The organism is Labilibaculum euxinicum, assembly GCF_009795715.1.
Taxonomy (GTDB): domain Bacteria; phylum Bacteroidota; class Bacteroidia; order Bacteroidales; family Marinifilaceae; genus Labilibaculum; species Labilibaculum euxinus.
Map to the genome: position 1 here is coordinate 1 of NZ_WTCR01000007.1, position 57671 is coordinate 57671.

44 protein-coding genes and 1 other RNA gene (1 of these 45 running past the window's edge) are annotated in these 57671 nt (G+C 36.4%); 31 read left to right on the forward strand and 14 right to left on the reverse strand.

Annotated features, from left to right (window positions below):
- Nucleotides 1-1147: 1147 nt before the first annotated feature.
- From rnpB to GQR60_RS10535, 5 genes are all read right to left on the reverse strand, one after another.
- Nucleotides 1148-1497: RNase P RNA component class A (gene rnpB, locus GQR60_RS10515), an RNA gene on the reverse strand.
- Nucleotides 1498-1651: 154 nt separating this feature from the next.
- Nucleotides 1652-2023 (reverse strand): four helix bundle protein, encoded by a 372-nt coding sequence (locus tag GQR60_RS10520; protein ID WP_124992882.1) that lies wholly within the window; start codon nucleotides 2021-2023, stop codon nucleotides 1652-1654.
- Nucleotides 2024-2186: 163 nt separating this feature from the next.
- Nucleotides 2187-3341, reverse strand: coding sequence for an SPOR domain-containing protein (locus GQR60_RS10525; protein ID WP_124992883.1), 1155 nt, complete (start codon nucleotides 3339-3341; stop codon nucleotides 2187-2189).
- A gap of 595 nt (nucleotides 3342-3936) precedes the next feature.
- A complete protein-coding gene (locus GQR60_RS10530; protein WP_124992884.1) occupies nucleotides 3937-5823 on the reverse strand; it encodes an OmpA family protein in 1887 nt (628 codons plus the stop codon).
- A 908-nt stretch (nucleotides 5824-6731) separates the two neighbouring features.
- Nucleotides 6732-7967, reverse strand: a complete 1236-nt coding sequence (locus GQR60_RS10535) for an S-adenosylmethionine:tRNA ribosyltransferase-isomerase (RefSeq protein WP_124992885.1) — start codon at nucleotides 7965-7967, stop codon at nucleotides 6732-6734.
- 162 nt (nucleotides 7968-8129) lie between these two features.
- Between GQR60_RS10535 and GQR60_RS10540 the strand changes: the two genes are divergently transcribed.
- On the forward strand, nucleotides 8130-9158 hold the full coding sequence (locus tag GQR60_RS10540; protein WP_124992886.1) for a Smr/MutS family protein: 1029 nt from the start codon (nucleotides 8130-8132) through the stop codon (nucleotides 9156-9158).
- A 215-nt stretch (nucleotides 9159-9373) separates the two neighbouring features.
- Here the strand turns inward: GQR60_RS10540 and GQR60_RS10545 are convergent, their stop codons facing one another.
- The 3 genes from GQR60_RS10545 to GQR60_RS10555 form a co-directional block, all read right to left on the reverse strand.
- Nucleotides 9374-10024 (reverse strand): LysE family translocator, encoded by a 651-nt coding sequence (locus GQR60_RS10545; protein WP_197092799.1) that lies wholly within the window; start codon nucleotides 10022-10024, stop codon nucleotides 9374-9376.
- Nucleotides 10025-10078: 54 nt separating this feature from the next.
- A complete protein-coding gene (locus GQR60_RS10550) occupies nucleotides 10079-11884 on the reverse strand; it encodes a lysophospholipid acyltransferase family protein (RefSeq protein ID WP_124992887.1) in 1806 nt (601 codons plus the stop codon).
- 267 nt (nucleotides 11885-12151) lie between these two features.
- Nucleotides 12152-12991, reverse strand: a complete 840-nt coding sequence (locus tag GQR60_RS10555) for a histidinol-phosphatase (protein WP_160463459.1) — start codon at nucleotides 12989-12991, stop codon at nucleotides 12152-12154.
- 200 nt (nucleotides 12992-13191) lie between these two features.
- On the opposite strand from GQR60_RS10555, the gene GQR60_RS10560 reads away from it, so the two are divergent.
- Nucleotides 13192-15027, forward strand: coding sequence for a YgiQ family radical SAM protein (locus GQR60_RS10560; RefSeq protein WP_101308421.1), 1836 nt, complete (start codon nucleotides 13192-13194; stop codon nucleotides 15025-15027).
- A 101-nt stretch (nucleotides 15028-15128) separates the two neighbouring features.
- The gene (locus GQR60_RS10565) at nucleotides 15129-15857 is read left to right on the forward strand and encodes a tetratricopeptide repeat protein (protein ID WP_124992889.1); all 729 of its coding nucleotides are present in this window, start codon (nucleotides 15129-15131) and stop codon (nucleotides 15855-15857) included.
- On the opposite strand, the gene GQR60_RS10570 is transcribed toward GQR60_RS10565, so the two are convergent.
- Entirely contained in the window at nucleotides 15858-16811 is a 954-nt protein-coding gene (locus tag GQR60_RS10570; RefSeq protein WP_124992890.1) for a TIGR01212 family radical SAM protein, read from the reverse strand. It lies immediately after the preceding gene.
- Between the two features lie 309 nt (nucleotides 16812-17120).
- On the opposite strand from GQR60_RS10570, the gene GQR60_RS10575 reads away from it, so the two are divergent.
- The 11 genes from GQR60_RS10575 to GQR60_RS10625 all read left to right on the forward strand — a co-directional run bounded on the left by GQR60_RS10575 (nucleotide 17121) and on the right by GQR60_RS10625 (nucleotide 30880).
- The gene (locus GQR60_RS10575) at nucleotides 17121-18677 is read left to right on the forward strand and encodes a DUF4301 family protein (protein WP_124992891.1); all 1557 of its coding nucleotides are present in this window, start codon (nucleotides 17121-17123) and stop codon (nucleotides 18675-18677) included.
- A 150-nt stretch (nucleotides 18678-18827) separates the two neighbouring features.
- Entirely contained in the window at nucleotides 18828-20231 is a 1404-nt protein-coding gene (locus tag GQR60_RS10580; protein ID WP_124992892.1) for a tetratricopeptide repeat protein, read from the forward strand.
- Between the two features lie 42 nt (nucleotides 20232-20273).
- Nucleotides 20274-21212 carry a DUF368 domain-containing protein gene (locus GQR60_RS10585; protein WP_124992893.1) on the forward strand — a complete coding sequence of 313 codons (939 nt, stop codon included), beginning with the start codon at nucleotides 20274-20276 and terminating at the stop codon, nucleotides 21210-21212.
- Nucleotide 21213: 1 nt separating this feature from the next.
- Nucleotides 21214-21954 carry a shikimate dehydrogenase family protein gene (locus tag GQR60_RS10590; RefSeq protein ID WP_124992894.1) on the forward strand — a complete coding sequence of 247 codons (741 nt, stop codon included), beginning with the start codon at nucleotides 21214-21216 and terminating at the stop codon, nucleotides 21952-21954.
- A gap of 252 nt (nucleotides 21955-22206) precedes the next feature.
- A complete protein-coding gene (locus tag GQR60_RS10595; protein ID WP_124992895.1) occupies nucleotides 22207-24567 on the forward strand; it encodes a DUF2339 domain-containing protein in 2361 nt (786 codons plus the stop codon).
- A gap of 60 nt (nucleotides 24568-24627) precedes the next feature.
- Entirely contained in the window at nucleotides 24628-25869 is a 1242-nt protein-coding gene (locus GQR60_RS10600; RefSeq protein WP_124992896.1) for a DUF3999 family protein, read from the forward strand.
- Between the two features lie 88 nt (nucleotides 25870-25957).
- On the forward strand, nucleotides 25958-26533 hold the full coding sequence (locus GQR60_RS10605) for a helix-turn-helix domain-containing protein (protein ID WP_124992897.1): 576 nt from the start codon (nucleotides 25958-25960) through the stop codon (nucleotides 26531-26533).
- 86 nt (nucleotides 26534-26619) lie between these two features.
- Complete coding sequence (locus GQR60_RS10610; protein WP_124992898.1) at nucleotides 26620-28107, forward strand: serine hydrolase; 1488 nt, start codon at nucleotides 26620-26622, stop codon at nucleotides 28105-28107.
- A 23-nt stretch (nucleotides 28108-28130) separates the two neighbouring features.
- Nucleotides 28131-28631 carry a nuclear transport factor 2 family protein gene (locus tag GQR60_RS10615; protein ID WP_124992899.1) on the forward strand — a complete coding sequence of 167 codons (501 nt, stop codon included), beginning with the start codon at nucleotides 28131-28133 and terminating at the stop codon, nucleotides 28629-28631.
- 446 nt (nucleotides 28632-29077) lie between these two features.
- Nucleotides 29078-29893, forward strand: coding sequence for a helix-turn-helix domain-containing protein (locus tag GQR60_RS10620; protein WP_124992900.1), 816 nt, complete (start codon nucleotides 29078-29080; stop codon nucleotides 29891-29893).
- Nucleotides 29894-29983: 90 nt separating this feature from the next.
- On the forward strand, nucleotides 29984-30880 hold the full coding sequence (locus GQR60_RS10625) for an alpha/beta hydrolase (protein ID WP_124992901.1): 897 nt from the start codon (nucleotides 29984-29986) through the stop codon (nucleotides 30878-30880).
- A gap of 234 nt (nucleotides 30881-31114) precedes the next feature.
- Here the strand turns inward: GQR60_RS10625 and GQR60_RS10630 are convergent, their stop codons facing one another.
- Nucleotides 31115-31591, reverse strand: coding sequence for an RNase H family protein (locus tag GQR60_RS10630; RefSeq protein WP_124992902.1), 477 nt, complete (start codon nucleotides 31589-31591; stop codon nucleotides 31115-31117).
- Nucleotides 31584-32348 (reverse strand): tRNA pseudouridine(38-40) synthase TruA, encoded by a 765-nt coding sequence (gene truA, locus GQR60_RS10635; RefSeq protein ID WP_225441388.1) that lies wholly within the window; start codon nucleotides 32346-32348, stop codon nucleotides 31584-31586. Before truA ends, GQR60_RS10630 begins: the two co-directional genes overlap by 8 nt.
- A 327-nt stretch (nucleotides 32349-32675) precedes the next feature.
- Between truA and GQR60_RS10640 the strand changes: the two genes are divergently transcribed.
- The 11 genes from GQR60_RS10640 (at nucleotide 32676) to GQR60_RS10690 (ending at nucleotide 45191) form a co-directional block, all read left to right on the forward strand.
- On the forward strand, nucleotides 32676-33671 hold the full coding sequence (locus tag GQR60_RS10640) for an AAA family ATPase (RefSeq protein WP_101308440.1): 996 nt from the start codon (nucleotides 32676-32678) through the stop codon (nucleotides 33669-33671).
- A gap of 98 nt (nucleotides 33672-33769) precedes the next feature.
- Nucleotides 33770-34639, forward strand: coding sequence for a DUF58 domain-containing protein (locus GQR60_RS10645; protein WP_124992904.1), 870 nt, complete (start codon nucleotides 33770-33772; stop codon nucleotides 34637-34639).
- A gap of 18 nt (nucleotides 34640-34657) precedes the next feature.
- Nucleotides 34658-35689, forward strand: a complete 1032-nt coding sequence (locus GQR60_RS10650) for a hypothetical protein (RefSeq protein WP_124992905.1) — start codon at nucleotides 34658-34660, stop codon at nucleotides 35687-35689.
- An 18-nt stretch (nucleotides 35690-35707) separates the two neighbouring features.
- The gene (locus GQR60_RS10655) at nucleotides 35708-36700 is read left to right on the forward strand and encodes a vWA domain-containing protein (protein WP_156196494.1); all 993 of its coding nucleotides are present in this window, start codon (nucleotides 35708-35710) and stop codon (nucleotides 36698-36700) included.
- Nucleotides 36701-36734: 34 nt separating this feature from the next.
- Complete coding sequence (locus tag GQR60_RS10660; RefSeq protein ID WP_124992906.1) at nucleotides 36735-37772, forward strand: vWA domain-containing protein; 1038 nt, start codon at nucleotides 36735-36737, stop codon at nucleotides 37770-37772.
- A gap of 18 nt (nucleotides 37773-37790) precedes the next feature.
- Nucleotides 37791-38585, forward strand: coding sequence for a tetratricopeptide repeat protein (locus tag GQR60_RS10665; RefSeq protein WP_124992907.1), 795 nt, complete (start codon nucleotides 37791-37793; stop codon nucleotides 38583-38585).
- 94 nt (nucleotides 38586-38679) lie between these two features.
- Nucleotides 38680-40491: a BatD family protein gene (locus GQR60_RS10670; RefSeq protein WP_124992908.1), complete on the forward strand. Its 1812-nt coding sequence runs from the start codon at nucleotides 38680-38682 to the stop codon at nucleotides 40489-40491.
- 129 nt (nucleotides 40492-40620) lie between these two features.
- Nucleotides 40621-41370: a tetratricopeptide repeat protein gene (locus GQR60_RS10675; RefSeq protein WP_124992909.1), complete on the forward strand. Its 750-nt coding sequence runs from the start codon at nucleotides 40621-40623 to the stop codon at nucleotides 41368-41370.
- A gap of 74 nt (nucleotides 41371-41444) precedes the next feature.
- Nucleotides 41445-42323: an aldose 1-epimerase family protein gene (locus GQR60_RS10680; RefSeq protein ID WP_124992910.1), complete on the forward strand. Its 879-nt coding sequence runs from the start codon at nucleotides 41445-41447 to the stop codon at nucleotides 42321-42323.
- Nucleotides 42324-42523: 200 nt separating this feature from the next.
- A complete protein-coding gene (locus GQR60_RS10685) occupies nucleotides 42524-43669 on the forward strand; it encodes a trans-sulfuration enzyme family protein (RefSeq protein WP_124992911.1) in 1146 nt (381 codons plus the stop codon).
- 16 nt (nucleotides 43670-43685) lie between these two features.
- On the forward strand, nucleotides 43686-45191 hold the full coding sequence (locus tag GQR60_RS10690) for a PLP-dependent transferase (protein WP_160463460.1): 1506 nt from the start codon (nucleotides 43686-43688) through the stop codon (nucleotides 45189-45191).
- A 39-nt stretch (nucleotides 45192-45230) separates the two neighbouring features.
- Here GQR60_RS10690 and GQR60_RS10695 read toward each other — a convergent pair whose 3' ends face one another.
- Nucleotides 45231-46313, reverse strand: a complete 1083-nt coding sequence (locus tag GQR60_RS10695) for an alkene reductase (RefSeq protein ID WP_124992913.1) — start codon at nucleotides 46311-46313, stop codon at nucleotides 45231-45233.
- Nucleotides 46314-46595: 282 nt separating this feature from the next.
- On the opposite strand from GQR60_RS10695, the gene GQR60_RS10700 reads away from it, so the two are divergent.
- The 6 genes from GQR60_RS10700 (at nucleotide 46596) to GQR60_RS10725 (ending at nucleotide 53577) form a co-directional block, all read left to right on the forward strand.
- Nucleotides 46596-48416, forward strand: coding sequence for a peptidase U32 family protein (locus tag GQR60_RS10700; RefSeq protein WP_124992914.1), 1821 nt, complete (start codon nucleotides 46596-46598; stop codon nucleotides 48414-48416).
- A 39-nt stretch (nucleotides 48417-48455) separates the two neighbouring features.
- Nucleotides 48456-49103, forward strand: coding sequence for an AlbA family DNA-binding domain-containing protein (locus GQR60_RS10705; RefSeq protein WP_124992915.1), 648 nt, complete (start codon nucleotides 48456-48458; stop codon nucleotides 49101-49103).
- 480 nt (nucleotides 49104-49583) lie between these two features.
- On the forward strand, nucleotides 49584-50252 hold the full coding sequence (locus tag GQR60_RS10710; RefSeq protein ID WP_124992916.1) for a TatD family hydrolase: 669 nt from the start codon (nucleotides 49584-49586) through the stop codon (nucleotides 50250-50252).
- A complete protein-coding gene (locus GQR60_RS10715) occupies nucleotides 50249-50971 on the forward strand; it encodes a tRNA threonylcarbamoyladenosine dehydratase (RefSeq protein ID WP_197092871.1) in 723 nt (240 codons plus the stop codon). The genes GQR60_RS10710 and GQR60_RS10715 overlap by 4 nt, the downstream gene beginning before the upstream one ends.
- A 99-nt stretch (nucleotides 50972-51070) precedes the next feature.
- The gene (locus tag GQR60_RS10720; protein ID WP_124992917.1) at nucleotides 51071-51577 is read left to right on the forward strand and encodes a methylated-DNA--[protein]-cysteine S-methyltransferase; all 507 of its coding nucleotides are present in this window, start codon (nucleotides 51071-51073) and stop codon (nucleotides 51575-51577) included.
- A gap of 203 nt (nucleotides 51578-51780) precedes the next feature.
- Nucleotides 51781-53577 carry a hypothetical protein gene (locus GQR60_RS10725; protein WP_124992918.1) on the forward strand — a complete coding sequence of 599 codons (1797 nt, stop codon included), beginning with the start codon at nucleotides 51781-51783 and terminating at the stop codon, nucleotides 53575-53577.
- Between the two features lie 499 nt (nucleotides 53578-54076).
- Here the strand turns inward: GQR60_RS10725 and GQR60_RS10730 are convergent, their stop codons facing one another.
- The gene (locus GQR60_RS10730) at nucleotides 54077-55405 is read right to left on the reverse strand and encodes a citrate (Si)-synthase (RefSeq protein ID WP_124992919.1); all 1329 of its coding nucleotides are present in this window, start codon (nucleotides 55403-55405) and stop codon (nucleotides 54077-54079) included.
- Between the two features lie 67 nt (nucleotides 55406-55472).
- Nucleotides 55473-57671, reverse strand: partial view of an aconitate hydratase gene (locus GQR60_RS10735; protein WP_124992920.1) — the 3' portion only. It continues 69 nt past the right edge of the window; the window shows 2199 of its 2268 coding nt (coding positions 70-2268); its start codon lies beyond the right edge, outside the window — the gene reads right to left on this strand; its stop codon occupies nucleotides 55473-55475.

Here is a 57671-nt window from a genome sequence, read left to right on the forward strand (position 1 = left end):
AAAATGGGAGAATTGTTACAATTGACCTTTTTCTCACAACAGCTAAAGCAGTTGGCAATACATCTATTCACAAAACCATAAAGCCACATGGCATTTAAATCAAATTTCACTCTTTGGACTCTTTGACTTTTCGACTTTTCAAGACTTTCGATCCCACACACCCCTCTCCCTGTCGGGATCTCCCCTCAAAATGGGAGAATTGTTACAATTGACCTTTTTCTCACAACAGCTAAAGCAGTTGGCAATACATGGCTTCACAAAACACCTATCTTCACAAACCATGCACTAAAGCCACATGGCAACTAAATCAGATTTCACTTTTTGGACTCTTCGACTTTCAAGACACTTTTTCTCCAACGGCTAAATCCGAGAGATAACTCAATCCCATGCTTCTTTTTACATTACATCTTGTGGCGCAGAATAATATCTTGTTTCAAAGAATTATTTTCACCTGCGCCAATTTGTAATGTCCCATTCTTATCCCGGGGTGGCATTCGCTTCGCTCCTTTCCCCCGGGCTATTCATATTTGAGCCCTTCAGGCTCCGATAAAATGCAACTATTACTTTATCTATCTTACTCTTGTTGACCTTTTCACTTTTGACCTTCGACTTTTCCAGACTTTTCATCTTCAGACAGCCCTCTCCCTGTCGGGATCTCTCCTGAAAATGGGAGAATTGTTACAATTGACCTTTTTCTCACAACAGCTAAAGCAGTTGGCAATACATCGATTCACAAAACACCTATCTTCACAAACCATGGACTAAAGCAACATGGCAACTAAATCAGATTTCACTCTTTGGACTCTTCGACTTTTGGACTTTTCAAGACTCTTCCAGACATTTCATCTTCAGACAGCCCTCTCCCTGTCGGGATCTCTCCTGAAAATGGGAGAATTGTTACAATTGACCTTTTTCTCACAACAGCTAAAGCAGTTGGCAATACATCTATTCACAAAACCATAAAGCCACATGGCATTTAAATCAAATTTCACTCTTTGGACTCTTTGACTTTTCGACTCTTCGACCTTTCGACTTTTGGACTTTTCCAGACTTTTCCAGACTTTTCCAGACTCTTCAAGACTTTTCCAGACTTTCACTGTATCACAAAAAAGACCAACTCAATCGCGAGTCAGTCCATTTATGTTTAAAAAAAGGCAAACCTGTAAGCCGGGTCCTGTATTCTCCGAAAAGAATTTCTATCATTTATCTAGAACATTTGTCACCAAATGTCTCGAGCAATCCACCCCCCGAACATCAGCCGAGTCAGCCTACATACGCCGGTGTACTTGATCTTGCAACACATAAGGTACACAGCCACCAATGTCACCATTAGTGCTGGTGAGCTCTTACCTCACCTTTTCACCCTTACCCGAAGGCGGTTCTTTTCTGTTCTACTACTAAAGCCTTTCGACCTTCTTCCCGTTAGGAAGTATGTTACTCTATGTTGCCCGGACTTTCCTCTCCTTTTTACAAAGCAGCGATAGAACGGTTTGCCGGCGCGAAGATAAGGAGAAAGGAGAAAGGATACAAGGAGAAAGTAACAAGTTTCAAGGAATAAGAAATAAGGAACAAAGAACAAAGTTTAAGTAAAACCAAAGAGCCCGTTTTAAGTAGAAAGGAAACAAGGAATAAGGACAAAGGGTAAGGAAAGTCAAGGGGCAGGTTTTAAGGATTTATCATTTTTCTTCGCAGTCTTGTTATAAATAGCGCCCAGTATTTTAATTAACTGACTAGATTCTTTTTCCAAGACAGCCCAATTCATTTTTTGATTATCAATGGCAATAATAATCCGGATCCAATAATTGGTTTCACGGATTTCTTTCAGAGAGATACCCACTTTATTGGCAAAGTCAGCTTTTGAGACAGCCCCTTGAGCTTCTTCATAATTTGCCCCGACAGAAGTTGCAGATTTAAGAATTTGATAGGATATTACCTGATATTCTTTTGAATTTGGAAGATTTCGTACTTCTTGAATTACATCAATTGAAAACTGAAAAAGACGTTTTTGTAAATTATTCTCCATCTTCTTTCTTTCTATTTTTTTTCCTTGCTGCCCAACACTTGTCACTCATTCCTTGTTCCTTATTACTTGTTCCTTGGCTCTTGCTCCTTGTTACTTGTTACTTGTTACTTGTTACTTGTTACTTGTTACTTGTTACTTGTTACTTGAAACCTGTCCCTTGCTGCTACAACTTTACAATAAACGCATCGTCGTAACCTTTTTTGCGAATTTCCCGCAATTCCCGGCGACAAACCCAATAATTGTCGTAATTCCCATAAAAATAACGATACAACTCGTCCTGCGGATCAAATGTCCGTGTAAGATCTTTAATCGTTATCCGCTTAAGGTTCATTTCAGATTTACTTGCAAATACCTGAATGGTAAAATGAGCATCTGCAGAAAGACTTTCCTGAACAGCTGCTGACTTTAAACCTGATGGAGTTTTAATTTTTGCCTGAGTAAAACCAAGGTCTTTTAATTTTTGAACCGCCTCATTTGCTAGCTTTTTATCGTTATAGTCTCCTATTTCAATAATATAAAGCGGCTTTTCAGATATCTTTAAATGCCCTAATTCATAATAGTAATCAACATATTCTTTTCCTCTCATTTTTCGCCCCATATTATAGGATCCTGTCTGATTCGAAGCCATTTTTACATCGTTTTTCCTTTCTGCCTCTACTCTAACTGCCGCCAACTCTCCTTTATTAATAACGGCAACACTTGCATGAGGAAAACCTGCCATCACTTTTTCCTGCAAATATTTCTTAGCATCACCCACATCCTCAAATCGCCCCAACACATATTGAAACATTCCATCCGCCTCCAGTACTTTCACTGAGTTGAACGGAGAAAAACTTTCTGCATTTAGACTGTTTTTGCTTTTCTGAAGAAGAATGGTGTAGTAATAATCATTACCAATATTAGTCAGTTTACCAATTGCAGTTTCAGCATCCTGATTCTTTTTAGCGGTTTGACTGGTGATTTTCTGCGTCTGAGTTTTATCCTGACCACCCTTTCTATTCGTAAGAACTGCTGAAATCTGCTCCGACGTGAACTCCTGATTTAAATCCAAAACCTTGGCATCGGCATATCCAAAAGACTTTATTTCTTCCACCCGAGTCTCGGCTTCACTCTTAGAATTGCTTAGACCGGATAAATAATGATACTCTCCATCTTTTCCACTCAACTCAACAACATCATTCAATTCTTCGAAATAATCGGTATATACCGGATATTTAAACTTTGCAATTTCTACACCGTAGGTTGAACCTCCCGCTGTAGAGCCGGCAAAGTTAATATCGAAAAAAGAAGAAAAGGAACCAATTGTCCCGGCGGTCAAGAAAAAACAGATTAAAAAGTAGATATTCCTCATAACAGATAGCAGAATAGAGTGTCAGATTAATTCTTAAAAATAACAAAAATTAACAGTAGTAAATACAAGAAACTGTTTAAAAATTTATCCTCTAGCTTTTTTATAAGCCAAAAACCTCATAATTGCGTTAAATTATCTTTAAACAGAATCACTATTCGTATCAAATTTGTCTCATTCTGAGTCTTTTTTCTTCGATAAAAATTTCTAAAAATAGATTTAAACAGCTTCTAATAAAATCATTAATTAATGGAAACAAATATTACAAAAGACAATCCCTCTTCCCAAGCTACTCTTTATACACAAATATTCGCTTTCCCAGGCAATAGTTTAATCTATAAACCTAAGCACCCCTCTGTTCTTCGAACATCTTCCCTTCTTGAGGGTACCGTAACGCAGTGAAGATTGTGAACGCAATTTGAAAATAATATTGTGAACAAAGTGCCGACAAGCGAAAGAATGCTAATTCTTGATATAATCCTTTTTATACATCTTGTTGCTCTTGATTTTTTCAACCAACAAGATGTGTATAAAGAGCAGCTTCCCAAGACGAATAACAATTGATTTACAATACAAAAATTAATTCTATCCTTCGATTCTCATGATGCTCATTTTCAGAACATCCCGAATCATCAAAGCACCCATTCAAAATAAACTCCTCGCCCCACGCACCAACCTCTATATCTGAAGCTTCCACACCTTGTTTTACCAAATATGTTTTTGCTTTTTCAGCTTTTTGAAGGGAGATATCCAAATTCATTTGCGCCAATCCTTTCGAGTCTGAATGGCCGTTTATCTTAATTCCCAATTCCGGAAATTCTTTCCAAAACCGGTACAAACGATCCAATATTTTTTTAGCTTCATCACTAAAATCATCCTCATTTTTATCGAAATAGATGTTTTTAAATGTAATCTTCTTCTTAGGATAAGCAATTGGCTCCAGTTCCGACACAAAAGCAAACTTAGGTTTTTCGCTGATTCGGCTCAAACTTACTTCAATATTCATATTTTGAGAGGATGGGTAATATTCAATCACCCGATCGATATATCCTGATTTTTGAACAGTAATCTCGTATAATATTCCCCGATCCAATTCAGATTCCGGTATGTCAAAAGAAGTTTCTCCCTCAATCATCCCTTTATCTGCAACAACCACTTTATTTTCCAGAGCTTTCAAAACTGCAAATTTCACATTTTTAATAATATCATTGGAATGTGCATCTTTCACAAAGATCTGAACGCATTTTTTGTCCTCTTTTTTCAATTCATAGATTCGGTCCCGCAAACCTCTATCTTCCCGGTCTGATACAAATAGCTGCATTCCTGTCTCAGGGATATCCTGAATTGAATACTCTGAAAATGCAGAATTATACGGCTCTCCCGGATTTATAACCGGAGCCCAACTGCCATCCTCATTTCTGGAAGTAAAAAACAGATCCAATTCTCCATAGCCTGCGTGTCCATCGGAAGAGAACCACAACTGATTATTCGACAGCACCCGTGGATAAATCTCGTTTTGTGCTGTATTGATTGATTTTCCTAAATTTTGAGGTTCTGTCCACTTCCCGCCATCTTGTTTGCTAACATACAAATCCATTCCTCCGTATCCACCCTTCATATCTGAAGAAAAATACATTGTTTTCCCATCAGGGGATAAAAATGGATAGCAACAGGAATACTTTCGACTGCAAAATGCCAGACTTTCCTTAGAACGCCATTCCCCGTTTTTCTTTTCAGCAATCGCAATCTCCATTTGTTGTTTTCCCTTCCGAATGTACCAACGCGTGTAATAAAGTGTATTTCCATCAGGAGAAATACAAATGGCTCCAATATCTGTTTTAGGTTCCAGTTTGCCGGCAAAAGATTTGGTTTCATTATACTCTGAATTTTCATCTGCAGCAAGCAACAATTTGTAATTTTTATCCGATCCTATTTTTCCGGCACCAGCTTCTGAGTATACAATTCCTTCGGGCAATAGGAAGATACCTAAGCACTTTCCCTGGGGCTGAACTTTAATCTTAGTGATTTTCAAATCTTGGTTTGCCTTTCGCACCTCAGTGAATTTACGAACAGCATCCAAGCGTATTTGAACTTCATTTGGATCCGCACCCAATTCACCGGCTCTTTCTGCCAGCAGAACAGCTGCGGTAAAATTATCATTAGCAAGGTTTATTTGAGAAAGGTGAAGTAAATCTGCAGAATTCTTCTCTTTTTCCTGAATACTGTTATAAAAATTCTCTGATTGATCGTAGTTGCCCAAAACAAAATAGCACTCTGCAATCTTCCGGTTGACTTCAGCATTTTTATTCTTTATATTCTTGAATTGAATAATGGCCTCCGGATAATCTCCTTTCAGAAGTGCTTTATCTCCTTTTTTTTCAAATTTACTTTGACTGAAAAGTGCAGCTGGAAGCATTAGGAATAAAACAAGCAGTTTTATCTTATAAATCATATTCGAATGGATTTAGAATGAACATAAACTAAAATTAAGGGTTTTAAGGACAATAACAAACAGTGATTTATAAAAACTTAACTTTTCAAGACTCTTTGATTATTTCACCTTTGACATTTGGACTTTTCGACTCTTCCAGACTCTTCCAGACTTCTACACAACAGCTAAAGAAGTTGGCAATGCATAGATTCAAAAACACGACAGAAATCATCTGAAAATCAAAATCTGTCCGGATTACCTATTACTTTTTGACTCTTCGACCTTTGGACTTTTTGACTTTTCCAGACTTTCCGAGACACTTTTTCTCCTAAAGCCAAGTGGTAATTCAATACCTATGCTTCTTTTTACCTTACATCTTGCGGCGCAGAAATAAAATCCTGTTTCAAAAAAACATTTTCACCTGCGCCAACTTGTAATGTCGAATTCTTATCCCAGGGTGACATTCGCTTCGCTCATTTTCCCCGGGCTATTCCTATTTGAGCCCTTCAGGCTCCGATAAAATGAGCAATCACTTTATCTACCTTACTTTTGTTGATCTTTTCACTTTTGACCTTCGACTTTCTGACTTTTCAAGACTTTCCGACCTTTGGACTTTTCGAGACAGTTTTTCTCCACTGGCTAAACCCTTGAGGTAATTCAATACCTATACTTCTTTTTACCCTACATCTTGTGGCGCAGAAATAAAATCCTGTTTCGAGAAAACATTTTCACCTGCGCCAATTTGCAATGTCGAATTCTTATCCCAGGGTGACATTCGCTTCGCTCCTTTACCCCGGGCTATTCATATTTGAGCCCTTCAGGTTCCAGTAAAATGAGCAATCACTTTATCTACCTTACTTTTGTTGATCTTTTCACTTTTGACCTTCGACTTTCTGACTTTTCAAGGCTCTTTGACTTTTAGGACTCTTCTATCCTCTCATCAGTAAGGAACTGTCTCCATAACTTAGGAAACGAAAATCATTATCCAACGCGTACTGATATATCTCCCTCCAATTATCACCAACGAGTGCCGAAATTAAAAGAAGCAACGTACTTTGCGGCTGGTGAAAGTTTGTCACCAAACCCGAGATAACTTTAAATTCATATCCCGGAGCGATAATAATCTGAGTTGCGACATTAAATAAAGTCAAACCATTCTCCTGCATATAGCTGCAAATTGCCTGATACGATTCCTGCCTGCTGTAATTAGCCGGTAACTGATAAGCCTCCCACTGTTTCAGCAAATGAGGATTTTCCTTTTGGGTCAGAATTTTAACACCCATCCAATACAAACTCTCCAAACTTCGCACAGATGTTGTGCCCACCGCAATAATTTGTCCGCTAAGCTTTATGATATTCTGAAGACTCTCAAGGGTCACCTGAATATGCTCTGTGTGCATTTCATGATCGCCTATCTGCTCCGATTTCACAGGCTTAAACGTTCCAGCTCCAACATGCAGTGTCAATTCTTCCCGATTTATTTTTTTTGCTTTCAAGCGGGAAAACACATCCTCAGTAAAATGCAGTCCTGCTGTTGGCGCAGCCACCGAACCTTCGTATTTTGAATAAACGGTCTGGTAACGAAGCAAATCTGTTGCTTCCGTATCCCGATTTAAATACGGAGGAATTGGAATTTTACCAGTTTGTTCCAATACCTCACTAAAACTCAGATCCGGATGATTCCAGGAAAAAAAGATTTCCTGAGCTCCTTCCAATGCCTCCTGCTTCTCTGCTTTCAGGAAATACTCCTTATCATCAACATAGAAAGGCATTTTTAACACCCCGGACTTCCATTTTCGTGCATTTCCTACGATACATTTCCAGGATGAAGAACCACAAGCCTGGAAAGCCAGGTTGTAATCAGCCGGCTTCAAAGGTTCCAGGCAGAATATTTCAATTCGTGCTCCTGTTTCCTTATGAAATATCAATCGGGCCTGAATCACTTTGGTATTATTAAACACCATCGTAGTTCCAGAGGCAATCTCCGAAGGTAAATTCTCAAATACAGATTCCGAAATCAATCCGTTTTTGTAAATCAGTAATTTTGACAAATCCCTGTTCGCTAAAGGGTGTTTGGCAATTCTCTGATCGGGAAGATCGTAGGTGAAATCTGAAATTTGAATTTGCTTGGCGTCCAAACTATTTATATTGATATTACAATCCATCTATTTCTTAATTAATCAAGCTTTATTCCTAATAAAGAAAGGGCTTTGCCTTTTGGTCGGCAAAAATAGCTAACTTTGTCGGGAATAGAAAACCTGTTGACTGTTTTAGATTTTTGAAGTAGAAACGAATGCCAAAACAGCCAACCCAAATTAGATAATCCGATGCAAATAAATATAGGAGATAAAGTCCGGTTTTTAAATGAAATTGGTGGTGGTATCGTGACCCGAATAATTGATGCTAAAACTGTTATGGTTTTAAATGACGAGGATGAATTTGAGATTCCAAGTCTGAAAACCAATTTGGTTGTGATTGAATCGGTAAACACAGGAACTTCCCCTCAATCCAAACAAAGTAATTCTTCAAGTTCAGGTTCCTCATTACCATCAACAAAACAAGCACTATTTGTTGAAAAAGAGGAAGTTTACGTTGCTTTTGCTCCCAAGGAATCGGCCACCCAATCGGAAAGCCCGTTGGAACTGTTTTTAATTAACGATACCAATCAAATTCTTTTGTACACTTTTTGTGATGAAAAAGGAAATGGACTGGAAGGAATAACTGCAGGAACTCTTGATCCCAAATCAAAAATTCTTTTATCAGAATACGAAATGAAAGACCTGAACGAATTGACCTGCTGTCATTTTCAAATCATTTTTTATCAGCAAGGAAAATGCTCACCTAAAAGACCTTTGGATCGTACGCTCAAAATTCAGGCTGTAAAATTCCACAAATCTTCAAGCTATAAGGATACTGCATACTTTCATCAGGGCGTGATACTTTACAAACTTACAGGTGAAAATCTGGAGCAAAAAATAGAAGAACTAAGCAATAAAGATTTCCAACAGGCAATTCGTGAAAAAGAAGATTCAGAAAAAGTAAAACCGACACCAAAAAACAATAATTCTGATGATAATTTAATCGAAGTTGACTTACACATTAATGCATTAATTGACTCTGTAACAGGATTATCAAATGCCGACATCCTTGAATTTCAACTTAATAAATTTCATGAGGTATTGCGTCAGAACCAATATGAGAAAGGCAAAAAAATTGTATTTATTCATGGTATCGGCAATGGCACATTAAAGCAGCATGTTCACAATGAACTCAAAAGAAAATATAGAAAACACTATTCTCAAGATGCCTCGTTTAAAGAATATGGATGGGGAGCAACCATGGTTACAATACGATAAAAAGTCTGGAAAATCCGAAAGATCGAAAAGTCTGGAATACAAAAACTTATTGTAATAATGATCTCAGAATTAAATTGCCACGTGGCTTTAGCGGGTATAGTATTGAAAGGGAAAATATTTTTTGCAGCCTCTTTACCTGTGGATTAAAAAAGAACTAAATAAAAAAAGACGCAAATGCGTCTTTTTTTTATATCCTGATATCGCCTTGAGCAATTTTAAGTATGAATAAAGGATTTGATTGGCTCGAAACAGGCCAGAAAAGCAAGAAATCCTAATGCTGCAATTACAATTCCCGAAATTTTATTGATCCAAAATAATTGTTTTAATCTGAATTTCTTGCGGAATATATTAATAATGGTCGACAAGGTATACCACCATAAAGCTCCTCCCAACAGCACACCTAAAATCAAGAACAATTCAATTCTCAAAGTCGGATTGCTTCCAAAGATAGATGCTCCGGCAAAAACTGCAACAAAAACAAAAACTGCAATCGGGTTCGATGCAGTAAGAAAAAATATAGAAACGAAGTCACCCAGCATTCCCTTTTTACCCGTTTTCTTTGCTCCTCTAATCTGCTTTATAGGATTTGTAAGGAAGATTCGCAACCCTACATACACCAGAAAAATACTACCGATTAACTGCAGGTAGAATTCCTGTGTTTTAATAAAACTAAGCACCATTCCCAAACCAAAAGCGGCAACTGTAGCATAAAACATATCTGCAACAGCAGCACCCAGACCCGAAATAAAACCGGCCAAGCGACCTTTCTGAATGGTTTTTTGAATAATTAACACCCCTATCGGACCTAATGGTATCGAAACCATTAACCCCACAACTATTCCTTTAAATAAATATTGAAAATCCAACTACTAAATCTTTTTCAGTTAACAAAATTGCTTGCAAAGGTGGTAAAATATATGCTAAAATCTGACATCTTCCGATGAAAATCTTTTCATAATGGTGTCATCATTGAATTCCTTCGACAATGATTCAATCACTTTAATTGGCACATCAAACAAATCAACTACGATTAAACCATCCAGACAATCATTAAAATTTGGGTCTATATTAAACCCCACAATCCTCGCATTCAGAGAAATATATTTCTTAAGAAGCACCGGCAACTTATCATTAGTTATCTCAAAATCGCCAATTAACTTATCTAGTTTATTGATATCATTCTTAGCCATTTCCAATAAAATATCCACATCCAGATCTTTTATTTTGACCTTGAATTTCTTTCTTGATTTAATGTACTGTCCTAAATCGTAATTGAAATAATTCCGCATAATAAATTTAATGATCAAATCTTTCGACAAATCAGAATACTTATTACTGATACTCACAGGTCCTATCAAATAACGCGACTGAGGATTCTTGAGTAAGAAATACAGAATCCCTTTCCAAAGCAAAAAGAGAGGCATTGGCTTTTTTTGATATTCCTTCACAATAAATGAACGCCCCAACTCCAATGATTCATGAAGAACAGGCTGGAATTTTTTGCTCATACGGAACAGGCTCTGCAAATAAAAGCCTTTCAATCCGTACTCCGAAAGAATTTCATTTCCTTTGCCAACACGATAAGCACCTACTATCTTTTTCAGTTCCTCATCCCAAATAAAAAGCTGATGATAATACAAATCATACTCATCAACATCAATCCCCAGATTTGTTCCTTCACCAACTTCCCGAAAGGTAATTTCCCTTAACCGACCAAGTTCGGTCAACACATGAGGCAACTTAGAAGAAGGTGCACAATACACAGTAAAATTACTGCTTTTAAACAGCAAATATTCCTGAGGAAGACTTTCCACCTCACTTTGAATAATCTCTGGGCTTACAGAAGGTACAATATCTTCAACCTTTGCAATTTTTTCCTTGCGTTTGAATTGATAAAACTTTTTTACCTCAATTGGAGTTCCCAGCATATAAGTCTTTGCGCGCAAAAACCGACCATACTGATTGATATCTGTGAAGCCTTTCTGATCTTTTACCGAAATTGGATTTCCAATACGGATCCGAACCGTTTTATTCTTTTTATTTAATAATTCTGATGGCAATTTCACTGTCCTAAGTGTAGGATGAATCATTCCCAGTAAATGGAATATCAAACTATTGCTTCCCTGAAAATAAATAGGCACAACAGGTACATCAGCTTTCTTAATAAACTTAAGAATAGATGGCTGCCATTGCTTATCGGTAATATTATTTGTGTGGGACTGATAAGACGAAACCTCTCCCGCAGGAAATATTCCCAAGGGAAAACCACCGCTTAGATGACGAAGTCCTTCTTTAATGCCTCCTGTACTGGAAGCTACCCCCTTTCTTTCCTCAAAAGGATTTACACCCAAAAAATAATCTTTTATGGGCTCAATCTTTTTCAGTAAGAAATTAGCCATTGCCTTAAATTCAGGGCGCACCATACAAATCAGCTTAATCAGAATTAAGCCGTCAATTCCTCCAAACGGATGATTTGATATTGTAATAAACGGACCTTCTTTGGGAATACGCTTTAATTCTTCCTCGTCAAATTCGAATTTAATCCCTAAATCGTCTAGTAACGCATCAATAAAATCAATGCCATCCTTGCCACAATTTGCAGAATACAAATCATTCAATTTATTCAATCGAAGAATATACATCAACAATTTGGCAAAACTTTCCCCACCAAACCAGCTAAGGCTCTCATTTGCCTTTAATAAATCTTTTGGATCAACCAACTTCATATGTCAATACGTTCTAAAAAGGTTGTCCCGACAAATATCGGGAGTGACAAACTAAATCAATTAACATCTGTATTTAAGACTGTATCATGAATCAGTATTTATCTATGTTTTTTGTTTCAAAGTCATTACTATTTTCGAAAAAGCCCAGATTATTCAGCCCCACTAACCAAACCAAAAGTATCAGACCTTTTCAACCGGATAAAAATAGTATTATTTATCAATACTCCAGTCCAATATTCAATTAAAAAACTTAACAATTACTGTTAATTACAAAGTCTGATCGAACCAGCCCCCATTATCAAAAACACGAACCGACTCAAACCCAATATCTTTGAGCAGACTCACGGCGATATCGAATCCTGAAACTAATTCATCCACATGATGAGCATCGGTACTGATTGTAACAGGTACCGCATATTTTTTACATTCTCTCAAAAAATACAAACCGGGAAAAAATGAATCAGACTTTTTCTTGTAAATCCCTCTGGTATTGACTTCAACAATAGTACCGGAATTCTTAATCACTTTAATTGTCTCATCCAGTAAATCAATATACCATTTTTCATTTTCAGAAAAAAAACGGCCTTTATTGTTCATTTTCACCTTATCTACATGCCCAACAATGTCCGGTTTTTGAGTTTCAATCATTTCAATTACCTGATTGTAATAGGCAGTAACTGCTTTTTGCACATCCCCGTCAAACAAAACCTCAATACCATGAATATAATTTGTATCCGGTCCATCGAGAAACCAATATTCCGAATCAGATTTAGCCTTCACCAAATGGACCGAACCGATTGTATAATCTAACCCAGCCTCTTTTTTCAACTCCTTAAAAGATTTTGTCACTTCAGGAATATAGTCAATCTCCAGGGAAAGGTAAATTTGTATTTTAGACCGGTACTTTAGCTTCAACCCCTCCACTTCAGATGAATACTCCTTTAAGCTTTGCAATGGCATACTCCATGGTTCATTTTGCACCAATGGTGCATGAGAAGAGAAACCAACTGCACTCAACCCAAGATCTATAGCTCTTTCAACAAACTCTTCCGCCGTGTTTTTACCATCGCAAAAGGTCGTATGAGTGTGATATGAAAAATAATTCATTTGTCCGATTTTAGTAAGGCAAAGATACTTCAAGACACCAATATCACAAAATCCTTTCTCAATATGCATCAATTGTCCGGCCTTAATCAAACAACAAAAGAAGCTTTTTATTATCCGTTGAAAATTTATTATTTATTGGGATGATAATCCTTCTTTAAAATCTTTATAAATAATACTATCTTTGCAATAATTTAAAACATATGACTGAGAGCAACAAATTACACATAGATAAATGGCTTCCTACATCGGCTAAGGAAGTAAAAGAAAGAGGTTGGGAAGAATTGGATGTAATTCTATTCAGCGGTGATGCCTATATTGATCATCCTTCGTTTGGAGCTTCTGTGATAGGAAGAGTTCTGGAAAACGAAGGCTTGAAAGTTGCCATTGTACCACAACCAAACTGGCGTGATGATTTGCGCGACTTTAAAAAACTGGGACAGCCTAAATTATTCTTCGGTGTAACCGCGGGTAATATGGATTCGATGGTTAATCATTATACTGCCAACAGAAGATTACGGCATGATGATGCGTATACTCCCGATGGCAGACACGGCCAAAGGCCTGATCGTCCCACAATAGTTTATTCTCAGATTCTGAAAAAACTATACCCTGACACCCCCATACTAATTGGAGGAATTGAAGCTTCATTAAGAAGGGTAACTCATTACGATTATTGGGATAATGAACTGAAACCAAGCATCCTTTGCGAAAGCAATGCCGATTTATTGGTTTATGGAATGGGCGAAAAGCCATTAAAAGAAATTGTTCGCCTAACAAAAAAAGGAGTACCATTTTATTCTTTGACTAATATTCCACAAACGTCTTTTCTTGTTGCCCAAGATGAAGTTTATCCCACAAAGAAAACATGGCAGGATCAGAAACTCTATTCACATGAAGATTGCCTGAACGACAAGAAAAAATTCGCAAGTAACTTTCGGTACATTGAGATGGAATCGAATGCAATGATGGCAAAGAAACTCACTCAAGACTATAAAGATCAGACCATTGTTGTGAATCCTCCGTACCCGGTGATGAACGAAAAGGAAATGGATGAAGTTTACGACCTTCCCTATACCCGATTGCCACATCCGCGATACAAAGACAAAAAGATTCCTGCTTTCGATATGATTAAATTCTCGGTAAACATGCACAGAGGATGTTTTGGAGGCTGTTCATTCTGCACCATATCTGCCCATCAGGGAAAATTTATTGCCAACCGATCTGAAAAATCGATATTGAAAGAGGTTGAAAACATTACAAAGATGCCCGATTTCAAAGGTTATCTTTCAGATTTAGGAGGCCCTTCTGCCAATATGTACCAAATGAAGGGGATTTTCGAATCTATTTGCAAAACCTGCAGAAGACCTTCGTGCATTCACCCGGATGTTTGTCCAAACCTGAACACAAATCATCAGGCAATGCTTGACATTTACAAAAAAGTTGATCAAGTTCCAGGAGTTAAGAAATCGTTCGTTGGCAGCGGTATTCGTTATGACCTTATTCTACATCAGACTAAAGATGATAAAATAAATAAATCGAACCGGGAATATGCTACCGAATTGATTAAAAATCATGTGTCGGGAAGATTAAAAGTTGCTCCGGAGCATACTTCCGATGACGTTTTGAATATGATGAGAAAACCATCCTTTAATTTATTTTACAAACTGAAGGCTTTGTTCGACGACATCAATAAAAAAGAAGGTTTGAACCAACAATTAATTCCATACTTCATTTCAAGTCACCCGGGAAGTCAACCAACCGATATGGCCGACCTTGCTGTGAAAACAAAAGAACTTGATTTTAAGCTGGAACAAGTTCAGGATTTCACACCGACACCAATGACGGTTGCTACAGTAATCTACTACTCCGGCTATCACCCGTATACTTTAAAGAAAGTATTTACGGCAAAAAGTGAAAAGGAGAAGTTATCGCAGCGGAAATTTCTATTCTGGTATAAAAAAGAGTATCGGGAAGCTATAAAAACTGAATTAATAAAAATGGGCAAAAAAGATATGCTGACCAAACTTTTCAAATAGTTAAGCAACTATTAACAGGTATTCATAACAAATATGAAGAGGTTTGAAAACCTCTTCTATTTATTTGCGTATATTGGAAAAACCAACTCTAACTACTTTGCATGACTAAATTTTACCTACGAACTACTGCAGTTGTCATACTGATCATTCTCGTTTTTATTGTCTTCGGATGCAACAAAAACAGGAAAGACAGAGCTAATGAGAATGCCATTGAATTAATAGGAAAACAGAAATACGCCGAAGCAATTAAAGAATTTTCCACAATTGTTAAAGGCGATAAAAACTACCTTCCAGCCTATTACAACAGAGCAATATGTTACTCTTTTCTTAATAAGAACAGAGAAGCAATTAATGATTTGAATTTTGTAATCTCGAAACAAAAATTCGATGAAGAGGCCTATTTAAACAGAGCAATTCTCTTTGAAAATCAAAAGAAATATAAGGATGCTATTAAAGACTACACTCATCTACTCACCATAAATCCCAGAAACATTCAGGCATTACATTTTCGTGGCATTTGCAAGTACTACATTAAAGATTACGCCGGAGCAGTAACTGACTATAGTCTAGCAATAAAGTACGGACTAAACTCTTCGGGTGTTTACTACAACAAAGCAGTTGCGCTAGATTGCCTGGAACAATACCCCAAGGCAATAAAATATTACGACAAAGCAATAAAAATTGACGGAAAATTGGAACGGGCCTACTTCGCCCGGGGAATTGCCAATTTGAAAAACGGCAACAAAGAAGCAGCTATTGCAGACATTAAACAAGCCGAAAAATTAGGTTTCAAGAAAGCGACTCACGTACTCAAGGAAATTATTGGTTGATTATTCAATCTCTTTAAATAATTTTCCCTGCCAAGCATCTCTTTCCACCAATCTCTTGTCCAGTTTATCTACGAATTCGAAATTTTTGACTCCCCATTTCGGAGCGATCAACCATCCTTTTGGTGCCTGATTTATAAATCGTTCCAAACTCACCCTTGGGTTAATTCTCTCAATTACATCGACAATAAAATCCAAATACTCTTCCATTTCGAACAAGTGGAATTTCTCTGGTTCCGTTTCATATTCTTTGGCCATTATGGTATTATTTAGAATTTGCAACTGATGCATTTTAAGCGTATCAACCGGTAAATTTGACAACTTCACAGCATGCTCAATCATCATCTGAGGTGTATCAAACGGAAGGCCGTTCACCAAATGGGCTCCAATATGAATTCCACGACCCGAAGTTCTCATTATGGTTTTCTCTGCCTCCTGATAAGAATGCCCACGATTTATAGCTTCCAAAGCACGGTTATTCAATGATTCAACACCATACTCAATGCTGATATAATTATCTTTGGCCAATTCTTCCAAATAGCACAAAAGAGAATCAGAAACGCAATCGGGTCGGGTACCAATTACCAAACCAACTACTTTCTCGTGTGACAAAGCCTCCTCATAAATTTGTTTTAAATGATCAAGTGATCCGTAGGTATTTGAATAAGCCTGAAAATAAGCCAGATAATACTGAGCTTTATATTTGGTATTAAAGAAGTCTATTCCCAGTAAAATTTGCTCTGTAACTGTTTTTTTAGGACTGCAGTAAGCTGGATTAAAACTATTGTTATTGCAATATGTACAACCACCTACACCTTTGCTCCCATCGCGGTTGGGACAAGTAAAACCAGCATCGATTGATATTTTTTGAATTCGTTCCGAAAACCGTCTTTTAAATGAACTTGGAAAATCATTATATCTCTTATTGTTTCCCCACTGAAATTGCTTATCTGTCATACCTCTTCTAATTTATCGTAAAAATACAAAAGAAATTGATTCCAGTAAATTGATTGACATTAATTGGAATTCATCAAGATAAGCTGCAGGCTTAAAAATCAAACAGAAGACAAAGTTAAAATGCAGCGGTATAGGTTTTTTACAAATATTACTATAATATTGAAACAGTAAATCTCCTACTATATTTGTATTTTTACATGCAAAACTGCAAAGCATTGCATAAGTATTTTCTTTATTTAATAGAATGAGCGTTTCATTTATTGAAAGTATTCTTTATATTGCCTTTGACACTTTATTAAAACTTTAAACATGTTTTCAAAACAAGACCAATCTCAATTCAAGGCCAAAGCCATTGATATTAAGACCATTGAAGAACAAATAAACAACTTCAAAACTGGTTTTCCTAAAATGAAATTGAAGAAGCCTGCCACAATTGATGACGGAATAATGCAAATTTGTGATAATGAACAGGATATTTATCAAGAAGTATTTACGGCACATGCCAAAAGCCTTTCATTGCTAAAATTTGTTCCAGCTTCGGGCGCAGCAACAAGAATGTTTAAATCGCTGTACGATTTTTTGAACACTTATCAGGACACGGAAGACGAATACCTAAAATTCCTTTGTAACAAGGGACCGGAAACCATGTTTAACTTCTTTGACAGAATTGAAGATTTTGCTTTCTATGGGGATCTTCGAAATATTGTTTCGGAAAACAATATGGATTTGGAAAAGATGATTGATAAAAATCAATTCAAACAAATCCTGGCCATGCTCCTAACAAAAAAAGGGCTTAATTATGCAAGTCTTCCTAAGGGACTGCTGAAATTCCACAGGTACAAACATTTTTCCAGAACAGCTTTTGAGGAACATTTGGTTGAGGCGCTAAATTACGCTAAAAACTCCAAAGGAGATGCCCAAATTCATCTTACCGTATCAGAAGATCACAAAGAACTATTTGAGGATCGTTTAGACAAAACCAAGGAAACTTTTGAAGAAAAATATAACGGCAAACTAAATGTTGCTTACTCTGTTCAGAAATCCTCTACCGACACCATTGCTGTTGATACAAACAATGAACCTTTCCGAAACGAAGATGGTACAATACTATTCCGTCCGGGTGGACATGGTGCTTTAATTGAGAATTTAAATGAGCTGAATGCTGATATTGTTTTCATTAAAAATATTGATAATGTTGTTCCTGATCGTTTAAAGGAAATTACTTACAAATTCAAGAAGGTTTTAGCAGGCATTCTGTTGGAACGCCAGTCATTTATTTTTGACTATTTAAAAATTTTGGAAGAAGACAAAGACATTTCGCAAAATACCCTTGATGAAATGCTTGCCTTTTTAGAAGATAAACTTTGCACAAAAGCGCCTGCAAGTCTTAAAATTGAAGATCCTGAAAAACTGAAGAAATACCTGTTTTCCAAATTCAACCGTCCTATTCGTGTCTGCGGTATGGTTAAGAACGAAGGTGAACCTGGTGGAGGACCATTTTGGTCAAGAAATTCAGATGGATCTGTATCTCTTCAAATTGTTGAAGGATCGCAAATTGACAAACAAGACGTTCGACAAACAAATATTTTTGAACGTTCTACGCACTTTAATCCGGTAGATTTGATTTGCGGTATTAAAGACTATAAAGGAAATAAATTTGATCTTCCTTTGTTTGTTGATAAGCAAACCGGTTTTATCTCTCAAAAATCACACAATGGCAGTGATCTGAAAGCAATGGAATTACCAGGTTTGTGGAATGGTGCCATGTCTGATTGGAATTCTGTATTTGTAGAGGTTCCAATTGCCACTTTTAATCCTGTGAAAACAGTATTTGATTTACTTAGAATTGAACACCGCAATTTATAATTAACAACGGCCTCCTTGCAAGAGGCCGTTTGTTTTGGGCAAAACCCCGTAAAAACAGAAATAAGGATTAACTTTTGTTAATATCTTACATCTTGAATATTTTAAAATTAATCCTATTTTTGCAGTGCAATAATCATTTTAATTTGATAGATGATAGAGAATACAGAAAACTATCTTGATGATGATGCGCTTACTTTGGTAGGCCGGTTCGAAGAAATGATTAAAGCTGAGACGCTTTACTACTTCGATGTTCATGAATTTGAAAGCATTATTGATCACTATATTGAGAAGGGCAATCTGTTGGAAGCTGTTAAAGTTTCTAACATTGCTAATAAACAGCACCCCGGTGCTATTTCTCTCCAAATTAAAAAAGCTCAGATTTTAGTTGATCGGGAACAGCATCTCGAAGCACTTTCCATTTTAAAGGATATACAGGGTATTGAATCTTCGAACAAGGAGATTCTTCTACTTAAAGGGAACATATATAACCATATAGGAAAACCTGAGCTTGCAAAAAAACAATTCGATAAAGCTCTGCAGGTCAGTTACGAGAATCGTGAAGATTTACTTTTCAGAATTGCACTTGCTTTCGAGCAATTGAGTCAATTCAGCCTTGCGGTTGAATATCTGGAAGAAGCACTGGAATTAGACGAAGAAGATTCGGAAGTTCTTTTTGAATTGGGTTATTGTTATGAGAAAATTGGGGAGGATGATCAAAGTATCATGGCTTATGAGCAATTTTTAGAGCTAAACCCATTCTCCGACAACGCCTGGTACAATCTGGGAATCATTTTTAACCGCATGGGGAATTTCCCAAAAGCTGTTGAAGCCTACGAATTCACACTGGCGGTAAATGATCAACATAGTAAAGCCTATTTTAACAAAGCCAATGCTCTGGCTAATCAGGGACTTTTCGAAAAAGCGATAAAATGCTACACCGAATATCTGGAATTTGATGATGATCACGCTTCAACCTATTCCTATATTGGCGAATGTTTTGAGAAAATGGACGAATACGAACAAGCCTTAATCAATTACGAAACAGCCATTAAAACGGATGAGAATTTAGCGGATCCCTGGTTTGGAATGGGATTAATTCTCATGTATCAGGATAAAATTGATGAGTGTTTGGTTTATCTTGAAAAAGCTAAAAATCTGGATGATACAAATTCAGACTATTGGTTTGCCTTGGGATCGGCTTACGCCAGAGCCAATTCACCTCAAAAAGCAGTTCAGGCATTCAGAGAGGCTATTGATCTGGATCCTTACGATACCACTTATCCAATAACTCTCGCTGAATATTATCATCAAAATGAAAATGAAGAAACCGCTATTGATGTGTTGTTGGAAAGTCTTGTTCAGACTCCAAACTGTCCTCAATTACTAAGTAATTTAGCTGCTTACTATGCAATTACGGGAGACATCAAGTCTTCGGAACATTATATCAGACAAGCGATCGATATCGATTCTGAAAACATTAATGACATCTTTATTCAGTTTCCTGAATTGAAGAAAAATAAAATCTTCACCAAACTAATCAAAGCAAACCAATAATTGCATTTGAAACCAGTAAAGTAAGCGCAACAAAATTATACTATGCCCAGAAAAATGAAAGACTACCTTCTTATTGCCTTTAAAGGAATGGGAATGGGAGCAGCAGATGTTGTACCGGGAGTTTCCGGTGGCACAATCGCATTTATTACCGGTATTTACGAGGAATTAATTAACAGCATAAAATCCATTAACGGAAATGCGGTAAAACTTCTCTTTCAATTCAAATTCAAAGAATTCTGGCAGGCAGTTAACGGAAACTTTCTATTGGCATTGATCTTCGGAATTTTCCTAAGTTTTTTGTCATTGGCTAAGCTGATTAAGTATTTTCTCTCTGAACAGCCTATTTTAATCTGGTCTTTCTTCTTTGGGTTGATTGTTGCATCTGCAATTGTTATTGCCCGTAAAATAACGGAGTGGAAACTACGCACTATTATAGCAATGCTTATTGGTATCGGAATTGCCTATATGGTAACTGTTGTTACCCCGGCAGAAACCCCTACCTCCTACTGGTTTCTCTTTCTTTCGGGAGCATTGGCAATTTGTGCGATGATTTTACCTGGAATATCAGGCGCCTTCATATTGCTCCTTTTGGGCAAATATGAATACATCCTAAATGCCATCAGTTCTTTTAAACTGGATGTTGTTGCTGTAGTTGGTGCCGGAGCTGTAATAGGCCTCTTAAGTTTCTCAAATCTGCTAAGCTGGCTGTTAAAAAAATACCACAACATGACTATCGGTTTGCTTTCCGGATTCATGATCGGATCTTTAAATAAAGTTTGGCCCTGGAAAAACACAATCTCAACCTTTATTGACCGGCACGGAGTTGAAAAACCATTGCTGCAGGAAAATATACTGCCAAATACTTTCACTAATATTCTTGGGCAGGATTCACAATTGATATTTGCAATTCTTTTGGCCATTGCCGGATTTCTATTAATTTGGATGATGGAAAAATTTTCTCCGGAATCAAAAACAGAATAAAATGGATACATTCGGAATTCTTGGTTTCCCTCTGGGACACTCTTTTTCAAAAAAATTCTTTACAGATAAGTTTACCAAAGAAAATATAGACGCTTCTTTTTTAAATTTCGAACTTTCCAATATTCAGGATTTCCCTACTATATTGGAGCAACATCCCGACTTAAAAGGATTCTGTGTTACCATTCCTTACAAACAGGATGTAATTCAATTTCTCGATGATATTGATCCTTTGGCAGAAAGAATTGGTGCTGTAAATTCCGTACAGATTATCCGTGAAAATGAACAATTTAAATTAGTCGGATACAACACCGATATTCATGGATTTACCGAATCGCTGCGTGTTTTTTTGGACGGAGCGAAACCAAAAGCATTAATATTAGGAACTGGCGGGGTTTCAAAAGCTGTAGCCACAGCATTTGAAGAAATGGAGATTGAATACCAATTTGTATCCAGAGCTGCTTCTGACAAATGCATCAGCTACGAGATGCTTTCCTCTGAGGTTATTAGCAATTACCATTTGATTGTGAATTGTACTCCGTTGGGAACTTTCCCTAAAGATGATACCTGTCCGGATATCCCATACGAACACCTTACAAAAGATCATTTTCTGTACGATGTTGTTTATAATCCTGCAGAAACTCTCTTCATGAAAAAAGGAGCAGAAAAAGGAGCTAAAACTCATAATGGTCTAAAGATGCTTCACTTACAGGCCGAGAGAAACTGGGAGATTTGGAATAGATAACTCAAAAAAATCTCACATTCCAATCCTTGGTATTGTAAATTCACAATACAATTCGTCATAATATTATTTGATCAAATGTTGGGTTGGTGCGACAGCAGCATTAAAACATACATTTTGTTTATGTAGAATGCTTTTCATAAATTCACGAGCTAAAGTAAACAATTCCTTAATCAGGCAAACCAAAGATTTCCAATTTTGGATATTTACAATTCAACAAGGAATTACATTTGCAATACTTAGTAAGCAGATCATATGTCAGACAATAAAGACAAAATAAATCAGCTTTTCGAGATACAAGAAAAGCTTCATAAAAAACAAGAGGCTCTGTCGAATGAGATTAGTGAATTACGACATGAAATAATTCGTCTGAAGAACAGCGAAACCAAACCTCTTGCAGATAAAGAAGAGACGCAGATTTTGAATAAAAATCTTCTTGATGATCTGAAAAACATAGCATCTCCAGCAGATCAGGAAAAACCCAAAATTGAAACTGCAAAAACAATTGTAACTCCTCCTGTAACCAATCAACCTCCAAAATCGAAATCCGATCTTGAGAAATTTATTGGTGAAAATCTGATCAATAAAATTGGGATTGCCATTACCATTATTGGTGTGGCGATAGGTGCCAAGTACTCCATCGACAATGATCTTATCAGTCCTTTAACCAGAATAATCCTAGCTTATTTAACGGGAATTAGTCTGTTGGGTTTTGGAATAAAACTAAAAGCGAAATATGAAAATTACAGCGCCGTTCTGGTGAGTGGTGCCATAGCAATTCTATATTTCATTACCTATATGGCCTACAGTCTGTACGATCTGTTTCCGCAGGCATTTGCTTTTATTCTGATGCTGATTTTCACCGTATTCACTGTTGTTGCTGCGATCAATTACAACAAGCAGGTAATTGCTCATATCGGTTTGGTGGGAGCATACGCAGTTCCCTTCCTGCTAAGTGACGGCTCAGGAAAAGTGGCTGTACTTTTTACCTACATGACTATTATTAACATTGGCATTCTTTTCATTGCATTCAAGAAATACTGGAAGGCATTGCATTATTCTTCTTTCGTGCTTACCTGGTTGATTTTCTATTCCTGGTTCCTGGGAAAATACGAAACCAGCGAACACTTTGTACTGGGAAGCAGCTTTCTAATCGTATTCTTCACGATCTTTTATTTGCTGTTCCTTGCTTACAAATTGGTTCGAAAAGAGAAATTCAACAAAGGCAATTCTCTGCTTATCGTATCCAACTCCCTTATCTTTTTTGGTCTGGGATATTCTATATTATCCCTTCACGAAACAGGACAACATTTATTAGGATTATTCACCCTTATCAATGCTTTTATTCACAGTATTGTCAGTGTAATTATCTACAAACAAAAGCTTGCCGACAAAAATGTTTTCTATTTGATATCAGGTTTAGTTCTCATATTTATCACCATCGCATTTCCTATTCAACTAGACGGAAATTGGGTAACTTTATTATGGGTCAGTGAAGCCGCTCTGCTCTTCTGGATTGGCCGAACTAAAAAAGTTTCCATTTACGAAGCAATGTCTTACCCTTTAATGGTACTTGCTTTCTGTAGTATTTTGCAGGATTGGACCACCATGTATAACACCTACCTTGTGGATGATCCTGAAACCAAAATCACTCTATTTCTTAATGTTAATTTTTTAAGTTCATTACTATTCATTTTTTCTTTTGGACTCATCAACAGATTGAACAGCAATATCAAATATCCTACTTTATTAGGCTCATGGCTAAAGGTCACAAAACTATTATCCTATGCCATTCCTGTTATTCTCGTATTTACGCTTTACTATTCAATCCGATTGGAAATTGGCAATTACTGGAATCAACTAATTAAGGAGTCGGCATTAAGCATTCAGGCAACCGGAGAGGAATATGCCAGCTACTATAACAACTACGATTTAAAAGAATTTAAAACGATCTGGATCATCAATTATTCATTACTGTTTTTTTCAATTCTTTCTTATGCAAATATCCGGAAATTAAAAAACAAAAATTTAGCTTATGCCGGTATTGGATTAACAACGATAACTTTGGTCGTATTTTTAACCCAAGGATTGTACTCCCTAAGTGAATTAAGAGAAAGTTATCTTACTCAAAGTTTATCTGAATATTATCACCGGGGAACATTCAATATCATTATCAGATACATCTCATTAGCCTTTGCTGCGATTGCACTTACAAGTATATTTCTTCATGTAAAAGAAGAATTTAATACAAAAAGGTACAGAATAGCATTCGAATACCTGCTTAGTACCTCCATTCTATGGATATTTAGCAGCGAGTTGCTTAATTGGATGGACATAAGCGGATCGACACAATCTTACAAGCTGGGATTAAGCATACTTTGGGGTTCCTATTCATTACTCCTGATTGCTTACGGCATATGGAAAAACAAGAAACATTTGCGGATTGGTGCAATTGGATTATTTGCACTTACATTGGCAAAACTCTTCTTTTACGACATCTCGCAATTGAGTACAATCGCAAAAACCATCACATTTGTTTTATTGGGAATACTTCTTTTGATTATTTCGTTCCTGTACAACAAATACAAGAGCAATATGACTGAGGAAGAAATCTAAAACAAAAAACACAATTTATTTTAGCTGGTTTCGCATAAATGTACTATTAAACTTACTCTCATGAAAAATAAGGCCTGTTTCATACTATTGCTTTTTGCATTTACCAATTCCTTTGCCCAGCAGAATAATTTCAACTTCAAAAGAGAAATTATTGGTACAAGCAATCAATGGCACAAACTGGAACTACCGAATGAAATTCTAGCGAAGCTTTCCCCGAACCTGAACGATATTAGAATTATTGGCATCTCTGAGCAAAATGACACGCTTGAAGCACCCTACATTCTGCATTCTACCGAAGATCAAACAAGAAATTTAAACATTGATTTTACATTATTGAATCAATCGAGGGATAAAAACGGCTATTACTTCACCTTTAAAGTTCCCACCTCAAATTCAATAAATCAAATTCAGTTGAATTTTGAACAAGAGAATTTCGACTGGAAAACAAGTCTTGAAGGAAGTCAGGATCAACAAAATTGGTATACTCTTGTCGAGGATTACAGAATACTATCCATTAACAATGCACACACCAATTATCAGTTTTCGAAACTTAATTTTCCGAATGCCAATTATGCTTTTTACAGAATAGGAATCAAAAGCGCAGAAAAACCGAAGCTGGAAAGTGCAGCATTATCTCTTAAGGAGATTGTAAAAGGAAAATCCCGCAATTACAAAATAAAGAAAATCAACACCATTGAGAATAAAAAGCGCAAACAGACTGAGCTTGATATCGATTTGGGTTCTCCTGTTGTGATAAATGATCTTAAAATCAACATTCGCGAATCATTTGATTATTACAGGCCGGTTCACATTCAGTATGTAACTGATAGTACCAAAACCGAACTGGGATGGAAATACAACTATCAAACCCTTGCTTCGGGCACGCTCAACTCCATCGAAAAAAATGAGTTCAAATTCAGCAATACCATTGCTCAGCATGTAAAAATCATCATCAAAAATTCGGACAATGAAGCGCTTACCATTAGCAATGTTGAGATAGAAGGCTCCATTTATGAGTTACTGGTCCGATTTTCGAAACCCGCGAAGTATTTCCTTTATTATGGAAATACCAATACCCGCAAACCAAATTATGACATCTCCCGATTTTCAGACAACATCCCTGAATCGATTACAACACTTGCCCTTGGTGATGAAGAAACAATTAGAAAATCAGAATCACCTAAATCGGAACCCCTTTTTGCCAATGAAAATTGGCTGTGGGCGGTTATGGCTCTCATCATACTAATTCTTGGAGGCTTCACTCTAAAAATGATTAAAAAAACGGACGAAAGAGAAGTTTAAATTTCACTTGACAGCTTACTAATAGAAAAAATTACAATTGAACGGAAAGAAAACCACAATACCTGCGAAACGTTTTTAAAACAACAGAATGTCCAAACTTAAAAGCATAAGAGAACAACAAAATCTGACTCAAGAAGAATTGTCGAAGAAATCTGGTATTTCAGTAAGGACAATTCAGAGGATTGAAGCAGGAACAGATCCAAAAGGATACACGCTTCGAGTTTTGGGAGAAGCATTAGGCGTCCAGGAAAAAGAATTGCGAAGCAAACAACCCGAAATTGAAAATAAAGAAGACAGCAACGAAAAAACCTCACCAAAAGCAGAAGACAATTTATTAAATTACTCATCAATAAAGTTAATCAACCTTTCTTCCTTGCCATTCATAATTCTTCCTCCTTTAAATATTCTTATTCCGCTTATATTAATGTTTGCAATGAAATTGAAGAACCCCATAACAAAACAAATTATTTCATTACAAATAATGTGGACAATCATAGCCCCCATTGTATTTATGTTAGGTATTTTCACAAAGTCCGGACATAACTTTACTTTAATACTTATGATACTTTTGATTCTTTCAAATGTTTATTTCGTTCTTAGAAATGCAATTGAAATAGACAAAAGAAAAAAGCTGTATTACAGCCTGCATTTCAATATGATATAAAATTGTCGGGTTTTTGACAGGTTATTGTCGGGGAGATTTTAATGACAGAATAAATTTGCTTTTGATCTTTGTGATAAAAAACAGACATGGCAAAATATATTTTATTAAGCTTCATTTTTACGATCACTTTCATTGTAAAGCCCCAGGCACAGGTTGCTAAAAATTCAGACCTATACAAAATCATCCTCTCAAAGGACAGTTTACTTTTTAATGCAGGCTTCAACACTTGCGACATTTCACAGTTTGAAAACCTGCTAAGTGAAAAGTTTGAATTCTTCCACGATAAAGACGGGATTTCAGATAAAAAGAAATTTCTCAATGATTTACAAAATGGATTGTGTGGAAATCCATCCAACTATCAGGCAAGAAGAGAACTCTTGCCCAAAAGCACTGAAATTTATGCTCTTTACAACAAAGGAAATCTTTATGGCGCAATTCAAGAGGGAGTGCATCAGTTCTTTGAAAAGCAACTAAATAAACCTGAGCAATTTGGGAGTTCGGCCAAGTTTACTCACGTTTGGCTTATAGAAAATGGCGAATGGAAACTCACAAAATCGTTGAGTTACGAACATCAAGTTAAACATCTTTCTTCTTCAAAATCAATTTTTGATAATGACGAAGAAATAGAAAAATGCTTAGCAGAAAACAAAGTTCCTACCCTGGGGATTGGCGTAATTAAAAACGGAAAACTTCAACAGGTAAGAGTGTTTGGAGAACTCAAAAAAGGAACAACTGCACCATACAATACTATATTTAATGTGGCATCACTGACCAAACCTATAACTGCAATGGTTACTTTAAAATTAGTGAGTTTAGGCAAGTGGAATTTAGATGAACCGATTCATATATACTGGACAGACCCAGATGTTTCAAAAGACCCAAATAGCAAATTACTTACTACCAGACATATTTTAAGCCACCAAACAGGTTTTACCAATTGGCGTGGAAATAACAAGGACGGGAAATTACATTTTGAATTTACACCTGGAGCGAAATACCAATATTCAGGAGAAGGTTTTGAATATTTGAGAAAAGCCTTAGAAGCAAAATTCCATAAATCACTTAACCAATTAGCAAGCGAATTAATTTTTACCCCTTTACAAATGACCGACACCAAATATTTTTGGGACAATAAAACAGACAGTTTAAGATATGCAACAGGTTATAACAATAAAGGAATTGCTTATGAAACAGAAAAAAATAAAACTGCAAATGGTGCAGACAATTTATTGACAACCATTGAAGATTATGGAAAGTTTTTGACCAGTGTAATGAATCGCGAAGGATTGACCCAAAAAGTTTTTGACGATATGACTGCAAATCAAGTCGAAACCAAAAACGGTAAGCATTTTGGTTTGGGTTTTGAAATTTATGATTTAGGAAATGGAGAATATGCTTTGTCTCACGGAGGTGCTGATAAAGGTGTTCAAACTATTGTGTTTATCTTTCCTAAAACAAAACAAGGTCTTTTAATTTTTACGAATGTGGATGATGGTTATAAAATTTATGAAAAACTCTTAACTCATTATTTAGGTAAAAACGGACAAAAAATAATTGATATCGAAACAAAATAAAATTATAACAAACATAAAAAATAATGAAATACTTTAAGACTATAGTTATACCGCTGTTAACACTTATCACTCTATTGGCAAGTTGTAGTACAACAAAAAACACAATGTATCGTTTGACAAAAAATTATAAGCCAGACAACCAACAACTATACGACACTATAGTTAAATTAGACAGTATATTTTTTGAGGCTTATAATACCTGCAATTTGAATCTTGACAAGTATGGTACTTTCTTTTCAGAAAATATTGAATTTTATCACGACCAAGGAGGAGTAATGACATCAAAACAGGACATAATTTCTGCAACTCAAAAAAATATTTGTGGAAAAGTAACAAGAGAACTAGTTAAAGGAAGCATAGAAGTTTATCCTATTAAAGACTTTGGAGCAATTGAAATAGGTTTGCAAAAATTTCATAATAATCAAGAACCAATTGGGACACCTTCAAAAGTTGGACGATTTTTAATTGTGTGGGAAAACAAAAATAATGAATGGAAAATAAAGCGGGTTGTAAGCTTGCATTAGGTTTGAAAATGGAGAATATGCTTTATCTCACGGAGGTGCTGACAAAGGTTGTCAAACAAAACAGCACCCCGACATTCAAAAATTTGTTGGCTCCTATAAATGAAGAGGACGATAAGGACAGAATTATTAATTTTCACGCAACGCAACTCTCGAAGCTCTATTCACCAATGCAAACAATTGATTAACCTGATCTTTCTTACCCGAAACTTTGTATCCTTTCACCCTTACAAATTTGCTGAGCATGCTGTTACCCCTTCTCTCCTTTCGGGATTGCAACAAAAAAATAAGCTCCTTCCTCAGCACAACGGCTTACTCATTCTTTTCTGAGAGTAAACATTACTGCAGGTATTTTTTGCTAATCTGTTTGCTTTTCATAACTTCGGAATCGCTTTTAATTTGCCCTTGCAGTGAATCAATATCTCCCCTAAAAAATTACTTTTAGCAAAATGAAAACCTTTCCAAAAGAAAAAATTTTAAAGAACGAAAATCTATTGTTCGCTAAATGGAAAACGAATACTATTTCAACAAAACAATCAATTTTAATGCAGGAAAATGCATTCGTTTTTATTCTGAAAGGCAAAAAGCTTATCATCCAAGACAACAATACGATCGAAGTCGATCAGCATCAATTATTGTTATTGAAAAAAGGCATTCATGAAATGACCGAATACATTCCTAAAAACGGAGAATTCGAGGCATTGGTCATTTATTTTAAGAACACTTTTATTAAATATCCCAAGGATAGTTCGCTGGGGAAACATCCACAAATGCCCTTTGTGATCCTCAACAGGGATAAAATGATTGATGACTACATATTGCATTATCTTTCCTACATCAATGCAAATGAAAACAACCCTGCTTTAATGGAGCTAAAAATAAACGAATTGGTTATTTTACTTACCGAAAGATCAGTACAGGCAAAAGTTTTTTTCAACTCGCTATCGGACAATTACAATGATCTGAAACTATTAATGGAAAAAACCTTCAAAGAAAACCATACGGTAGAGCAATTAGCAAGATTATCAAATAGAAGTGTTTCCAAATTCAAACGGGATTTCATGCTCTTATTCAAAAACACGCCCGCCAAATGGATACTTCAAAAAAAACTGGATTGTGCCCGATTTCAACTTGTCAATTCAGACAAATACATATCAGATATTGCTTTTAACTGTGGCTTCGAAAGTGTTTCTCACTTCAACAAAGCTTTTAAGAAAAACTATAACATCACCCCTGCAGCCTTCAGAAAATTCAATATGGACTAAATGGACAATCAATAGAACTTATTGAACAATCCGGCTTTACACCTGAATACTACATTTGTCCTTTTAATTTAAAACGATGAAAGGAGAAATATGAAAAATTACAGTCTAACGAAAGTAAATTATTTAAGTGATGGTTTAAAAATCTGTGCATTGCAATACATTCCTCACAAAAACAGCAAATGTCCGGCTATTGTTATGGCGCATGGATTTGGCCTTCCCAAAGAAGCTTATATAAACAAGTTTGCCGAATTATTTGCAGAAAACGGCTTTGCTGTGATTCTGTTCGATTACAGAAATCTTGGCGAAAGCGAAGGTACACCAAGAGGAGAAATCAATCCCTTTATGCAAATAGATGATTACAAAAACAGCATTAGCTATGCTGCTTCATTAGAAAAAGTGGATGCCAATAGAATCGGAATATGGGGAACAAGTTATTCTGGTGGCCATGTTATTGTTACAGCAGCAACCGACAGGAGAGTTAAATGTGTCGTATCTCAAGTTCCTACCATTAGCGGATCTCAAAGCAGCTCGAGAAGAATGCCTGCCCAAAAAGATGACGGGTATTGGAAACTAGTAAGTAAAGACCGAATAAACCGCCTCAAAGGAAAAGACCCGATGATGAAAAAATTGGTTGGCGAAGCTAATCTTAACCCACTATATCCCATGGAAGAAGCCAGGGAATACTATACAAAAGCACAAGCATTATCAACATCAGCCAGTAATGAGGTTACCTTCCGAAGCACCGAATACGCCAGAATGTATGAACCAGGCGTTTATGCAAGCCTGGTAAGCCCTACTCCTATTTTATTTGTAGTCGCTTTAAAAGACATTGTTACCCCCACAGACCTTTGCCTAAAAAGCTATCAGGAAAGTCTGCATCCCAAAGAGCTAATCACCCTACCAGGCGGACATTTCACACCTTATATTGAACAGTTCGATATCGCGGCAAAAGCAGCATTAAATTGGTTCTTGAATCATTTGTATTAAAACAACACAAGACAAAAATGCCAGCGAATTCGAAAGAAGAACTGGCATTTTTTTATACGAGCTTAATTATTGCTGTCTGTTCCAATGCATCATGAAAAATACAATTGCAGCAGCTATTTTACAGGTGATATACACAATTTCTGGCTATCACCAAAAAAACTGAGCATTCGCCCGCCAATAAGTACAGCTGTCTCAAATAAAAACACAGTCGATTTAATTAGTAATTGCTAATTATTAATTCTCACGCAATGCAACTCTCGAAGCTCTATCTACCAAAGTAAATAACTTGTCGATATCATTTTTACAGTTGGAGACTTTGTGTCCTTTCACCTTCACAAATTCACATTTTAAAGTATCGGTCAGTCTGTAAAATTCCTGATACAATTTGTGGTTGGCGATCAATTTTCCATTTTTGGAACAATAGCCGTTTTTTTCAAAACGCTCTCTCCTCGCAGGCAAACCAATAATATTCTGAGAATCGGTGTATACAATTACATGGCAATTGTCCGAATCAATTTCATTCAGAGCCAACAGTAAAACCTGCAGCTCCAGTTTTGTAGAAGAAGTATTTTCGAAACGATTCAGTTTTACCAGAGTTTTAGCTTCATCCAGTGAGACATTCAAATCCTGTAAAAGAAGAACAGCTCCAAAACCAATTTTAGATTGCGGATTTACACTTCCATCGGTAAATAAAAACAGCTGATTACTCATCTTCTATTCTTAAACCATCCGGATACTCAATTTTGGCGAGAAACAAGCCATGACCAGGCACCGAAGAACCTGCATTCGATCGGTTCTTGCTTTCAATCACCTCACGAAAACCAGCCAAATCCATTTTTCCCCGTCCAACTTCAATCAAAGTCCCAACAATGGCACGAACCATATTACGAAGAAAGCGGTCGGCCTTAATCGTAAATACCAATTCATCATCAGTTTCAGTCCATTCTGCTTTCGATATCCTGCAGTTATTGGTTTTCACATCGGTATGCAATTTACTAAAGCTTGTAAAATCGATGTATTCGAACAAAATTTTAGCCGCCTCGTTCATTTTCGAAACATTCAGCTCATGCTGATTTTTCCAGTGCGACTCCATTCGAAATGGATTTTTATGCTTGGTAATTTTATAATGATAAGTTCTGGAAATGGCATCGAAACGGGTATGTGCATCAGCTTTCACCCGAAACACTTCACGAATGGCAATATCATGAGGCAAAAAGCGATTCAGCTTAAAAGTCAGTTTTCCGCAATCGAACCGACAGTTTTCATCCACCTCGAAATGAGCCATAAAATCGCTGGCATGCACACCTGTATCCGTTCTTCCACAGCCAACCACATTTATTGGCTGATTTAAAATAGTAGACAAGGCCTTATTTAACTCCTCCTGAACAGAACTTGCATTTGGCTGAATCTGCCAACCATGATAGTTTGTTCCTTTATAACTTAGGCGAATAAAATATCGTTTCTTCAATTCAAATAGTATTTTCTGATTCACCCCAAAAGTAAGCATTTTTACCAAGTCCGAAAATGAAAGAACAAAGGAACGGAATAATGAACAATTGGATTCCTTGTCCCTTGGAGCTTGCTACTTGTTACTTGTTACTTGTCACTTGTCACTTGTTACTTGTCACTTGTCACTTGATACTTGTTCCTTGAAACTTGTTCCTTGCTAAAACCATTAACAATTTTTAACGGGCATGCATTTTCATAAAACGCTCAAAGGTTTATCTTTGTAAAGGTTTTCTGAAAAATCAGATTCTTTTTATGTAAATTTTTCAAGTAATTAAATATATTTCTAATGATCCAAACAGTTGATATCAAAGAACTAAATGAACGTATCCAAAGAGAAAGTTCCTTTGTGGATATGATTTCTATGGAAATGAACAAAGTTATTGTTGGTCAAAAGCACCTTGTTGAAAGCTTATTGATAGGATTACTTTCGAATGGTCATATATTACTGGAAGGGGTTCCCGGACTGGCAAAAACACTTGCAATCAGCACACTTGCAACTACCATAGAAGCTGAATTTAGTCGTATTCAGTTTACTCCTGACCTGTTACCTGCCGATTTGTTGGGTACCATGATTTACAGTCAGAAAAAAGAAGAATTTGTAGTAAAAAAAGGACCTCTTTTCGCCAACTTTATTCTTGCTGATGAGATTAACCGTGCTCCGGCAAAAGTACAGGCTGCTTTATTGGAAGCCATGCAGGAGCGGCAAATCACCATTGGTGACACCACCTATAAATTAAAAGAACCGTTTTTGGTTATGGCCACTCAAAATCCGATTGAGCAGGAAGGAACTTATCCTCTGCCGGAAGCACAGGTTGACCGTTTTATGCTGAAAGTGGTGATCAATTACCCTAAAAAAGATGAAGAGCAGCTAATTATGCGTCAGAATCTTTTGAAGGTATTTCCAAAAGCAGCCCAAATCTTAAAACCGGAAGACATCAACAAGGCGCGTGACGTAGTGAAAGATGTTTATATGGATGAAAAGATTGAAAAATACATTGTAGACATCATTTTTGCAACCCGTTTCCCTGCCGATTACGGATTGGAGCAATTCAAGGATATGATCGCATTTGGCGGATCGCCCCGTGCCAGTATCAGTTTGGCATCAGCAGCTAAAGCTTATGCTTTTATTAAACGAAGAGGTTACGTAATTCCTGAAGATATCCGTGCAGTTTGTCATGATGTACTGCGTCACAGAATTGGATTGACTTACGAAGCTGAGGCAAATAATATTACTAGTGAGAATATTATTAGTGAAATACTGAATACCGTTGAAGTACCGTAACAATTATGAATTATGAATTACAAATTAGGTTCTCAATTTGTAATTCATAATTACCACGATTTAATTATTAATTCGTAATTATCAATTCGTAATTAGCTATGGAAACTAGTGAATTATTAAAACGCGTTAGGCAAATAGAGATCAAAACCAGAGGTCTTTCCCGAAATATTTTTGCCGGCGAGTATCATTCTGCGTTCAAAGGACGAGGTATGACCTTCAGTGAAGTTCGGGAATACCAATATGGTGATGACATCAGAAATATTGACTGGAATGTAACCGCCCGCTACAATCAACCTTACGTAAAACTTTTCGAAGAAGAGCGTGAACTGACCGTAATGCTGATGATTGATGTGAGTGGTTCCCGTGAATTTGGAACCATCTCCAAACTAAAGAAAAATCAGATTACAGAAATTGCCGCTGTGCTTGCCTTTTCGGCCATTCAAAACAACGATAAAATTGGGATGATCTTCTTTTCAGATAAAATTGAAAAGTTTATTCCGCCTAAAAAAGGTAAATCTCATATACTAAGAATCATTCGTGAACTAATCGATTTTAAACCGGAACATCGGAATACTGATATTGGCAATGCTTTACGTTACCTTACACAGGTTATTAAAAAACGCTGTACCACTTTCGTGATATCAGATTTTATTGATGAAGATTTTGAAAATGCATTAACGATTGCCAATAAAAAACATGATCTTGTAGCTCTTAAAATATTCGATAAACGCGAACAGGAAATCCCCTCAATTGGATTGATTAAAATTAAGGATGCGGAAACAGGCGAATACAGTTGGATAGACACTTCGAATAAAAAGGTAAGAGAAAACTACGCAAAATGGTGGCATGAGAAAGACAATCTGCTTACCGAAACATTTAAAAAATCTGGTGTTGATGTAGCAAATATTCGAACCGATCAGGATTATGTGAGATCGTTAATTGCCTTATTTAAACGAAGAGGACAATAATTTTAGAAGCAGACGACTATGACAAATAGAATGAACATCCCAAATAAACTGTTCGCAAAAGCACTTGTCGCATTTGCAATTGTATTGGGAGCTACTTTTTCCTCCTTCTCGTCTTTTGCTCAGGAAGAAGAAAAAGGGATTAACTACAGCGCACAACTCGATACCAATGTTATTGTTATTGGTGATCAAATAAACCTTTTACTTTCCATAGAACAGCCAAAAAGTCTTCGGGTAGAGTTTCCGGTATTTATGGACAGCATTGGTTCGGGAGTCGAGATCATAAAACAATCTCCTCAGGATACTATCCCGTTAGAAAATGGAAACATTAAAGTGAATAAAAACTTTTTGATTACGTCTTTTGATGATGGTGTTCACAAAATGAATCCTTTTGAATTCAAGATTCACGACGAAAATCTGATGAATATCATTCGAACGGATACAATGTTATTGGGCGTAAAAACCTTCGACATTGATACCAGCAAGGCTAATTTTGACATTGTTATGCCAATACATACACCAATCGCTTTTGCCGAAATTGCTCCCTGGGTATTTGGTGGATTGATTGTTGCAGCATTAATTGTTTTATTGATTTTATATTTGCGCAAGCGGAAGAAAAACCAACCTTTATTCGTTAAAGCAAAACCAGCCGAACCGGCTCATATTATTGCCTTACGTAAGTTGGATGAGATCAAAAAACAAAAGCTTTGGGAAACCGGAAAGGTGAAACAGTTTCATTCTGACCTTACAGATACAATCCGCTATTATTTGGATGAACGTTTCCAACTATCAACTCAGGAATCAACTACTGATGAGATATTAAAAGCAGTAAATGCTGTGGAGGTAAATTCAGACTGGCATGCCAAACTGAAGGACATTCTTGAACGTGCCGATTTAGCCAAATTCGCTAAATTCACCCCTCTTCAGGATGAAAATGAACTAAGTTTGAAATTTGCCTACAAAATTATTGAGACCACCATTGTTGAAGAAGCTCCTGCTAAAGAGGAAAAAGAATCTATTGCAGTGGAAGAGACAAAAAAGGAAGAAAAGTAAACTTTGAAAATACAAAGTATGAGTTCTATAGAATTTGCAAATCCTGAATATTTTTACTTGCTGATCCTTTTGATACCATTAATTGCATGGTACATCTTAAAGGACAAGAATGCTCATGCAAGTATTCAGGTGTCAACATTAAAAAGCTTTCATTCAAGTGCCAAAACCTACAAATACTACTTGCGGCATGCTTTATTTGTATTTCGGGTTTTAGCAATAGTATTTTTAGTGCTTGCTGTTGCCCGCCCGCAATCGAGCAATAGCCGAAGAGATGTAACTACGGAAGGAATTGACATCGTTATGTCGCTTGATATTTCGAGTAGTATGCTTGCCCGCGATTTTGAACCGGACAGATTGGAAGCGGCAAAGGAAGTGGCAGTGAACTTTATTTCCGGCCGCGAAGATGATAAAATTGGATTGGTAATTTTTAGCGGCGAGAGTTTCACTCAATGTCCTTTAACAACCGATCATGCTGTTTTAATCAACCTTTTCAACGACATCCAAAGTGGAATGATTGAAGATGGTACAGCAATCGGGCTTGGATTAGCAAATGCGGTGAATCGTTTAAAGGACAGCAAATCAAAATCGAAAGTTGTTATTCTCTTAACCGACGGAGTAAACAATCAGGGAGAGATTGCTCCTATTACGGCAGCAGAATTGGCAAAAACCTTTGGAATAAGAGTTTACACAATTGGTATCGGCACCATGGGAATGGCTCCCTACCCTATTCAAACGGCTTTTGGTATTAGTATGAGAAACATGCCTGTAAAAATTGACGAAGAAGTATTGCAGCAAATTGCTGATATGACAGGTGGTCAATACTTTCGGGCAACTGACAATAATAAATTAAAAGCAATTTACGAACAAATTGATAAGTTGGAGAAAAGTAAAATTGAGGTGAAACAATACATTACAAAAAGCGAGGAATACTTAATTTTTGCATTGCTTGCCGCTTTATTTTTACTTCTTGAAATTGCTTTACGTAATTCAATATTGCGGAACATTCCGTAATTGATATTAATTGAACACAGAAAATCATTGAACAATGAATCAATTTCGACTTGATCATCCGGATCTTCTATACTTATTTCTGATACTTCCAATTCTTGTAATTATATATTGGATCAGTTATTCAAGGAAAAAGAAAGCTCTTGAAGAGTTTGGTGAGATGAATATCATCTCGCAGCTAATGCCATACGCTTCCTTTACCCGACCGTTTTACAAGTTCGGTATTCTATTGCTGGCTTTAAGTTTTATCATTTTTGGTCTTGCAGGACCTCAATTTGGTTCAAAACTCCAAACCATTAAAAGAAAAGGAGTAGAAATTATCATTGCGCTGGATGTATCCAATTCGATGATGGCACAAGACATTCAACCCAATAGATTGGAACGGGCAAAACGAGCTGTTTCTAAAATGGTTGACAAACTGAATAATGATAAAATTGGCTTGGTCGTTTTTGCCGGCGAGGCATATACTCAATTACCGATAACAACAGATTATGCATCTGCAAAATTGTTCTTGTCCTCCATTAGTACTGATATTGTTCCCATACAAGGAACTGCAATTGGTGCTGCAATAAACTTAGCGGCAAAAAGTTTTACTCCCGATAGTGAGGCCAGCAAAGCTATTATTGTAATTACCGATGGTGAAAACCATGAGGATGATGCAATTTCGGCAGCAAAAGCAGCTTTTGATAAAGGAATTATAGTACATACTATTGCCATGGGATTACCGGAAGGTGCTCCAATTCCTGTAAGTCCCGGATCCCGGGATTTCAGACGGGATGAAAAGGGCAATATTGTAATATCAAAATTGGATCAGCAAATGGTTGAACAAATTGCTACTGCCGGAGGGGGAAAACCGGTGATAGCCAACAATACTACAACTGGTTTAAATGCCCTTTTTAATGAAATAAATAAAATGAACAAAACGGAACTGGAGCAGAGAGTATATGCTGCTTACGACGAAAAATTCCAATTGTTTATTGCCATAGGATTGTTGTTGCTCTTTCTGGAATTTTTAGTTCTGGAACGTAAAAACCGCCATTTAAAAGATATCAATTTGTTTAAACCATCGAAATAGAACTCAATTCTGATTATTATGAACAAATATATAGCATTATTCATCGGTCTGCTTTGCCTCTTTAGTTTAGATGCATTGGCACAAAAGGAGCGAAAATTTATTCGCAAGGGCAATGGATTGTTTGAGGGGAATGAATATGAAAACTCGGAAGTAGAATATCGAAAAGCACTTGATAAAAAAATCAATTCGTATGAAGCCGGCTTTAATTTGGGAGATGCCTTGTACAAGCAAAAGAAGTATGATGAAGCATTAAAGCAGTACCAAGCTCTAACGGCCACTGAAAAGGATCCTAAAAAACTCGGGGAAATCTACCACAACATTGGAAACACTCTTCTGATGAACCGGAAAATTGATGAAAGTATTGAGGCTTACAAAGAATCCCTTCGTAACTTTCCAAATTCGAAAGAAACCAAATACAATTTGGAATATGCAAAAAAAATGAAACAGAAAGAGGAAGAAAAGAAGAAGAAACAGGATCAAAATAAAGACCAGAACAAGAATCAGGATAAAAAAGACCAGAATAAGGATCAAAACAAAAAAGATCAAAATAAAAAGGATCAAAATAAAAAGGATCAGGATAAAAAAGATCAGGACAAGAAAGATCAGGACAAGAAAGATCAGAAAGATAAACCTGAAAATCAGGATAAAAAGAAAGGTGATCCTGAGGAACAGCAAAATAAGATATCTGAACAGGATGCCAAGCGCTTGCTAGAAGCTCTTGAAAATGATGAAAAGAAGGTTCAGGAAAAGGTACAAAAAGCCAAAGCGGTTGCTCAAAAAGCAAAAAGATCCAAAATCAAAAAGGATTGGTAATTGATATTTCCTAATTGATTAATCAGTAAATTTGCGAAAGAATTACCGGACAAATTAATTGCATTTATAACATCTGAAACACAAATATATACAGATGAAGAAAATACTTCTCTCATTAGTAACAGTCATTTTAATTGCTACATCAGTATTTGCTGATGAAATTAAATTTACTGCTTCGGCTCCAAATGTTGTGGAACTTGGCGAACAATTTCGTTTAACCTATTCCCTTAACAACAAAGGAAAAAATATTAAAATTCCAGCTCTTGATGGATTTAGGGTTCTTATGGGGCCTTCCACATCAAGCAGTATGAGTACGCAAATTATTAATGGAAAAGTTACTTCCAGCTCATCCTACTCGTACACCTATGTTCTTTTGGCCGAAAAGGAAGGAAAATTTGACATTAAGCCTGCAACAATTACTGTTGATGGTGAAACTAAAACATCAAATTCACTTACGATTGAAGTTGTTAAGGTGAATAAAACCCAGCAGGATACAGGTTCGAAACAATCACAAAACTCTGCATCAAGCCAAAAAATCACAGAAGACAATTTATTTGTTAAGGTAAAATTAGATCGGAATAATGTTTATATGGGTGAGCACGTTGTTGCAACCATTAAAGTATATACACGACTTACCATTGCTGGATTTGGCGATTCAAAATTCCCTTCGTTTGACGGTTTTTTAAGTCAGGAAGTACCAACCCCCGGACAAATTTCTTTAGAAAGAGAAAATATAAACGGAACCATTTACAATACTGGAATTATTCGGAAATTAATTCTTTTTCCACAACACACGGGGGAAATTACAATTGATCCTTTTGAATTAGAGGTGATCATTCGTCAGCGTCAGGCAAACAAACGAAGTGGTTTCTTTGATGATTTCTTTGATAATTATCAGGACATTAGAGTGCCCCGTAAAAGCAAACCTATAAAAATTAGGGTGAAAGACTTTCCATCAAATAAACCAGCAAGTTTTGACGGTGCCGTTGGAAATTTCACTTTGTCTACAACTATCGATAAAGATTCAGTGAAGGCAAATGATGCGATTACCATGCGGGTAAAAGTAGAAGGTAACGGAAATCTGAAGTTGATTAAACCTTTGGAATTTAACTTTCCTGCCGATTTTGAAGTTTACGACCCAAAAACATCGCAGAATTTAAAAAGCTCAGAAGCAGGAATGAGTGGCTCAACCACATTTGAATATTTAATTATTCCCCGGCATGCTGGTGAATATGAGATTCCGTCGGTTGACTTCAGCTTCTTCGATCCGAAAGCTAAAATATTCAGAACTCGTTCTACCAAAAAATTTACCGTTAAAGTAGCAAAGGGAGATGGAGATAATTCAGGAACTATCATTAGCTCCTTTACTAAAGAGAAGGTGAAATTTCTAGGAAAAGATATCCGCTATATTAAAACCAACGATTTCACACCTCAATTAAAAGGCGAGGTTTTCTTTGGAACCACAAATTTCTATTTGGCGTATATTATTCCCTTCTTCCTGTTTGTTTTAGCATTTGTATTCAACAGAAAACGAATAAAAGAAAATGCCGACACCGCTAAATTAAAAAACAAACGTGCCAACCGCATTGCGATGAAAAGATTAAAAATGGCTTCGGCAAGTCTAAAAGCAAAACAGAAGGATCAGTTTTACGATGAGATTCTTAAAGCAATTTGGGGATATACATCGGATAAGTTGAATTTACCTTTGGAGAATCTGAATAAAGAAAATATTAGTGAGATTTTGCTTAGCAAAGGAGTTGAATTGGAACTTAAGGATGAATTTCTAAGCATATTGGACACCTGCGAGTTTGCCAGATACTCTCCATCGGCCGGATCGTCGGAAATGGATGAGTTGTATCAGACAAGCATGGATACAATCACCAAGTTGGAGAAAAATATAAAATAGATTAATTGATTGTGTAATATCGAATTAAACATGAAACGTACATGATTAAATAATTATTAACTCATACATGAGCATGATTATTTAATCAAGGTAAGTTCCATCTGACAATTGCATAAAAATTATAAACAGATGAAAAAAGCATTACAATTTATACTCGCCATATTTATCAGCACTCAAACATGGGCTCAAGTTAACCCAATTGCTGAGGCCAATGAGATGTATAAAAAAGGAGAATACGAGAAAGCAATTCAAGCTTACGAATTTGTTTTAGATACTCATTTAGAAGCACCGGAAATTTATTTTAATCTGGGAAATGCTTACTACAAAACAGGAGAAATCTCTTCTTCCATTTTAAACTATGAGCGTGCCTTACTATTCTCTCCTAACGACAAAGATATTCAGTACAATTTAGACTTAGCCCGTAAACATGTTTTGGATAAGTTTGATGTTTTGCCCGAAATATTTATAAAAAGATGGTTTTCTGGAATTCGAAATAGTTTTTCGGCTGATATATGGTCTTACTTTTCAATTCTATTTTTCTTACTGACGCTTACTTTTGCCTGTTTTTATCTGTACAGCAACAAATCGGGACTAAAAAAGTTGGGTTTTTTCTTCGCTTTTTTTGCCTTTGGCATTTCAATCATGACTTATTCTTTTGCATCAAAAAAAACAGATGAAATCAATATTCGCGAGCATGCAATTATTGTTAGCCCTAGTGTTACTATTAAAGGTTCTCCGGATAAAAGCGGTACCGAATTGTTCTTACTGCACGAAGGCACAAAAGTTAAAGTGATTGGTGAACTGCAGGATTGGCGAAACATTCTTCTTAGCGATGGCAATGAAGGTTGGCTGAAAAAAGAAGACATTGAAATGATATAATTAACTCAATAACGTAAAAGGATTTCGGCTTCGAAATCCTTTTTATTCATACAACAAGCTTATTAAACAGCAATATGAAATACAGCATACAAAACGAATTCTTCCAAATTGAGGTTCTTGAAAAAGGAGCTGAACTTTGCAGTATTAAATCGAGACTTACCAATCAGGAATTTATATGGCAAGCCGATCCTGAAATTTGGGGAAGCCATGCTCCCAACCTATTCCCGGTAATTGGCTGTTTAAAAGATGATGGATTTATTCATGAAGGCAAAGAATATGCAATGCCCAAACATGGATTTATTCGCAACAATAAAGATATTCAATTGCACAGCAAATCAGAGAATGAGCTTTGTTTTGTATTAAAATCAAATGAAAACACGCGCAAACTTTATCCTTTCAAGTTTGAATTCTACATTCATTATATATTGGATGGTAAGAAATTACATGTAAAACATGATGTTGTAAACACAGGCTCGAAGGATATGCTTTTCTGTCTGGGAGGACATCCCGCTTTTGCATGTCCGTTAAAGGAAGGTGAAAAGTACTCCGATTATTATCTGGAATTTGAGCAAAAAGAAACTGCACACACCTGGATGATTGTTGACAATGGACTTATTGGCCAGGAAGGAAAATTGATTTTAGATGAAAATGATCGAATTGAACTTGCACCAGATCTTTTCGCAAAGGATGCTCTGATTTTTAAAAATCTAAAATCCTCCTTTGTGAAATTAAGGAGTAAGAATTCAAATTTCTCCTTAAAAGTCAGCCTTGATGATTTCCCATATCTTGGACTTTGGGCCAAACCAAATGCACCCTATGTTTGCATTGAACCATGGATTGGAATCGCTGACAGCTATGATTCGAGCCGGGAATTTTCTGAAAAAGAAATCATTCAATCTCTTGATTCGGGCCAAACATTTAGTGCTGCATATTCGATAGAAATCACAGAATAAAACAGAAGAGCCCAAAGGCTCTTTTTTTATCTCCAATCAAAATTAAAGACAAACACATCTTTTTTTTGCTTTTCAGAAGCAATTCTTCATCCGAAAAGTTAAATTTGTAATAAGCTTTAAATTTTCTGCTGCAACCACAGTAAAAACGAGCAAGTTAATTTGAATAAAAAGCTGATAATTATTTAATCAATTTTTCGAGAATGCATATTGAAACTTTACTTGCTCATTTGGCTGAGGAAGGTGGCGTATACGATCCATATGGAGCGTCGCACCTGCCCATTTATCAAACAGCTACCTTTGATCTGAAAAAACAATCGGGATCTAAAATATACGATTATACCCGCTCCGATAACCCAACCAGAGATGCTTTGGAAACGGTTTTTGCCAAGGCTGAAAATGGTGCATCTTGTTCGTGCACTCATACCGGAATTGGAGCAATTGCCTTGCTTTTCGAAACTGTATTAAAAGCAAACAGTAAAATTTTGGTTGAAAAAGATTGTTATGGCGGCACTTACCGACTTTTACAAGTGTATAAAGACAAATACAATGTAGAAGTTTTCTTTGCTGATTTTACTGATCTTTTGGAAATTCAAAACTTATTGGAAACCGACAACTTTGATTTAGTTCTTTGTGAATCTCCCACCAATCCGGGAATGAAAATTATTGATTTAAGAGAATTGGTAATGCTTGCCAAAAACAATGGAAGCAAATTTGCCGTTGATAACAGTCTCGCTACATTTGCATCTCAGAAACCGCTTGATTTGGGAGCTGATTTTTCTGTTTTCAGCGCTACAAAGTACATTTCAGGACATGGAAGTACTGTGGCTGGTGCATTGGTCTCTAAATGGGAGGAAGATGGCGAAAAGGTTGCCTATTTTGCCAATGCCGAAGGTCGTTCCCAAAATCCCTTTGATGTATTTTTAATTTCACTGGGAATACCTACTCTCCCCTTACGACTCAAGCATCATGAACAAAGTGCAATTCAGGTTGCTGAATATTTGGAGAAACACCCAAAAGTGAATAAGCTGGTGTATCCAGGTTCCAAAAATCATCCGCAACATGAGTTGGCAAAATCTCAAATGAAAATTTTCCCCGGCGTACTCACTGTTCACATGCAGAATGTCGAAACGGCTGAAAAATTGGTAGCAGCCACTCGCTGGTTTGGAGAAAAAGCCTCGTTCGGAACTGCTGATTCACGAATTGAAATTCCCGCTAAAATTAGTCACGCGTCCTTTTCTAAAGAGGATCTGCAAGCGATTGGAATCTTCCCATCTACGGTTCGATTGTCCATCGGACTGGAACACATCGATGATCTGCTTGAAGATTTAGAAAACGCGCTTAAATAATTTAATGGAAAAATGCATGGTTAAAACCCCATACCGAAACATAACTTGCGGAAAATCGATTCCACCGCACAATGTTCACGCTATTTCTGTTAGTCTTCCAACTATTCAGGATGTATATTCCTATGAAGAAAATAAGAATAACTGGCGGAATTGCATGGAAACAGGCTATCCCCGCTTTTTCTGTCATCCTTACGAAAAAAAGGTTATTGAATATTTTAAGGCTCATTTTTCAATTAGCGAAGAGAAACATCTCTTCCTGTTTCCATCAAAATCCTCCTGTCAACTTGTAAGTAGTTTTTTTGAACTTAATTTCAAAGAATATGAATTAAACGGAATCTTCACCATTTCTGTTGATTCGCAAAATCCTGCTCTCAAAAAAGCATGCGACTTTATTCAGCATACCGGACACAAAGTTTTTTCGAGACAATTAGAGGATTTCTTACTCAAGCTAAAACTCATAAACAATCCCCATCAAGAGGAAATGCTTTCTACTAATCCGGAACAGCACGTTAAACAAGAACTCCAAAAACAGTTCCTGCTAGATAAGAATCAAAATATTGAACTATTTTCGAGTGGAATGAATGCGATATATTCTCTTTTTGAGGGCATTAATCAAATTCAAAAGCTAAAAAAAGCCATTGTTTTTATTCAATATGGTTGGTTATACACCGATACCATAGATATTTTGAGAAAGTACAGTGAATCTTATTTGGAGCTAATCTCTGTTTATGACGAGAAAGAATTACTATTGGTAATTGAAGCTAACAAAGAGAAAATTGCCGCAGTATTTACCGAAATTCCAACCAATCCTTTTCTTCATACTCCTAATTTGCCTTTTCTATATTCGCATTTAAGCAAGCTCGATATCCCATTAATTGTGGATGGAACCATTGGAACATGCGTGAATATGAATTATCTGCCTTATTGTGATTTTGCGGTGGAAAGCCTCACAAAATTTGCATCTGGAATGGCTGATGTTATGGCTGGTTGTATTGTTCCAAATCCTAATTCGAACTGGACAAAGAACAATTTGGTTGATTTAAAACCCTACCAACAAGAATTATACAGAAGAGATTTGGAAAGAATTGCATTTCAAATTTCAGGTATGGAATCGAGAGTTAAATCCATTCGAAAAAATGCATTCGAATTGGCTCTTTTTTTCGAATCCCATCCTGCAGTAAAAACCGTTAATTGGTCGCACAATAAAAAAAACACAGCAAACTATTCGAAAATTGAGAAAGAGGAAAACAACTATGCCGGATTAATTTCTATTGAATTTAATGGCTCCATTGAAAAATTTTATAATGCTCTTGAACTTCCCAAAGGTCCAAGTCTTGGCACAGAATTCACATTGGTAATGCCTTATTTTTATTTGGCTCATTACGATTTGATTAAGACCAAAGAAGGACGAAAACTACTTGCCGAAAAGGGAATCAACTGGGAATTGGTTCGGATATCAGTCGGCACTGAGCCAATCGAAGAATTAATCAGCATTTTCGAAAAAGCCTTGAATCAAATCTAAAGAACTCCGAATCTCATTCGGAGTTCTTAATTTTAAAATCTATGAAAGAGCCGGATAGTCGGTATATCCAACTTCATTACCTCCATAAAAAGTTTCTTTATTAGCTGCATTCAATTCAGCTCCTTGTTCAAATCGTTTTTCTAAATCAGGATTGGCTAAATAGGGTACTCCGAAAGAAACCAATTCTGCTTTTTTAGAAGCAATAACTTTATGACCTGTCTCTTTCGTAAATCCTCCATTCACCATTCGAACGCCTTTGTACTGTTTTCCGTAATAATCAACCACATCCTTTATCAATTGAGGGTGATCATCAAGAGGCATCAATGGTTCAATCAAATGCAAATAAGAAAGATCATATGCATTCAATTTATCAATCACATAATTAAAAATTGATGTTGGATCCGAATCTCCCATATCATTAAACAAACCACTGGGCGAAAGACGAATACCTACCGATGAAGAATCCCAAACCTGCAGTGTTGCGTCTAAAACTTCAAACAAAAAACGAGCTCGATTCTCTACTGTTCCACCATATTTATCGGTTCGATGATTTGTTTTATCTTCTAAAAACTGATCGATTAAGTAACCATTTGCTGCATGAATTTCAACGCCGTCAAAACCTGCATCCTTCGCATGTTTCGCTGCTTTTTTATAATCTTCCACAATGGCTGCAATCTCCTCTGTTTCCAAAGCTCTGGGAGTCACAAAATCTTTTAATCCTTCATAAGTAAATGCTTGTCCTGCAGGACGAACAGCAGAAGGTGATACCGGCAATTCTCCATTGTGAAAATCGGGATGCGAAATCCGCCCAACATGCCATAGTTGAATAAATATCTTCCCGCCTTTATCATGAACAGCTTTTGTAATTTGTTTCCAACCATCAACCTGTTCTTTACTATAAATCCCAGGCGTTGCCGGATAACCCATTCCCTGAGGTGATATTTGACTCGCCTCTGATATGATTAAACCTGCTCCTGCTCTTTGTTTGTAGTACTCTGCCATCAATTTTGTCGGAATATTTCCTTCTCCGGCTCTGTTTCTGGTCATTGGAGCCATTACCATTCTATTTCCCAATTCGATTTTACCAATCGCAAAAGGAGTCAATAATGTATTTTTATTCATCTTCTTTTTCGTTATTTTTATTTAATCAAGATATAAATAAGATTCTGATTTCTAAAAAAAGAAATATTAGAGATAAGTATAAATGAATTTATAGTTGCTATTTATTATTGAGCAAGAAAACAATCAAGTTGAATTTCTATTGATCTCAAGATTGGTTTGTATCTTCGCTAAAAATTTGAAAAGAATGAAACGTCTGTGATTTAATAATTATTAACTCATACATGAGCATGATTGTTTAATCAAGATAAATTCCTTCTGACATCTTTAAACAATTTCAGACACATGAAACAAATAGAACTATTAGCTCCAGCCAAAAATCTGGAAACAGGAATGGCTGCCATTAATTACGGAGCTGATGCTATATATATTGGTGCACCTAAATTTGGTGCCCGATCAGCCGCAGGAAATACTCTCGAAGATATTGGGGAGTTGATTAAATATGCTCATAAATACTGGGCGAAAGTATTCATCACGATGAATACGATTCTATATGACCATGAATTAAAAGAAGCTGAAGAGCTGATTCATCAACTTTATAAACTTGGGGCTGATGCTCTGATTGTTCAGGATATGGGAGTTCTGGAAATGAATCTTCCTCCTATCGAACTTCATGCCAGCACCCAAACTCATAATTACGATCTCGATCGGATTAAATTTTTGGAACAAGTAGGATTTAAACGAATTATTCTTGCCCGGGAGCTTTCTCTGGATCAGATTAAAGAAATAAGAAAAAACACCACGGCAGAGCTTGAATATTTTATTCACGGCGCATTATGTGTTTCACTTAGTGGGCAGTGCTATTTCTCTCATGCTGTTGGCGGACGCTCTGCAAATCGCGGAGAATGCAGTCAGGCTTGCCGGATGAAATACGATTTAGTTGACGGAGAAGGAAAAGTAATTGCGAAAGACAAGCACCTGCTCTCTTTAAAAGACCTGAATCTATCCGGTCATATGAAAGAATTGGTGGAAAGCGGCATTTGCTCTCTGAAAATTGAGGGACGTTTAAAAGACAGTTCCTATCTAAAGAATGTTACAAACTATTACAGAAAAGAATTAGATGATGTTTTTACAAAGAAAAAAGAATTTGAAAAAGCATCGTCAGGGACAGTTAAACCAAACTTTGAACCGGATTTAGAGAGAACTTTTAACCGCGGTTTCACCAACTATTTTTTTACAGGTAGAATTCCCGAAATCGCAAATTTCCACACGCCAAAATCATTAGGAAAAGAAATTGGTAAGATTGTTGACATCCGAAAAGATCATTTTATAATTGATACCAAATTTGAAATTCACAATGGTGATGGTCTTTGCTTTTTTAATCACAATAAGCTGTTAAAAGGAATTCTGGTGAATGGAGTAAAAGGGAAACAGGTTTTCCCAAATGATATGAGCATGCTGGTTAAAGGTGCTGTTTTGTATCGTAATAACGATCACGAATTTGCCAAAACGCTTAAAAGAGACAACTCTATCAGAAGAATTTCAGCGGATCTTTTTCTGGAATTTAAAGAAAATATTCTGACCTTATTTGCTGCAGATGAAGACGGCATTAGTGCTTCGGTTCAACTTAAGGAAAAGTTTGAATTGGCCCGCAATGCTGAAATGGCAATTACTAATCTTAAAAATCAATTATCAAAATCGGGAGATTCAATCTACTCGATCAATTCCATTGAAACCAACTTTACTAAAGCACCCTTTGTTCAGGCCAAAGTGCTGAATGAGCTGCGCCGACAGGTTCTTGATTCTTTAACTGAAAATCGGCTTAATGCATTTCAACAGCCCAAAACGAAAGCGCTAATCTCGCATCCCCAATATCATACAAAAAACCTGAATTATATGGGTAATGTAGTCAATTGTAAGGCCGAAGAGTTTTATCACAAGTGTGGGGTCGAAAAAATCGAAAAAGGTTTTGAACTACAATCCAATTTCAAAGGGAAAACAATCATGACCACAAAGCATTGTTTGCGTCATGAATTTGGTATGTGCAACAAGGAGGTTAGTACCGGACAAAAAACAAATCAACCATTGTATCTTGTTGATAATAAAAATCGTTACAAACTTGAATTTCAGTGCCAGCGATGCGAAATGAAAATCATTTTTGAATAGAACAAACCGAAATTCGAACCCTATTTAAGAATATTAGCTATGGTTCACTATATAGAAGAATTAATTCGTGAGGGAGAACATCAGCAACAGGATTTTAAATTCTGTATTACTGATTCCCGAAAAATTGCCAGATCATTATCTGCTTTTGCCAATACCGATGGTGGGAAATTACTTATTGGTGTAAAAGACAATGGGAAAATTGCCGGAGCAAAAGTAGAAGAAGAATTCCACATGATAAAAGCTGCGGCTGATATGTACAGTCGTCCTAAAATTGCTTTCGAGAGCAAAGTCTGGCAAATAAGCGGTAAAAATGTTTTGGAAATCACTGTACCACCTTCCAAAAAAATGCCTCATTATGCCGAAAATGAAAAAGGAAAATGGTTGGCGTACCTACGAAAAGACGATGAAAATATTCTGGCAAACAAAGTTCTTCTTGAAGTTTGGAAACGAAAGTCAAAACCAATCGGCACCTATTTAAAATACACCGAAACAGAAGCCGTTTTAATGGAATACCTTAATCGTAATCAAGAGATTAGTCTCAATCAATATTGCAGAATTGCAAAAATTAGTCGCTACAAGGCAGAACGGATATTAGTGAAACTAATTTGCTGGAATGTTATTGAATTAAACTTTTATGCAGGAGGTACCAAATACCTCATAAAACGAGAAAAAATTTCAAGAATATAAAACACGTCAGTCAAAGACTATTTAGTTCCATCGACTTGATTATGTGTGGATTTGTACAATTAGAACATAAAAAAAAAGCACAAAAAAACCGCACTAATTAATAGGATTTTAAACTCCTAAATGACAGGATTTGAGTGCCAGCCTGATCAAGTATCCCCTGTGCCGAAACAACCCGAAGGTTGGGGCCCGCTTTAGCAAGCATGTAGCTTTCTCGGTATCTTATAAATGTTGAGTTTAACAATCGATAATTAATGCGGTATGCTATTATCTTATTTCCAAAGAACGTTCTCTTATTACTTGCAAGCTAATGAAGAATCTCTGCTTTTGCAAGGCTTACGGTGTATTTTTTATACAAAATTAAACAAATTCACATTTCCAATTACTCAATGCACAAGTTATTAAAACGTTATACAGTCAAGACCACCTGCTTAAATCACGAAATTTGGATCAATCAGCAATATTTGTATTTTTGCCAAAAAAATGACTTTGTCGGTGGCACCCTATATCAATATTCATACACATAACTTTAGTTCTCAGTCCAATGTTCGTTCTATTCGATCAATTCAGCCGGAAGAACAACTGTTGGATAGTCAAACTATGTATTATTCTGTAGGAATTCATCCATGGACAATTAAGTCCGTAAACATTCCTTCGGCATTGAATAAAATGAGAAATAGGGCTTCATACAAGTCAGTTTTAGCCATAGGAGAAATAGGGCTCGATCGAATCATCGAAACTCCTCTTTCCATTCAGAAAGAAATATTTTTGAAACAATTGCAGATAGCCGATCAGTTTAATAAGCCTGTAATTATCCATTGCGTAAAATGTTATTCAGAAATAATCAGCATTCGTAAAAAAACAAATACTAAGCTGCCATGGATTATTCATGGATTTGTTAAGAACTTGCAAATTGCCGAAGATTTAATAGAATTGGGATGTTACATTTCATTTGGAAAGGCTTTACTGATTAATAAGAATTTACAACACATTTTCAAAACACTTCCTGTAAAAAAAATATTTCTCGAAACGGATGACAGTGATACAGATATTGAAGAAATATACAAAAAGGCAGCTACTATAAAAGATCTTAAAATAGAGGATCTACAAAAAGAATTACTATCAAATTTTACGACCTGTTTTAATAAATGATGAATACAGAATGGCTAAGCAGAACAGAACTGCTTCTGGGGAATGATAAATTGGACAAACTAAAAAATGCACATGTTCTTGTTGTTGGACTAGGTGGTGTTGGAGCTTACGCGGCAGAACAAATATGTCGTGCCGGTGTTGGAGAAATGACCATTGTTGATGGCGACGATATTGAAATTACAAATATCAATCGTCAACTCCCCGCAAGTATCAGCAATCTGGGAAAAGATAAGGCAAAAGTAATGGGCGAACGTCTTTTGGATATCAATCCTAATTTAAAGCTCAACATCCTTAACGAATACCTTCGCGACGAGAGAATAATTGAAGTTTTACGAGAAAAAAAGTACGACTATGTTTTAGATGCAATAGATACCTTAGCTCCAAAAATCTTTCTCATCTACCATAGCTTACAAAACAATCTGAAAATTGTGAGTGCAATGGGTGCAGGAGGTAAAATGGATCCAACGAAAATTCAGATTACTGATATATCAAAATCATATAACTGCAAATTGGCTAGAATGCTTCGTAAAAAACTTCACCAATTAGGAGTGCACGAAGGCGTACAGGTCGTTTTTTCTCCGGAAGATGTATCTAAAAATGCAGTAATACTCGCTGAAAGCAAAAATAAAAAATCAAATGTTGGTACTATTTCATATATGCCTCCTCTATTCGGGTGCTTCTGCTCTTCGGTAGTAATAAATGGATTGCTATCAGATTAATTATTTTTACAGCACAGAAAGCAACATTCCATGTTATTCTTTATAATATTTAGTACATTGACAAGAACTTACACATCATTATTTTCTAAATTAACTGATATGATCTACTACGATATTCTTCCTTCTCCCGTGGGTAATTTGTTGCTTGTAGCAGATGACAGTGGTTTAAAACAGATTCAGTTTGATGAAGGGAATCAATCAAATGGAATAAAACCAAATTGGATTAAAGATTCCAATAAATTGAAAACGGTTGCCGATCAGTTAATTTCCTACTTTGCCAATGAGCGAACCACATTTGATGTGAAACTCTCACCTGACGGAACCGCTTTTCAAAAACAAATATGGAATCAACTTCTGAAGATTCCATATGGGAAAACATGTTCTTATCTGGATATTGCCTTAGCTATAAATAAACCTTCTGCGTGCAGAGCAATCGGAATGGCTAATTCTAAAAACCCAATTCCTATAATAATTCCTTGTCATCGGGTTATCGGAAAAAACGGGAAACTTACCGGTTATGCCGGAGGACTATCCAATAAGGCTAAACTGCTGGAAATAGAAAACATTGATCTTACGCCCTCGAAAGATCAATATCTGCTGTTTTAAATGCTGTTTACCCTTTATCTATCAAGCTTTTCTATCTTATTCATGTTTTATGCGTTTTTCCTGAATAAGAAATATAAATACCCAAAATAGCTTTGATATCATTGACAAATAGGCTAACTTGCGCAAGGCAATTTTATAGCTAAATGCTATTGATTTAGCTTGTGAAATTTGCCAAAAAAATCATAAAATCAATATCCAATTACATGAGTAAAATTTTAGGACATAGTTTCCATATCCCAGTTATGGGAACCGGATATACGGTGGACACTCCTGTAAAAGTGGCTCATTTAGGAATTTCATCTGTTGTTTCAATTGTTGATGATATTCTACTTGAGAAAATGAGAGAATTGTATTGCAATAAACTCAGCTTGCCATTTTTACCAATTTCGGAGAAAACTAAAGATTTTCGTGCAGAAAGAATCACCTCTTACCTCAATTTAATAGATAAGATCGTAAAAGATAAATTTGAGAATCTAAAAGCATCCGTACAAGAAAAGAAAGAAAATCTAGAGGAATATCTTGATTTACTTCCTGATTTTTCAGAAGTAAAAAAAGAATTTAAAGAAAAATTTGAAGGCAATTCTTACGTAAAAGAAGCGAAAGAATGGTTGGTGAAAAACCTTCCTCTTGGTTCTATTGATGTAAACATCATGACCAAGCTAGACAAAGACAACTTTTATGAAGGTGAGCAATTACCTGCAGAATATAACGATGCACATGCAGCTCTTCGTGGATTTGCCATGAGTAACCTGGAGAGCTCCATGGTTTTATCTGCCGGAATGAACCCACGCTTATATGGTTATTTAGAGCAATTTGAAGACTTTTATCCGGATGAAAACGGCTATATAAAGAAGAAAATTGTTCTGAAAGTCAGTGATTACCGCTCTGCCTTAATACAAGGTAAATTCCTTGCAAAAAAAGGAATCTGGATTTCGGAGTTCCGAATTGAATCCGGTTTGAATTGCGGCGGTCATGCTTTTGCAACCGAAGGCTTTTTAATGGGTCCGATTCTTGAAGAATTCAAGAATAACAGAGAGGAGCTAAGAGTAACTCTTAGCGAGATTTTATTTCAAGCTCTAAAGGGAAAAGAAAGAGTCTGCCCAAAATCAAATTTAGACATAAGAATCACCGCTCAAGGTGGAGTTGGTACAGCTGAAGAACAAGAGTTTCTGATGAACCATTACAATCTTGATTCTATTGGCTGGGGAACTCCCTTTCTTTTGGTTCCTGAAGCCTGCGACGTTGATGAAAATACCTTGCACCTACTTGAGGAAGCTCAGGAAAAGGATTTAAAGCTTAGTCATGCTTCTCCTTTAGGTGTTCGTTACAACAACCTTGTTGCAAACACCAGAGACAGAGATGTTCTTAAGAAATTTGCAGAAAACAAGCCAGGAAGCGCATGTACAAAAAAATACATGTTAGCCAATACTGAGTTTACTGAAAAACCAATTTGTACCGCGTCAGTTCAATACCAAAAGTTAAAACTGGCTGATTTAAAAGAGAAAAATCTTTCGGAAAAAGAATATGAAAAAGAAGTTAGTTTACTTCTAGAAAAAACATGTTTGTGTAAAGGTTTGTCGGCATCTTCTTTTTTGGTAAATCATATCGATACAAAAGCAGATGGTGATGGAGTATCGATTTGCCCTGGGCCAAATCTGGCATATTTTTCGAAAAAGGCTAAATTGAAGGAAATGGTTGATCACATTTACAATCGAACAAATTTGATTGTTAGAACAGACCGGCCTCACATGTTCATAAAAGAAATGAGTCTGTATATTGACTATTTAAAAGAACAAATTGATGAGCTTCATAATCCTGTAACGAAACAACTTAAATCTCTTGAAAAGTACAAAAACAATCTTTTAAACGGGGTTGACTACTATAAAAATTTATCGAATAATATAACCGGTAAATTTAAAAATATGAAAAACCAGGTTGGTAAAGATCTGGAGAAATTAGAACTCGAAATTCGGGGGTTGCTTATTTCCTCTGAAAAATAATCAACATGTAAAGCCAATCGATATTCGATTGGCTTTTCTCTTCCTATTCTACCCGCCATCAATTCATTACGTAATACAGGTAATTAAAATGGCGTAAATCACCCATTTTTTTTGAGTATTTCCATCCTTCACATTGGGTAAAACCAATGATTTTTCTCTCTTAAAAAACATCCATATTTGTAAGGTGAAAGGGATATCACAATAAGGTTACTGACCAAATTGTGAAATGAGACGGATTAGCAGCATGTGCTTCTGCTGCGAGGATACTTTAAATCCTGCATTGGTTTAGGTTAGGGTTAGAATTGTGTAGCAGGATTTAAAGTGATTCTCTTTTCTTTCAAAATTAAGTTAGAATTCATTGGAACGTTTTCCATATTGTTAGTTTTTGCGCAAAACTGTATAAAAGTCTTCACCAACTTTTATGCAGTTTTTTTTTGCTGTAAAAAAAGCTGATTTCCTTTCAGAAATCAGCTCAGTCTTATTATATCACAAATTGTTTTTACTCTTCAGCTTCCACCATTTTCTTAATACCCGCAATTTTCTCCAGCATATCAGTTGTGATTGATTTTGGTCTTTCCAAAGGATAGCCTAATGCCCTATCCCAAATCACATTAGCACAAATACCAATTGAACGGCCAATCCCGAACAGAACGGTATAAAAATCATATTCCGTAACTCCGTAATGCCACTGAATTACACCAGATTGTGCATCAACGTTTGGCCAGGGATTCTTCGCCTTTCCATGCTCTTTAAGAATCTCAGGCACTACTTGATACAGCATATCCGCATATTTAAAAATAGGATCCTCAGGCAGATGCTTCAAACTAAATTCGCGCTGAAGCATATATCTTGGATCAGTCTTACGCAATACAGCATGACCAAAACCTGGAATCACCTGACCCGAGTTTAATGTATCCCATACGAACTGGGTCATCTCCTCTTTAGTAGGAATCCGATTGTCCATTTTATCCATTACCTCTTGCAGCCATCTTAAAACTTCCTGATTGGCAAGACCATGCAATGGGCCGGCCAAACCATTAATCATTGCAGACGTAGAAAGATAAATGTCTGATAATGAACTGGCTACCAAGTGACCTGTATGCGCACTCACATTACCACTTTCATGATCACTATGAATGATGAAATGCAAACGGGACACATCGTCATAAGGCTTTGCAACGCCCATCATGTGAGCAAAATTAGCACCCATATCCAAATTAGGATTGGATTGAATTCTTGGTCCCTGACGATACAATTTATTATAAATGTAAGAAGCTATCTCGGGAAGTTTAGCAAGCAAATTTAATGCATCTTCATAAGTTGCATCCCAATACTCCTTCTTATTTAATCCGGCATGGTATTGTCTGTTAAAAACAGATTCCCTGTTTAATGTAAGAATAGCCGTTGAAAAAATGGCCATTGGATGACTGCAGCATGGAAATGAATCAATTACCTCGTAAACATAGCGAGGTACAATTCTACGCTTGCTAAATTCATCAACAACCTGCATTACCTCTTCCTGATTTGGGAAATCTCCGGTAAGGAGTAAATAAAACAATCCCTCAACGTAGGGCATGTCGCCCCCTTTAGGTTTCGGTAAGCCTTTAATTACTTCATTCAATGTAAATCCTCTGTAACGTATCCCTTCATCCGGATCAAGATAAGAGATATCTGTAACCAAAGATTTCAGTCCCCTCATTCCTCCAATTATCTGGGATATTGTAACCTGATCAACAACTACATCCCCGTATTCTTCCAATAATCTTTTTGTTCTAGGTCTATGTTCCTTAATTTTTTTGAACAAAGTTTGTTTTAGTGTTTTTTTCATATGGTCTAAACTTTATGTTTGGAAACCAACCGGGGAGACTGATTTCACGTTAGGAAATGTTTATTGTTTATTTTGCGTTTTGTATTCTGATTAAATTTAAAGCACTTCCTGCTTTAAACCACTCAATTTGAACATCGTTATAGGTATGGTTCGCTACAATTGTGTCTTTTGACCCATCTTCATGCGTAACAATTAATTTCAATGGTTTTCCAGGAGCGAAATCTGTTAATCCGGTAACATCAAATTTATCCTTCTCCTGAATTTTATCGTAATCAGCTTTGTTTGCAAATGTCAACCCCAAAACACCTTGTTTTTTTAGGTTTGTTTCATGAATTCTGGCGAAAGAACGAACGATTACCACTTTAACACCTAAATGTCGTGGTTCCATTGCCGCATGTTCTCTTGATGAGCCTTCTCCGTAATTTTCATCTCCTACCACAACAGAGCCCAATCCGCTGGCTTTTAAATCTCTTGCTGTAACAGGCACTTCTTCATATTTGCCGTTTACCGGATTAAATATAGAATTGGTTTCCCCATTGAAATAATTAACGGCACCAATCAACATGTTATTAGAGATATTATCCAAATGTCCTCTGTATCTTAACCATGGTCCTGCCATAGAAATATGATCGGTTGTACATTTTCCTTTTGCCTTAATCAATAAATTCAACCCAGTCCAGTCTTTACCATCCCAGGCTTGAAATGGGGCAAGCAACTGCAGGCGCTCCGAACTCTCATTCACATTAATGGCAATCGCACTTCCATCAGTGCCGGGAGCCAAATAACCGGAATCCTTCATATCGAATCCGTTCGGTGGAAACTCCAAACCTTTTGGTTCATCCAATCTCACTTCAACACCATCTTCATTAATCAAAGTATCGGTCATCGGATTAAAACAAAGATCTCCCGCGATAGCCAAGGCAGTAACCAATTCCGGTGACGCTACAAAACCATGAGTATTTGGATTGCCGTCATTTCGTTTGGCAAAATTTCTATTGAATGAAGTTATAATAGAATTTTTACGGGTTGGATCCTCTGTATGACGTTTCCACTGTCCGATACAAGGTCCGCAGGCATTGGCCATAATTACTCCGCCGATCTCTTCAAACTCCTTTAAAATACCATCCCGTTCCGTTGTATATCTTACCAATTCAGAACCCGGAGTCACCACAAATTCTGCTTTTACTTTCAGGTTTTTATCCTTAGCCTGTTTTGCCAAAGATGCTGCTCTTGAAAGATCTTCGTAAGAAGAATTGGTACACGATCCAATTAGGCCAACCTCCAATTTTTGAGGGTAATTATTTTCTTTAACAGCCTTTCCAAATTCACTTAAACTATGAGCCAAATCAGGAGTAAAAGGACCGTTAATATATGGCTGCATTTCCGATAAGTTGATTTCGATTACCTGATCGTAATACTTTTCAGGATTCTCATACACTTCCTCATCCGAACGAAGATGATCCATTACCACATCTGCTAAATCAGCAACATCTTCACGTCCTGTGTGACGAAGATAATTGCTCATGTTTTGATCGTAACCAAAAATAGAGGTAGTTGCTCCAATTTCAGCACCCATATTACAGATGGTTCCTTTGCCGGTACAAGACATCGCATCAGCACCTTCGCCAAAATATTCAACAATAGCGCCTGTTCCTCCTTTAACGGTAAGAATTCCGGCAACTTTTAATATTACATCTTTAGGAGAAACCCAACCACTTAATTTTCCGGTCAACTTCACTCCTATTAATTTAGGCATTTTCAATTCCCAGGGCATTCCCGCCATCACATCAACAGCATCGGCACCACCAACACCAATTGCAATCATTCCCAGTCCTCCTGCATTTACAGTGTGAGAATCGGTTCCAATCATCATTCCTCCAGGGAATGCATAATTTTCAAGAACCACCTGATGAATGATACCTGCACCTGGTTTCCAAAAACCAATGCCATATTTCTGAGAAACAGACTCTAAGAAATCATACACTTCGTTGTTTTGTTGTTTTGCATCAGCCAAATCTTTCTCTGCACCAATTGATGCTTGAATTAAATGGTCGCAATGAACCGTTGATGGCACAGCAACTTTAGTCTTCCCTGCATTCATAAATTGCAAAAGTGCCATTTGCGCTGTCGCATCCTGCATGGCAACTCTATCCGGAGCAAAATTCACGTAATCTTCTCCTCTTGTAAACTTATTCCCTTTTTCCTCAACAGATAAATGGGAGTATAAAATTTTCTCGCTTAAGGTAAGCGGTTTGCCTAAGTTTTT

Coding starts and splice junctions, on each gene's coding strand:
- GQR60_RS10605 (WP_124992897.1), top strand. CDS start 25,958: ATGTCCAAACTTAAAAGCATAAGAGAACAACAAAATCTGACTCAAGAA.
- GQR60_RS10575 (WP_124992891.1), top strand. CDS start 17,121: ATGTTTTCAAAACAAGACCAATCTCAATTCAAGGCCAAAGCCATTGAT.
- GQR60_RS10720 (WP_124992917.1), top strand. CDS start 51,071: ATGATCTACTACGATATTCTTCCTTCTCCCGTGGGTAATTTGTTGCTT.
- GQR60_RS10610 (WP_124992898.1), top strand. CDS start 26,620: ATGGCAAAATATATTTTATTAAGCTTCATTTTTACGATCACTTTCATT.
- GQR60_RS10695 (WP_124992913.1), bottom strand. CDS start 46,313: ATGAATAAAAATACATTATTGACTCCTTTTGCGATTGGTAAAATCGAA.
- GQR60_RS10520 (WP_124992882.1), bottom strand. CDS start 2,023: ATGGAGAATAATTTACAAAAACGTCTTTTTCAGTTTTCAATTGATGTA.
- GQR60_RS10565 (WP_124992889.1), top strand. CDS start 15,129: ATGACTAAATTTTACCTACGAACTACTGCAGTTGTCATACTGATCATT.
- GQR60_RS10615 (WP_124992899.1), top strand. CDS start 28,131: ATGAAATACTTTAAGACTATAGTTATACCGCTGTTAACACTTATCACT.
- GQR60_RS10640 (WP_101308440.1), top strand. CDS start 32,676: ATGATCCAAACAGTTGATATCAAAGAACTAAATGAACGTATCCAAAGA.
- GQR60_RS10730 (WP_124992919.1), bottom strand. CDS start 55,405: ATGAAAAAAACACTAAAACAAACTTTGTTCAAAAAAATTAAGGAACAT.
- GQR60_RS10620 (WP_124992900.1), top strand. CDS start 29,078: ATGAAAACCTTTCCAAAAGAAAAAATTTTAAAGAACGAAAATCTATTG.
- GQR60_RS10705 (WP_124992915.1), top strand. CDS start 48,456: ATGGTTCACTATATAGAAGAATTAATTCGTGAGGGAGAACATCAGCAA.
- GQR60_RS10550 (WP_124992887.1), bottom strand. CDS start 11,884: ATGAAGTTGGTTGATCCAAAAGATTTATTAAAGGCAAATGAGAGCCTT.
- GQR60_RS10680 (WP_124992910.1), top strand. CDS start 41,445: ATGAAATACAGCATACAAAACGAATTCTTCCAAATTGAGGTTCTTGAA.
- GQR60_RS10665 (WP_124992907.1), top strand. CDS start 37,791: ATGAACAAATATATAGCATTATTCATCGGTCTGCTTTGCCTCTTTAGT.
- GQR60_RS10530 (WP_124992884.1), bottom strand. CDS start 5,823: ATGATTTATAAGATAAAACTGCTTGTTTTATTCCTAATGCTTCCAGCT.
- GQR60_RS10685 (WP_124992911.1), top strand. CDS start 42,524: ATGCATATTGAAACTTTACTTGCTCATTTGGCTGAGGAAGGTGGCGTA.
- GQR60_RS10540 (WP_124992886.1), top strand. CDS start 8,130: ATGCAAATAAATATAGGAGATAAAGTCCGGTTTTTAAATGAAATTGGT.
- GQR60_RS10700 (WP_124992914.1), top strand. CDS start 46,596: ATGAAACAAATAGAACTATTAGCTCCAGCCAAAAATCTGGAAACAGGA.
- GQR60_RS10600 (WP_124992896.1), top strand. CDS start 24,628: ATGAAAAATAAGGCCTGTTTCATACTATTGCTTTTTGCATTTACCAAT.
- GQR60_RS10715 (WP_197092871.1), top strand. CDS start 50,249: ATGATGAATACAGAATGGCTAAGCAGAACAGAACTGCTTCTGGGGAAT.
- GQR60_RS10725 (WP_124992918.1), top strand. CDS start 51,781: ATGAGTAAAATTTTAGGACATAGTTTCCATATCCCAGTTATGGGAACC.
- GQR60_RS10580 (WP_124992892.1), top strand. CDS start 18,828: ATGATAGAGAATACAGAAAACTATCTTGATGATGATGCGCTTACTTTG.
- GQR60_RS10675 (WP_124992909.1), top strand. CDS start 40,621: ATGAAAAAAGCATTACAATTTATACTCGCCATATTTATCAGCACTCAA.
- GQR60_RS10570 (WP_124992890.1), bottom strand. CDS start 16,811: ATGACAGATAAGCAATTTCAGTGGGGAAACAATAAGAGATATAATGAT.
- GQR60_RS10625 (WP_124992901.1), top strand. CDS start 29,984: ATGAAAAATTACAGTCTAACGAAAGTAAATTATTTAAGTGATGGTTTA.
- GQR60_RS10710 (WP_124992916.1), top strand. CDS start 49,584: ATGACTTTGTCGGTGGCACCCTATATCAATATTCATACACATAACTTT.
- GQR60_RS10660 (WP_124992906.1), top strand. CDS start 36,735: ATGAATCAATTTCGACTTGATCATCCGGATCTTCTATACTTATTTCTG.
- GQR60_RS10630 (WP_124992902.1), bottom strand. CDS start 31,591: ATGAGTAATCAGCTGTTTTTATTTACCGATGGAAGTGTAAATCCGCAA.
- GQR60_RS10690 (WP_160463460.1), top strand. CDS start 43,686: ATGGTTAAAACCCCATACCGAAACATAACTTGCGGAAAATCGATTCCA.
- GQR60_RS10555 (WP_160463459.1), bottom strand. CDS start 12,991: ATGAATTATTTTTCATATCACACTCATACGACCTTTTGCGATGGTAAA.
- GQR60_RS10595 (WP_124992895.1), top strand. CDS start 22,207: ATGTCAGACAATAAAGACAAAATAAATCAGCTTTTCGAGATACAAGAA.
- GQR60_RS10655 (WP_156196494.1), top strand. CDS start 35,708: ATGAGTTCTATAGAATTTGCAAATCCTGAATATTTTTACTTGCTGATC.
- GQR60_RS10585 (WP_124992893.1), top strand. CDS start 20,274: ATGCCCAGAAAAATGAAAGACTACCTTCTTATTGCCTTTAAAGGAATG.
- GQR60_RS10535 (WP_124992885.1), bottom strand. CDS start 7,967: ATGGATTGTAATATCAATATAAATAGTTTGGACGCCAAGCAAATTCAA.
- GQR60_RS10650 (WP_124992905.1), top strand. CDS start 34,658: ATGACAAATAGAATGAACATCCCAAATAAACTGTTCGCAAAAGCACTT.
- GQR60_RS10670 (WP_124992908.1), top strand. CDS start 38,680: ATGAAGAAAATACTTCTCTCATTAGTAACAGTCATTTTAATTGCTACA.
- GQR60_RS10645 (WP_124992904.1), top strand. CDS start 33,770: ATGGAAACTAGTGAATTATTAAAACGCGTTAGGCAAATAGAGATCAAA.
- GQR60_RS10560 (WP_101308421.1), top strand. CDS start 13,192: ATGACTGAGAGCAACAAATTACACATAGATAAATGGCTTCCTACATCG.
- GQR60_RS10590 (WP_124992894.1), top strand. CDS start 21,214: ATGGATACATTCGGAATTCTTGGTTTCCCTCTGGGACACTCTTTTTCA.